Below are 57,671 nucleotides of genomic sequence, written 5' to 3' on the forward strand. Positions count from 1 at the left end.
ACACAGCTTACCGCTCCTGGTCGAAATGATCCATGCCTGAATAGCTAATTTGTTTTAAAAACAGTCTATTAAGGGCTTTTCAGGGCTGACTCAGTAGACAAAATGTTCAGAGTGATGGAAATGGATAAGCAGTTAACGGGCAGTTTTGAAGCTATGTTGCCTATGGTTGATCAAATGGCTGCCAAATTTAAGCTGGATGCCGCTGCAAAGGGTGAATTAACCGATATATACAGAACATGGTTTAACGATGATATTGATCGTGCTGCTGTAATGAGAAAAATCAAAGACATCTACGCCACTTCGTTTACTGAGAAAGAGCTGCAAGCAGTCACACAATTCTATCAAACGCCTGCTGGCAAAAAATTTCTGAAAAAATCCCCAGAACTCATGAGACTCGGGGCTCAGATCGGAATGCAGGAAGCCCAGTCGAAGCAAGCTCAGTTACTCAACCGGTTAAAGCCGTTTTTCGAGAAACATAACATTGAGTAAACGACGTCACTCTGTGCTGCTATAGCGATACGATGCGGGCTTACTTCAGTCGGGCCCGCTGCCTGCTTCAGGCCTTTATGCGTCCCAGTAGGGGAAGTCACCACCAAAGTACTCTGTGGCAAACTCCAGAAACACCCGCACCTTAGTTGGTAAAATTCCCGCTCACAGTCATTGCGGCTCATGTAACCCAGGTATGAGTGAAGTCGCTTTTCGTTGTAGTACATTACGATATACTGCCGTATATCCGCTATGGCTTCTTGCCGCTTCAGCGACTTTATAATCCTGTTCGAGTACCAATGAAATGGCATCCAGTTTAAATTCTTTGGTGTAACTTTTTCTGGTCATTATTTTCTCTCCAGTTAAGGGGATTATCCTTAACTGGACTGGTTACATCTATTCGATCTCCTTAATATTACTGAAAGCGAACTGATGGCCTTGTAATAGGGGCACTGCTGTGCGAGGGTCGTTGTCTTGTTATTTCTTCTATAAGTGCCAGCACAAAATTTTGCGATATTTATACCCTTTACCTATCCGGTCACTGACCGGCGAGGCAAGAAATATTTATGTTGAGGTACGTATATATTGATACAGTGAATTCAGTGTTGTTTGTCTGATTTCTGTTAGTTGCTGGCACTGTATATTGCTATGATGCAACCAGTCTGACGTGGTATCAGTTTCTTGATTTGCGGCAGACTGACACAATATTTCCAGCTGTATACAGTGATCGTTGAGCCGCTTCAAAGCGAAGTTAGCACTGGAGCCGGCCATTTTATGGCAGATATTCGCAGCCTGAACGGGTTTGTTGTGTTGAATGGCAGAGAGGAGTTGCTCTTCCAGCAGAATAAACTGATGTTCAAAGGATTGAAGAAGTTGCTTAAATTGCTCTCCCAGTGCTGCCTGATGCTGGTGGATCAGTCCGGAATCAAATAAAGCACTGTCTATGGTCTCAGGCTCTGATTGGCCTCGCTGTTTATCGTTGTTAACATTGACTTGAACAACCTGAGGCACCAGCCTAGACAGACAGTCATGAAGTTGCTCTGCCTGTATGGGTTTCGATAACACACTCTGAATACCATGTTTCTGATATCGGCTGAGTTCCTGATCTGTTACAGCTGCTGTCAGTGCAATCACATGCACTTGCGCTTTCTGCTGATTTTTATGCTGACGTATGCGCCGGGTTGTTTCCAGTCCATCCATATCCGGCAAATTAATATCCATCAGAATCAGATCATAGTCATTGTCATGATGCAGAGATAATGCGGTATAACCGTCTTCTGCAATATCTGTTATATGGCCTGCATGACTTAGTAAACCAGTGGCGACCTGCTGATTAATCTCCATATCTTCAACCAGTAAAATACGAAGTGGAGTTTGCTGAGCTGTGCTACTGACTTCGGGTCGTTTTACAGGCTGATAACCCTGTGTTTCCACCGCAGTGGCAGGTAATAAAGTGAAGGGGAGACTGCACCAGAATTCTGAACCGTCACCACTACTGCTGGAGAAACCAATCTGTCCGCCCAGTAATTCAGTCAGTTGTTTACAGATAGACAACCCCAGCCCTGAGCCTCCGTATCGTCGGGTGATGGATGAATCAGCCTGAGAGAAATGCTGGAATATTTTGCTATGAGCTTCTTCCGGAATGCCGATACCTGTATCCATCACGCTGAATGTCAGATAGATCTGATCATCAGCACTGGCATTGCTTTCAGATGCTGAACGAGGTAATTCGGTTTGCTGAATATTGAGTTCAACATAACCATCATCAGTAAACTTAATCGCATTGGAGCAGAGATTCATCAGAATCTGATTAAGTAGTCTTGAGTCGCCTTTTAATGCATCAGGAAGGTTGTCAGGGATGTCTGATCTGAAGCTGATATTTTTGTTGGCAACCAGAGGGCTGAGCTGATGTTCCAGGTTATGTAGTAATTCATGTAGTGAAAAAGGGTGATGATCTGCTTCTAGTTGCCCGGCTTCTGTCCGTGCGAAATCCAGTACATCATTAACAATATTCAGCAGAGATTGCCCGGATTGGTACAGGCTGTTTATCTGTTGCTGTTGCACCGTATTCAGTTCACTGTTCATTAACAGTTGAGTCATGCCAAGAATACCGTTAAGCGGTGTTCTGATTTCATGACTCATGGTTGCCAGAAACTGAGACTTAGCTTCATTTGCCGCTTCTGCTTTCTGTTGGCCAAAGACTGCAGCCATACGGGCTTTTTCTGCTTCTTCTTTTTGCCTCTGTTCGCTGATGTCTGCTACTGACCCTTCGAAAAGTTGTAGATCGCCACTGTCATTCGATACCGACCGGGCTGAAAGGCTGATATCCAGTATCTGTCCATCGGCTGAGCGCCATTGGGTGATAAAACCTCTGACTTCAGCATTCTGGCAGAGCGAAGCGAAAAAGTGCTGTTCATCATCAGAATTAACGAAACAGTGTTTTTTCAGGTTACTACAGTGACGCAGCAAGGCTGAACTGTCTGCAAACCCCATTAATCTGGCCAGCGCTGGATTAGCAGAGAGCAAATCACCATTGGGTGAAATTCGGAAAATACCTTCAATCGCATTTTCAAATAACGATCTGAAGGCTTGCTCAGAGCTTTGCAGGCTCTGATAGAGTTTAGCATTTTCGATTGAAATAGACGCCTGAGCAGAAAGAATCTGCAATGTCTCCAGACGCTCACGATTAAAGACATCGGCACTTTCTCTGTTTTCCAGATAAAGAACTGCCGTCAGGTTGCCATGATACAGAATAGGCATACACAGCAATGATCTGGGCTGGTGCAGCCTGATATAGCTGTCTTGCATAAACATGTCATGCTCAAGTGCATTGCTCAGTACCACTGTTTCTTTGGTTCTTTGTACATAGTGCAGAATATTGGCAGGCAGACGTTCTGTTTGTTCATCAATAGACTGCCCGGAAAAAAAGCGGGGCGGGCCTGAAAGATCATCTTCCGCTTCAATACAGAGTCTGTTGTCTCTTTTCAGCGCCAGGATCGCTTTCTGGGCACCGGCATTCTCCAGCGCAAGTCTCATCAGACGAGCGAGCAATCTTTCCAGTACAATTTCATCGGCAATCGCATGGGATGCACGCATCACTGATAAGGTATCCAGCATCTGATTGCCGTGACCTCTTTGCTCTCTGGCGGGCAGAACGTTGCTTGTATTACCGTAGGCCTGCACTTCCGCCAGCCCATACCAGGAGGTCATATGCTCTGCTTTGGCATCAGCCCCCCAGCGCGAATAATACGACTGAGCTTTATGCAGATATGCCTCACTGATCAGAGGCTTATTCCATTGCCGGTAGAAATCGCCACACAGTTCGCAGGCCATCGCTTTATCCAGCCATATTTCCCCTTGAGATGTGTGCTCAATAGCTTCCTCGTACAGTGACATTGCCAGAGTAAATTTCTGCTGTACCCGAGCCAGCTCGGCCTGTAACAATAATAAACGGCCTTTGTTATTTTCAGGGTTATAGCTAGCCCAATGCCGGACTTTGCCTATAATCTTTATGACCTGGTTCAGGCGACGATTCTGTCCTTGTATACCGCCTTCTCTGATTTCTGCTAACAGGGTTAATCCAGAAAGAAAGATAAGCCAGGCGGAAGTAAAGGTGGCTCCAATGGAGTCCAGATCCTGTTCGGCTTGCTGGCAATGCCTGGCTGCAGCCTGAGTATCCCCGAATAAAAAAGCTAGCAGAGCTTTGTAGAAGTGATGTACGCAGACCGCTGTTCTGTGATTATTCTGCGTATGCCTGGACAGCATCTCTTCTTCCTGATTAAAGCGACCGTCCAGCATCATAGGATTTGCGTTAAGCCCGCGTAAGTTATCAATACATTGCAGAGCATAACGAGAGTAGTATTCTGATTGTTTCTGTCCGGATGCCTTAATCTGACGGAAAAAGTGTTCCATTTCAGGCTGGGCATCAGCCAGATTGTCGGCCAGTGGCAGACGGTACTGAATCCAGGTGGCCAGGCAGTAGATGCTCCATTCAATATCACCACAATCCAGACCAGCCTGATATCCCGTTAATAAGGGCTCCAGTGTTGAGGACAGTGGTTCTTTCCAGTGGCGAACATAGCTGTTGTACAAGGATATCGTTTTATGATGGCTCAACCGGGAAGGTAATTTACTATCGATCTCCAGTGCAATTTGCCCTAAACGATAACCCTGTTCTATATCCATATACAGTCCACATAACACACCGCCATACCCTGCCAGAGCCTGGGCTGATGAGGGCAGAAGACCATATTTCAGTGTAATTTCTACCTGACGGGCCATGACCAGAGGGCGAAGCCCGGGATTAGAGAATTTAACCACCCCAAACATACTGGCCATAATCGGCAACGCAGCCTTCATGTGCTCATCTGTCATAGCGGGCAGGGATTCAATATTACCCATAGGGAATTTTCGAATCAGGCTACGGGTTCTGATGCGGTTATACAGCAATCTTAAAACACCAGGGTTTGGAGTGATTTCAATACCCAGTAATTTCAGTATCTTTAAAGCAACTTGCAGAGCATCCTGAAAGCGATTCTCTGACACTCTGGCCTGAATCTGCAGCTCGTAAATAGCAACCTGATCCAGAAGACTTGCAGCGTTGTTATGCACCTGGGTGATCAGGCTTTCCATTTCATGGGTTTTACCCTGAATCCAGGCTGATTCTGCTCCCATAGAACAGAGTTTTAACATGAGGGGATAATGTTGTTCCCAATCCTGATCTAATAAATTGCGTCCCTGACGAAAGTATTCCCTGGAAGCTTCAAAGGCTGCTGTTTTTCGTGACAGTTCGCCAGCCTTCAGGTTCATCTCTGCCAGTGCTGTTTTTTGCTGTGGATTTTCCAACAGCTCTGTGGCTTGATTGAGATGGTGGGTAATCTCAAAAATATCCTGTTGGTCGAAATCGGACGCTGAATTTTGCATCAGCAGGCCAATCTTCAGATGTAGTGCTTTACGATGCGGTTCTGCTAACAAACTGTAAGCAGCCTGTTGAATTCTGTCGTGAGCAAAGCGGTATTGGATACTGTAATCTGAATTCAGCTCATGTTTGTTATCAATCACGGTATAGCTGAAAAAATAGTTACCATCCTGCGGTAATATCAAGCGTTCCTGAAGAGGTAGCCAGAGTAATGAGGCCACCTTCCCTGGCGCGTAACCAGAAATTTCTGATAATGTTTTAAGCGTGAAAGGGTTACCGATACAGGCTGCATGAGTCAGCAGTTGCTGAGTGTCCTGTTCAAGGCTGCGAATCTTTCGGATCATCAGATCCACAACATTGTCAGACAGGCTCTGGCTGGCAATAACATCCAGATCCCATTGCCAGCGATTATCCCGGAAGAAGATCATCTGTTCCTGATTCAGAGTACTCAGAAACTGATTCAGGAAAAAAGGGTTTCCCTGAGTCTTTTCCTGGCAGATTCGGGCCAGTGCAAGAGAGTCTTCCTCAGAACAACCCAGTGTATCCGTTAACAGATGATTGATCTGATTCACTTCTAATGGTTGTAGCTGGATCTCATTTAAAGGTACTGATTGTCGTTTAAGGGTTTGCAGCATCAGCCCCAGGGGATGATCTGAGTAGACCTCCTCCGCCCGGTAGCTGCCAATCAGCATCAGAGATCGTGTACTACGTACTTCACTTTCATGGGTAATCAGGACCTGAATCAGATCAATAGAGGCCTGATCAGCCCAGTGGAGGTCATCCAGGAAGAGTACCAGTGGCCGTTGTTCATGGGTAAAAACCTGAATTAACTGCTGAAAAATACGCGAAAAGCGGTTTTTTTCTTCTGCAGGAGGCAGAGACGGGGCCTGAGGCTGTTCACCGATGATCAGCTCCAGCTCTGGTATCAGACGGGTCAGAACACCGGCATGATTGCCAAGGGCATTCATAATAACAGTACGCCACAGGCTGATACTATGCTCGGGTTCAGTCAATAGCTGGCGGATCAGGTTCTGTAACGCCTGAATAATCGCTGCATAGGGGCGATTACGTCCGAACTGACCGAATTTACCACTGACAAAGTGTCCATTACGCTCGCTGATATACTGCCGGATCTCATGGACCAGGCTTGACTTGCCAACCCCGGCGTAGCCTGAAATCAGGCTGATCTCACTGTGTCCACGGGCAACCCGATTATAAATACGAATGAGTTGCTGTATCCGTTTCTCCCGGCCATAGAGTTGTTGAGGCAAGACAAAATGTTCTGTCAGATCCTGTTCTGCGATCGGAAAATCAGTCACGGTGCCTGATTGTTGCCATTGCTGATAGCAACGCATCAGATCATCATTCAGTCCAATACTGGACTGGTAACGCCCGGAAGCATCTTTTGCCAGCAGGCGCATAACAATTTGAGCGAAAACCAGAGGAATATCAGGATTTTTATCGGACGGGAATAACGGCGTTTTGGCTATATGGCTATGAATAACCTCCAGTCGGTCCAGGCCGGAAAATGGAGGGGAGCCGGTCAATAATTCATAAAGTGTACAGCCCAGGCCATAAAAATCAGTACGATAGTCAACGGCCCGGTTAATACGTCCGGTTTGTTCCGGAGCAATATAAGGTAATACCTCTTGTTTGAGCAGACTATCCTGCCAGTGAGCAGGTTCTCTTTCCAGTTGAGTCGCCCGTGAAAAGTCGATGAGCTGTATGCGATAACGAATGCTGTGGCCCGAATCTGTCAGCGTAAAAAGGTTGTTGGTCTTTTCATCATATTCAGAGTCTGTATGCGTGACCGTGGCGTTATCGGGGATAAAATGGGTTTCATATGGGGTGTCGCTATCTGCCTTATCATCACTGGCAGCTGGATTACTCTCATTATTCTCCCTGATAAGGAGAATATTATCCGGCGTAATCTGTTTATGGATAATTTTCTGGCCATGTAACCCGGAGAGTATTTCACCCAAAGCGATGGCTATTGGCAGTACCTGATGCCAGCTCAGACGCTTTTTACTGATCAGCTGACGCAGGCTGATAGCAGACTGATCAGGAAAGATCGTGACCAGTCCTTTTTCACACAGAATCTGTTCTAGTGGGCGGATAATGCCTGTAATCCGGATATGTTTCAGTATCTCAAACTCTTGCTGGAGCAGCCTTTGGCTTTCAGCCATTCGATTATCATCCGGGTTCTGATGATATTTCAGAATGACCGGCAGTTGATCAGAGGCTCTGGTTGCCCGATAGATACCAAAACGTTCTCCGGAATAAAGCCGACTGATTCTGGAGAACTCTGTCAGTGATCGCTGGCTCATTCAGTCCTGCTTACCGGCAAACATATAGCCTGCGCCGTGTGCTGTAAGAATAAAGTGCGGATCAGAGGGATTATCACCCAGTTTACGACGTAAACGGCCGATCAACACATCAACAGATCGATCATTAGGGGTCCATTCACGGCCGTGAATAACATCCATTAACTGGTCTCTGGATAAGATCTGTCCCGGATGACGAACCAGATAATGCAGCAGACGAAACTCACCTTCAGGCAGACGTTCTTTATCTCCATCAGGATTGATCAGCAGGCGTTTATTGCCATCCAGTGTCCAGCCTTCAAATTGAATCAGAATTCGGTCCGGGGCACTTTCTGGCTGATTCTGGTGTTCTCTGACCCGCCATAGCAGGTTCTTAGCCCGTACAAGAAGCTCTCTTGGGTTGAAGGGCTTGGTGACATAGTCATCCGCGCCCATTTCCAGACCTACAATGCGGTCAATGTCATCTGCTTTAGCGGTGACCAGAATAATTCCCACTCGGGATGCGACTCTGAGTTCGCGAGTTAGTGTCAACCCATCTTTACCGGGCAGATTAATATCCAGCAGAACCAGATCGATTTTTTGTTCTCTGACCATGGTGATCAGGTCGTCAGCCTGATCGGTTTCGCTGACACGATAGCCTTCTTTCTGGAAATAGCTACTGATCAGCGAGCGTGAAGCCAGATCGTCTTCAACGATCAGGATATGAACATTATTTGTTGTATCTGTTGTCATAATTCTTTCTGCTGCAAGGCCTTCTGGCAGTCTAGCAAATAAATCTTACCGGATTAAAGCCTGCAGTCCTCATCTTGATTTTTGATAAAATTGTTATAAATCATAAGGTTATAATTGATTTGGGTGTTTTTTTATATTCTTGTTACATCTGGCTACAACTTTGCACATCCATCAGAAACTCTGTTTACACCCTGGCGCTAGTTTATTCTGGCAAGGGAAATTATACACACTGCAAAGGCTTAACCAGTCAAAAGGTATCATAATCAGGCTAAGCCATTTCTTCCGGATAAAAGATGTCTGGCAGAAAAAGATCGGATGAGCTGTGCTGAATATGCCTTGTATAACAACAAAATAACAGAACAACACAGTCCTGCTGAATGGACGGCAACAGAGAATCATTATTAACAGGAGTGATTGCCTTGAAGAAAAATAGAATAACACAGGCACTTCTGAGCACGGGTATGTTTGCCCTTGCCAGTGTCGGCGCATCAAGTGCGCTGGCAGCCGATGGAGAATCGATTATTCGTGATCGCTGTCTGGGCTGTCACGTTGAAACAGGGGAAAGCGCTACACCTTTTTCCCGGATCAGTGAACAGCGTAAAACCCCTGAAGGCTGGCTGATGGCCATCAGTCGTATGCAGCAGCAGCGCGGGCTGGTTATTACTCCGGAAGAAAAGCGTACTCTGGTGAAATATCTGGCAGACACTCAGGGATTGGCTCCGGCGGAGACCCGTGAATTACGTTATGTGCTGGAAAAACAACCTAACGTGACGGAATCCTTTGAACCCTGGTTGCAGGATACCTGTGTTCGTTGTCACTCCGGGGCTCGTATCGGACTGCAGCGTCGTACAGAAGAAGACTGGAAGTGGCTGGTTCATTTCCATATGGGGCAGCAACCAACGGCTGAGTTACATGCCGGAGCCAGAGATCGGGCATGGTTTGATATCGCTCTGAATCAGGTTGCTCCTAAGCTGGGACAGGTTTACGGGCTGAATACTCAGGAATGGTCTGACTGGCAGGCCGCTGATAAGCAATCACTGTCTGGTCGTTGGGTGATGTCCGGCTATTTACCTGAAAAGGGACAGTTTGATGCCACCGTCCATATCAGTGAGCTGGGCAATGATAAATACAGTGTCACTATGGATGGTCAGTATGCTGATGGCACGCCTCTGACCGGTAAGGGCAGCGGTATCGTTTATACCAGCTATGACTGGCGTGGTGCAGTAACGATTAATGGCGTAAAAATGCGTCAGGTACTTGCCGCATCTGAAGACGGTCAGTCACTGAATGGTCGTATGTTCAAGCGCGATGACGATGTTTTAGGCGGACAGGTCACTGCTATTAAAGGTGCAGGCATTACCGCAGTTTCGCCATCCTATATTCGTCAGGGTGAACGTAAGCTGCTGACTATTTCAGGTAACAAACTGAATGGCTCTGTGCACCTGGGCGCTGGTGTGAAAGTTGTCAGTGTGGTTTCTCGGGATGACAACAGAGTGGTTGTAGTTGCTGAAGCATCTCAACGAGCTGAATCCGGTCACAGAGAGGTCCGGGTAGGCAAACTGTCATCTGAAATGCCTCTGGCGGTATATGACCAGCTGGCAAGAGTTGATATTACGCCATCAGATTCTATCGCACGTGTGGGCGGTGGTGGCGGTGCACTGGCTAAGCAAAAATCCTGGTACCGGGCTGTCGGTTATGCTGCAGGCGCTGATGGTAAACCAGGCACAGAAGATGATATCCGTCTGGGCTACATGCCAGCCAGCTGGTCCCTGAAACCATTTGATGAGATTGCTGAGCATGACGGTGATATTAAGTATGCCGGAACGATCGATGATCGGGGGATTTTCACTCCGGGTGATGCAGGTCCGAATCCGGAACGTAAGATGTCGACTAACAATGTGGGCAATCTGACCGTAACTGGTACTGTACATGACGGAAACCAGGTGGTGTCCGGCGATAGTCATCTGCTGGTGACCGTACAGAAATTTGTTCGTGCACTGATTGACTGATGATAGAGACCTGGCTGGACTAATTCACTGCATAACACAGCCAGAACAGATCATCATGCCTGCTACAGGCATCAGTGAAGATAACCTCAGAACAGAAGTGGCAGAGCTAAAATCTGTTATCACAGAATAATAAACCGTGAGGTCAATATGGGTGCTTTATCTCTGGTAAAACCCAATATGCATCTGGTGGATGTGGAAACGCGCAAAATGCTGTTTCATGTCCCGACCAGCAGCCTGTTTGAGCTGGAAGGTGTAAGCCGTGAGTTGATAGAACTGTTTAACGATCAGGGGCAGGTGACTGCGTCTATGCTACAGGATCGTTTTCAGGGGCGTTATCAGCCTGCTGATGTAATGGAAACGATAGAAGAACTGAAATCTCTGAAAGTGATTTCAGACGGAAACCCGGTTCAGATCAATCATGAGCCGGAAGCGGTTAAATCGTTTCCGTTAACTACAATCGTGCTGAACACCAATACCGGCTGTAACCTCAGCTGTACTTACTGCTACAAAGAGGATCTGACGACGCCTTCCCAGGGCAACAAAATGTCTTATGACACGGCGATCAAATCCATTGAAATGCTGTTAGAAGAATCACCGGACCAGCGTCAGTACAACGTGGTATTTTTCGGTGGTGAACCTCTGACCAATATGCCACTGATTCGTGATGTGGTGGCCTGGTGTGAGCAGCGTTTCTCTGAGCTTGAGTCGGAAGTCAGTTTCACTATGACGACCAATGCCACCATGCTGACAGAACAGCTGGTTGACTGGTTTAACGACCATCGTTTCGGTCTGACCATATCGATGGATGGCCCCAAAGCCATGCACGATAAGAACCGCATTACTGTGGGCGGTCAGGGAACTTACGATGTTGTTAAACAAAAGGTGGGGATGTTACTGAATCGCTATTCCTCAAGACCTGTGGGCTGTCGGGTTACTCTGACTCATGGCATCACAGATGTTGAAGCGATTTTTGATCATCTGCACCACGATCTGGGTTTTGCTGAAGTGGGTTTTGGCCCGGTAACGTCAGGCGATATTTCCTCTTTTAATCTCACCGGTGACGAGATGGTGACCGTATTTGAAGGTATGAAGCGTCTGGGGCGTCAGTATCTCGAAGCGGCACTGGAGCACAGAAACTTCGGCTTTGGCAACATGCATCAGCTGATGACGGATCTGCATGAAGGCAATAAGAAACGTCTGCCATGCGGAGCGGGTGTTGCCTTGCTGGCCGTCGATACTAAAGGCGGTATTAACCTGTGCCATCGTTTTACCGGATCTGATCTGCCGACGTTTGGTGATGTTGATAATGGCATCAATAAACCTGAGCTGGCCAACTTTGTTGAGCAGCGTCTGGATCGTAGCAATACCGGCTGTGAAACCTGTCGGATACGTAATATCTGTTCTGGTGGTTGTTACCACGAAAGCTATGCCAAATACGGTGATGCGACGACACCTTCCTACCATTACTGCGACCTGCTGCGTGACTGGGTCGACTTCGGGGTAGAAGTGTATACCCGCATCATGCTGGAGAACCCGGCGTTCTTTGATACGTATGTATCTCCAAGAAGGAATTCCCGATGAAACATCTGAAATCATTTAATAAGAAAGCAAAAATGCTGGACAGAACCACGTCTCAGGATGAAGTAGAAGACGTGGTTGCGATGCAATCTATGGTGGGTTGTACCTCTGTTAACGATCCGGGCTGGGAAGTCGATCCCTTTGGTGGTCTGGGCTCACTGTGTCAGCCAATGGAAGCTGACCTGTATGGTTGTGCCGATGCCTGCTGGTGGCCTGCTCAGGTACCAGACACCATGAGTACCCATCCGAACTGGTCACAGGATGTATCTAAAGCAGACGAAGACTGGCGTAAGCTGGACAGCGTCTTCCCGGAAGAGTAATGGAGTCGGATCTGATGAAAAAAATCACTGATATAACCCTGTCAAAACTGACACATTCAATTCGGACTCTTGCACTGGGTGGATTGCTGGGAGCTGGCGCGCTATTGAGCGGATGTGCTGTAACACAACAGAGCGCTGATGCTTTGCCAAATGGTATGAAAGCAGGTGGACATGAATATCTGCTGACGGTTACACGTCCTAATCAACTGCATGTGATTGATACCGAAACGGATCAGTTACTGCGCAGCTGTGATGTGCCTGGTACTTTTGGTAACGGCGGTATTGCGATCTCTCCTGATGGCCGCACGGCTTACGTGTTGTCAAATAAATGGGAAGATATTTATGGCTTTGATATCACTAACTGTGAAATCACCTTCTCTGCGAAGCAGTCCAGCGGCAATGTTCAGATAAAAAGCTTTATCTCTATGGCCGTCAGTGCAGATGGAAAAGAGTTGTACACGGTACAGAACCCGGTGCGCAAACATTCCGACCGCTTTGAAACGATGGAACCAAGACTGGCAGTATTTAATACCGCTGATGGTATGAATGCTCAGCCTGTACGTACTTTCCCGGTTGATCGTCGTATTACCAAAATTGCGGCAATGCATAATGGCGAAGTCGTTCTGGGTGGTGGCGATCTGAAAGCGATTAACCCGAAAAATGGTGAGACCCGTCTGATTACCGCTCTGCAGAACTGGGATCGTGCCCCGGACAAGTGGGTTCCGCCCGATGCGTTCGCAATGCATACCATGGGGGAGCATGTTGGCGAGTTTATCATGCCGTACTTCACCATCCGCTGGAATGGTGAGCCGGGTGATGAATCCAAGGCGGATTTCTTATGGGGGCATGTACGCATCGATCTGAAAACAGCAGAAGTGGAAATGATCGAGAAGGTGCCATTTGAGTTTATCGTCTTTAACTGGGTGACAGATCCGAATGATAAAGATGTGGTGTATGGCTCATTTAACCAGCTGTCCAAACACAACGTTAAAACCGGTGAAACTCTGGGCGTTCATGGTCTGGATCACACCTACTACAACATTAATATGACGACCGATGGTAACAAGCTCTACGTAGGTGGCGCTGGTAACACCATCTCTGTTCATAACCCGGCTACCCTGGAAAGAACCGGTTATCTGAGAATGTCCGGGGATATGTCAACTTCAGATCTGAGACTGGCTGTACTGAAATAAGTCAGACCTCTGCCATTGATTCCGGTCTCAGTGATGAGCTGAGACCGGAAGACTAATCAGACAACAGATTCTCTTTTCGGAGCGAAACGCTCTGAGAGGTACGCTTGTGCCTGAAAAGTGTTCAGGCCGTGAAAAAAAGGGGAGCTGAACCGGTGGCATTCAGATATCAGGCTGTCGGTCCGCAGTGTTAATCATCAGGTAAAACCCTGCATCAGAAAAACGAAAACAGGATAAAACCATGTTCAGAACAATAAGAAACCCGATCTCAACTGCAATCTTACTGGCGGCATTACCTGTCAGTGCTCAGGCCGCTATGATTTCTGAAAAGGAAGACAGTACTCTGGCGTTCAATGTTGAAGCGATGGCTTCAGCCATGTCTCTGGATGAGAACTATTCAGGTACTCCGGGCGATAAAAAATGGCAGGAAGCCTATATCAAAGGCGATCTGGTTGCGACGCGTAAAATCAATGCTGATAACAGTATTTACGGCACTCTGGGCGTGATTGCTCTGGGGACATTCGGTGACGGTGATGGCATCGGTTTTACCACAGGTGATGAGCGAAAAGTTCACCTGGAAAATGCATTTGCCGGCTGGACACACAAAGAGGGACTGATTGACATTTCAGTGGGGCGTCAGCAGTTTACTCTGGGTGATGGTTTTCTGATTGCAGGTGACTCTCTGGCTCCGGGTGAAGGTCTGGATGGTGTATCTAACGGCAGCCTGGATCGTGGCGGTGCATACTATCTGGCAGCGCGCAAAAGCTTTGATAATACCGCGGTGCTGAAAGTCGATCCTGAAGGACCGCTGCGTGGTGATCTGTTCTGGCTGAAATCTGATAACCAGATCCAGCAGAATGCAGAGCTGACGGGCCTTAATCTGGAATATGTGGATGAAAACCTGGGCACCCTGGGTGCTACCTATATGCAGGTGACAGATCTGGACGTAGGAGCCGGTCTTGCCGCTTACGATAACCGTGATGGCATGAATATTTTTAACCTGAGAGCGCAGGGTAGTGCGGGTGTTGAAAACCTGTTCCTGAACTTCGAATATGTTAAAGAAAGCGGCGGTGACCAGGTTGATAAAGATGCTTCTGCCTGGACAGCAGAGGCCGGGTGGACATTCAGCAATTTGCCGTGGACGCCGATTGTTAATTACCGTTATGCCAGCTTCTCGGCAGATAAAGCATCAACCGCTGATGATGAGAGCTTTGATCCGCTGTTCTTTGGTGTGACCCGTGGTTTTGGTACCTGGTTCCAGGGTGAGGTGGCTGCGAACTACGCCGGTCCATTTAACTCAGGAAACGACGTTAATCGTCTGGATATCACCCTGTTGCCACAGGAAAATATCGCTTTGGGCATCCAGTACTGGAAGTTTGGCAAGAAAGAAGACAATGATTTTGAAGCCAACGAACTGGATCTGTATGCTTTCTGGGGCATTAACGACAACCTGAGCTTTATTCCTCTGATCGGTTTCTATGAGCCAGAAGGCAGTGCTAACAAAGCGGCTCAGGGGAATGACGACACCAATGTCTATCTGCAGGCGATGGTCATGTTTAACTACTAATCCTGCGGTCTGATCTGCAGGCAGATATCCCTTCTCTGGCTTTATGGTCTGAGAAGGGGTAAGGATACAGAATAACAATGGGAGTACTGAATGATCAGATGGTTAACCCGGCTGATTACCCGATTAATTGATAACAGCAAACCACCTCATGCTGAAGAACAACCGGAACAACCCGGCTCAGGGCATGATCCGGCTCAACGGGAAAAGAGTCTGCGCTGGTTGTTCAGTTTTGTCAGACCCCAGAAAAACAGCATTCTGCTGGTTCTGGCGCTGTCTGTACTGGCTTCGGCTATGGTGTTGTTGCAGCCCTGGTTAACTAAAACTCTGATTGATGATGGTTTACTGGCCAAAGATTACGGCATGCTGGTTCAGGTTGCCGGGTTTATGGTGCTTGTGGGTATATTTAATACCATCCTTTCTGGTTTCAATCGCTATTGCCACACCCGGCTGTCAGGCCGGGTTTTATTCGCTTTGCGCGAAGATGTCTATCAGCATTTACAGAAACTCTCGCCATCATTTTACGGGCAACGCCGGATCGGTGATCTTATGTCCCGCTTAGATGGTGATGTGGCACAGATTCAGCGTTTCGCTATTGATGCCCTGTTTGCTTCTTTTTCCAGTATCCTGGGCCTGATAGGGGCCATCATTCTGATGTTGAGCCTGTCCTGGGAGCTAAGCCTTATTGTCGCCATTCTGATCCCTCTGGAAATTCTCTGGTTACGCTGGATGCGCCGGAAAGTTGAGCTTCATACTCGCAGACTCAGAGAGCGTTCTGCCGATTTATCCTCATTTCTGGTGGAAACCCTGCCAGCAATGAAATTTATTCAGGCCTCAGGCCAGCAAGTCAAAGAGTCACGCCGCCTGAATCATCTGGGTGATCATTACTTGTCCCAGCTGTTAAAGCTTCAGATTGTGGAATTTTTTACTCAGGCTATACCGGGCACCCTGGTCTCTGTGTCCCGTGCCGGAGTATTTCTGCTGGGCGGTTACTGGGTGATTGAAGGCCAGTGGCAGTTAGGTGCTCTGATCGCATTTTCAACCTATCTGGGTATGGCTATTGGCCCGGTTCAGAGCTTGTTAGGCCTTTATGTATCCATACAGCGTATGGTGGTGAGTCTTGATCGTGTGTCTGAATTACGACAACAGCCTGTTCAGACTGAGAATAGCTTTCATCCCCATGAATTATCCGATGACAGTGGACTGGAGCTTGCTGACGTCAGTTTTCGTCATAGCGGACGCCAGGAGCCGGTGCTGGATCAGGTCAGTGTATCCATTCCGGCCGGTAGTAAAGTGGCACTGTCCGGCCCGTCAGGCACTGGTAAATCAACACTGATTGATCTGTTACATCGACATTATGACCCGGATCAGGGGCGTATCCTGCTGGGTAATACCGATATTCGTCAGTGCAGTCTGGAAGAGTTGCGGCGGCGGATTGCTGTCGTAAGCCAGGAAATTACCCTGTTCAGAGGCTCTCTGGCAGATAATATACGTTATGCCACGCCTTCAGCATCCGATGAGGAGGTTCAGGCTGCCGCTATTCAGGCTCAGTTAGGAGAGCTGATTGCTCAACTGCCGCAAGGGCTGGATAGCCCGTTAGGAGAGCGGGGTCAACAGTTATCCGGAGGGCAGAAACAGCGTATCGCCATTGCCCGCGCTTTATTGCAAAAACCTGGTATTCTGGTGCTGGACGAAGCAACATCTGCGGTTGATGAAGCGACTGAGCAGGAGATCATTCGCACTGTGGATCAGCTGTTTGAAGGGCGGACCCGTATTCTGATCAGTCACAGATTGAGTACTCTGCAGAATGCCGACCTTTACCTGCAGCTTGAACATGGCCGGTTATCTCAGGTATAGAATACGGGCAGAATAAGAAAAAAGAGGATACACGTGACCAGGATTCGAATTGGCATTGTAGATAGCGGTTACCCTGATTATCAGCAACCTTATGTTGATGATGCCGCGGCTTTTATTATTCAGGATGACGCCTTATGGCAAACAGAACCTGAAGAAGATCGGCTGGGGCATGGTACCCATATTCTGGATTCAGTCCGTCAGATATGTCCGGAGAGTACGTTTTGTCTGGCTCAGGTATTTCATCATAATTTCGTGACAACAACAGCGCAGGTTGTCGCAGCCATTGACTGGCTGACTGAGCAAAAAGTGGATGCAATCAATATGAGTCTGGGTCTGCGGAGAAACAGCCCGGAACTGGCACAAAGTATTCAGCAGGCTTTACAGGCTGGCATTATTATCTCGGCATCATCACCGGCAAAGGGAGATCCTGTTTATCCCGCGGCTTATCCGGGAGTATTCAGAATGACCGGTGATGCCAGATGCAGCCTTCAGCAATGGTCCTGGCTGGAAACAGAATATGCTGATTTTGGCGGGTATGTGCGCAGTGCCGATGAACAGCAAGCCGGAGCCAGTATGGGAACCGCCCGTATGACAGGACATATCAGCTCAATTATTCATCAGCTGAGACAAGAAGCCGGGCAGGCCAGCCAGCGTTTTTCTCCCTATGAGATAAGAGAGCGACTGAAAGCCGGTTCAGCTTTTCAGGGGCGAGAGTACAGAACATCACAACCCGATAGCCAGAATAACCAGTAAACGGACGCTATTATGACGCAAACCAGAATTATTGTATTAGGTGCTGGTCCGGCAGGTGCAGCAACCGCATTAGGGCTGAAACGTCTGGGATATCAGGTGAGTGTCATTGGTGAAGCCCGCAGTTTTTCTGCTCTGGAAGGTATTTCTGAACGTGTTATTCAGGGAATGAAACACGCTGGATTTAAGCGGGCGACAACTGACTTACCAGAACCTTCTGCCAGAAATGCCAGCTGGAATGGTGAAACGAATCAGGCCAACACCGAATGCCTGATAGATCGCCAGCATGTTGATCAGCTCATTGTGCAGGACCTGATCAATGCGGATATACCGGTTATTCAGCAAAGAGTCAGTCAGGTCAGTCTTGATCCGGTTTGTCAGGTTACTCTGACCAATGGTGAGCATCATCAGGCTGATTTTTTAGTTGAAGCCCGTGGTCGTGCGGCGCCTGTAACCGGGTTGCAACGGTTTCGGGGGCCTGAAACGGTTTCCGTCTTACAGCACTGGCAGGGGCCTGAAATTGAACCGGGATCGGCTGCGGTCAGCCTGCCGGATGGCTGGGCATGGATGGCGGCTAAACAGGATGGTCGACGTTACCTGCAGCTGACTCTGGATGTGTCTGAAAAAAAACTGCCTCAGAAAGATCAGCTAACGGATTATTGTGCGCAGCGATTCAGACAGATTCCGCAAGCCCGTGCGTTTATCGAACATGCCAGCCCTGTGGGTACTCCCTATGGCAGAATCAGTACACCGGTATTATTTGAACAGACCGTAGGAGATAACTGGATCAGAGTAGGCGATGCTGCGATGGCCGTTGATCCGTTATCCGGTAATGGTATCTTTCAGGCTCTGTCATCAGCATTACAGGCACCTGTCGTCATTAATACGCTGATTCAGTGCCCGGAAAGAAAAGCTCTGGCCAGAGAGTTTTATCAGCAAAGAGTCAGTGGGTTGTTTTATCGTTTTGCCAGAATTGGCCGTGACTTTTATGCTATGGAAGAGCGCTGGCAGGAGAATTCATTCTGGCAACAAAGGCGTCGCTGGCCAGATGCAGAGCCAGGCCATCAGAATGTCAGCTTTGAGCAGCTCAGAGTGAACACCATGCCCGTGATGAACAATAATCTGATTGAGGCCAGAAAGGTGGTTGTGACACCAGATCAGCCTTTAGGTATCTGGCATCTGGGTGGTATTGAGTTAGCTGGTGTGATTGAAGCGATTCATGAGGCTCCTGAGAACACTCTGAAAGAGCAACTAAGCCAGTTCCGATTTTCAGATAATCAATTCAGGGGGCTGGCTAACTGGTTAATCCAGAATGGTTACCAGGGAAATATCGTTTAATGTCCCCTGTGTCAGCAGATCAGGTACCGGCTGCTGTTATTTCTTCCGGAGTAATTTCTTCTGGAGTGCCCTTTAACCTGACCTGTGCCGGGCTGCATTGATATTTTTTATGAAACGCCCGGCTTAATGCCTCCTGACTGCCATAACCATAGCGCAGTGCTACTGTTTTGACTCGTTCGCCTTTTAACAGATCTTGCCGGGCCAGGGTCATACGCCACTCTCTTAGGTACTGGGCAGGTGTCTGACCAACGCTGTTTTTAAAACACTCCATAAACTGACTGCGGGATAATCCGGCGACATCAGCCAGATCTTCAATATGCCAGTCAAACTCAGGTTGTTCATGAATGGCGATAATCGCTTTACAGATACGCTGATCATATAAACCGGCTATCAGGCCAATTTTATTTGCATTTTCACGCATCGCCTGGCGTAACAGCATAACCACCAGTACTTCAAATAATCGCTGCAGTGTACTGTGGCGACCACAACGCTGGTCTTCAATTTCTTCCAGAATCAGTAGTGCCAGGTTTTTAACAGAGTCTCCATCTTTAACCGGAATAACCAGATGGCGGGGCAGGGCGCGAGCCAGAGGATTATCATAACCGCCCAGGTTAATCGAAGCGGCAATCAGTACATCAGGATGATCTTTTTCATCCAGAGCAGAGTGAGATACAGGCCAGAGTTCTATACGGCAAAGCTCACCGCTGGAGGGATCGGCCAGCAGTAGCAGGTTAGCTGCTCCAAAGTCGGTTGTTATCCGGGCATGCAGGTCAAATCGGGAAATTAAAGCAGATAAACGATCAGGTCGGGCCATAATTACACCACTCCTGGAGTATAGAATACCGGACTAATTATCATAATTTCCGGACTTATATTTGATATTTTTACCGCACTATAACAGTTGTAAAACAAACAACCTATGAGATTGTTACTATGAGCCAGCGGATTGATTACTACTTTACCAGCCTTTCTCCTTTTACTTATCTGGGACACCGGAAACTGCTGAATATGGCGGAGGAGGCTGACGCTGAAGTGTGCTTTAAGCCAGTTCGTTTAGGTCTGGTATTTGCTCAATCTGGTGCAAAACCTTTATCTGAACGGCCAGTGGCCCGTCAGAAATATCGTTTACTGGAGCTGGAACGCTGGGCGAAAAAGCGTGAGCTGCCTATTAATCTGCATCCGGCTTTTTTCCCGATAGATCCAGGATTGGCAGATTGCTGCACTATCGCTCTGCAGGAATCGGGGCATAATGCCGGTGCTTTTGTCGCGCTGGTGCTAGCTGCATGCTGGGCAGAAGAGAAAAACATTGCTGATGAAGCCGTGCTGAGTGAACTGTTATCATCACTGAGCTTTGATGCACAGGAAGTGCTTCAGCAGGCCCGTTCAGCCGGGGTTCAGGCTATTTATGATAAGAATACGGAGGATGCCAATGAACAAGGCGTTCTTGGAGCCCCGGCTTATCTGCTGAATGGCGAGCAATTCTGGGGACAGGATCGTTTAGAGCTGTTAGAGGGTTCTCTGAAAGGCTGAGGTTTCCTCGTATCTAGCCGACACCAGCTAATATCCAAAAATATTTTGCTGGACGCTTCATACTCTTCATTACTCTTTGCTGGTACCTCTGCTACCAAAGAGTTTATCCCTTTCTGAGGTATTCAGCCAGAATAGTAATCGCTGATTCTGGCTGTCGCTTTTAGGATGATCTAGTCTATTGATTAGATCATCATTTTTCTCTCTCTGCCTGGATTTGGGCAAGAAGTTCTACAATATTAAAAATAATAAATGTAGAAAACATTAACGTTCAAATAAAAAGAATGTTAATGTAAGGGAGTGCTTAAGGAGTAAATAAATGAGCCTTAAACAGAAACTTCTCTTACCTCTTTTTGCTCTGGCCATTGTGGTTTTGAGCCTTAATCAATGGCTCATTCTTCCAAAGGTTTCTCGCTATCTGGAAGAGCAGTTTTTGACCAGTCATAATAATAGTGTTGATCTCTTTTATGATATAAGCCACCACTACCTGATAGATGATCCGGATCTTCCCCTTTTTAAACATCTGGTTGCCGATGTCCTGAAGACCAATGCAGACTGGCGTCAAATAAACATTTTGCTTGACGATCAGTCATTAAGCTTTCCGGTCAAATTATCGCATATATTGCCATCTGATCAGGCTCTTCGGATACGTCGAGCTGTAGCAGAGCCTTTTCCCCTGGTTATCTCTGTATTAATTGATAAGCAGCAAATCTTAATTGAGAGGGAGCGCATTGAGACAACGATTCATGCGGTTATTGGCGCTATGCTTTTTGTGCTTTGTTTAATCGCCTGGTTCCAGTCCGTACTTATTACACGGCCAATCAAAGCGTTATCTGATGCAGCGATTGAAATGGCCAGAGGTAACTTTGAGCTTGATATAAGATCCGCCAGATCTGACGAGCTGGGAGTTTTAACAAAAAGTTTTTTATCGATGAAGGACAGTATTCGTGACTATCGACAAAGACTGGTAGGGGATTGGAAGCAGGTTCAGAACGTTTTCGAGAATGCCCAAAGCGCTATTGTAACAGTGAATATCGTGGGTGAAATTATTGCCACGAATAAAGCAGCTATTCACACTTTTTCTGCTGATTCCGAAACCATTCTTTATCGAAATATTTACGATTTTATCCCGAATATAAATCTGCGTGAACATTTCATGCTGCCAATGAAGGAGGTCACTACAGCGTTTAATATCTCATGCGAGCGTGACTCTGGCAAAAGTTTTATGGCCGAGGTCTCAGTTAATAGCTACGTTTTAGATGGAGAGTTGCAGGTTGTCATTGTTATACGGGATATTGACTCAGAGGTTAGTTCCCTTAAAGAGGTCAAACGTCGCCAGCAACAGATTGAGCTAATTAACCGGGTGCACAGTGTATTTATTCAGAATAAGAGCCCGGAAAATATCTTTGGAGCAGTTCTTCCTGACCTATTGGCAATGACAAAGAGTAAGTTAGGTTTTATAGGTGAATATACTCGGGATGGAGAGGATTATCGGCTTACTATTCTCTCTGGTAAGGCTGTAGATCCGAGCCGTGAACTTGATGATTTTATTGGCTGTTATGTCGGTCAGTCTGTCGAATTAAGAAAACCTAATAGCTTTTTTAGTCGTGTTGGGGCGGGAGAATTTATTCTCGACAATGTTAATAGCCTCCATATTACGACAGTTGATAACCATCCGGTAATTTCAAATTACATTGGGATTCCTATCATTATGGGAAGTGAGGTTATTGGTATTATCGGCCTTGCTAACGCCAGTCAGGGGTATGAAAAGTCAATTTTTGATGATCTGGCCCCCCTGAACAGTACCTATGGCCAGATAATTGATGCATTGCGTGAGGACAGAGTACGTGTTGCTCAAAGACAGGAACTAGAGATCGCAAAAGAAAAAGCAGAAGAAGCCAATAAAGCGAAAAGTAGCTTTCTGGCAACGATGAGTCATGAGATCCGGACCCCGATGAACGGTGTGCTGGGAATGCTCTATCTGCTTAACAAAACAGCACTCACAACTCGCCAGAAGGGTTATGTTGATACAGCCTGTAGTTCAGGTGAAGTTTTATTAGCTCTTATCAACGATATTCTCGACTTTTCTAAAATGGAAGCCGATAAGCTGGAGCTTGAGCAAATTCCCTTTAACTTCCAGAAGGTTGCTGAAGGTGCTATCGCTATTATGGCGAAAACTGCCAGTGAAAAGCAGGTTCGCCTGATCAATAATATTCCACTGACGCTGCCTTATAAATTGCTGGGGGATAAAAACAGGCTGAAGCAGGTACTGACTAATCTGGTCAGTAATGCTGTGAAGTTTACTCATCGTGGTGAAGTGGTGGTTACAGCAGGATACGATGATGGGGTTTTGACGGTTTCGGTCAAAGATACTGGTATTGGTATCCCTATGGATAAGAAAGCTCTGTTGTTTGAAGCCTTCAGTCAGGTTGACAGTTCTCATACACGCCGGTTCGGTGGAACGGGACTCGGTCTGGCTATCTCCCAATACATGATACGGGCGATGGGGGCTGAAATACAGGTTGAAAGTGAAACAGGTCAAGGATCTGAATTCAGTTTCTCGGTTAACTTACCTGTTGTTGATGCAGGTATCGACAATCGTTTTGATCCTCGTCTGGCGTTGGCTCGTGTTGCTCTGGTCTCCTGCAATGAGGTTGTCGCTACTAGTCTGGAAGCAAAACTCAGGCAGATGGGAGTCAAAGAGATTCATCTGCTGAAGGGCGACGTTTTTCTTACTGACCTCTTGCGTCATCTGCAAAGTGAAGGGCAGCCGCTCTTTGTGGTACTTGATGGTCCTAGTATGCGTGGGCAGAAGGGAATTCAGATTTTTGAACGTATACCCCCTGAAACCATGAATATGAGTGTTTTGCTGATTGACTGCATGCAGGAGTCTCTTGAGAGGGTTCATTCGGATCAGGTTATTCAAACGCCAGTGCGCAATAACGAATTCCAGCAGGCTTTAACCGAATTAGTGACAGGAGAGCAGACCGTTCAGTCTATTGATGTAGATGATGCTCCAGAGCTTAGGGGGATTCGGGTACTTGTCGCGGAGGACAATCGTGTAAATCAAGAGGTTGCTCAGGCAGTACTTGAAGAGCTGGGAATTGAAACTCATATTGTTGAAAATGGGCGAGAAGCTGTTGAGCGGGTACAGCAGCTGCGTTTTGATCTGGTGTTGATGGATATCCAGATGCCGGAAATGGACGGTCTGGAGGCAGCACGAACCATTCGAGCGCTGGGAGGGAAGTACGAGACGCTTCCAATTATCGCTATGACCGCTAATGCACTCAGTGGTGATGCCCGGATTAGTCACGAAGCAGGTATGGATGGTCATCTGACGAAGCCTATCGATCCTCCGGCTGTCTGGAGTACCCTTGATCAGTGGTGTGGTTCGGGAAATCCTGCCTCTGATACCGATGAAAATACTTCAGATGATGATGTCGGTAACTCCTGTCCTAAGCCTGATAATAAAAGAGCTCCAGATCCTGCTGAATTAAGCTATTTGCCCTCTCAGATGCCTGGGCTGAATCTTTCAGACGGTTTGGATCGTGTGCTAGGTGATAAAAGGCTTTACCTGGGGATTCTGGAATCCTTTCAGGATAGTTACGAGCGTTCAGCTGACGATCTGAATGCTGCTTTGGTTGCCCGGAATTGGTCAGAGTTACAACAGTTTTCTCATTCTGTGAAAGGTAGCTGCGCCAATATTGGTGCAATTGATGCGTCTATAAAAGGAGCGGTATTGGAAAAAGCCCTTAAGAGTCATCAGTTAGATGATATTGACATTCTGGTTGCAGAGCTTAGCGAATCACTCTCTGTGCTGCTTACCAGTATTAATAGAGTGCTTCTAACCTATTCCAGTGATAGCCCTGAAGTAAAGGCTGACCGACTTTCTGCTGATGAATTATTGGAAAAAATCCGTGAGCTGGAAGAGATTATTGACAGTGATTATGGTTGTGCTGTGGCTGGTCTTAATAATCTGATGATGATGAACACAGACTTTATTGATGAGCTGAAAAAGCTCAATACTATTCTGGGGCGTTTTGACGTAGCAAGTTCGAAGCAGGCCCTGAAATCCTTACGGCTTCAGATTGAAGATCTGGTCTGATCAAAGCGAGAGTATGTAATGGAAAAAAGTAGAGTATTGATTGTAGATGATTCTGTACAGGATATCGGAATTGTTATGGGAGTGCTTTCAAATCAATATGCTGTACAGGTCGCGACCAGTGGTCTGAACGCTCTGGAACAGGCCAGAGGAAGTTATAAACCGGATGTCGTTCTGCTTGATGTGGTAATGCCTGAGATGGATGGTTATGAGGTTTGTCGTCAGTTTAAAGAGGATGATGAACTGAAAGATATAGACATCATTTTTGTTTCAGCGAATGATTCTATTGAAGAGAAGCTGAAAGGCTATGATGTGGGTGGGGTGGATTATGTAACCAAGCCTGTTACTCCTGAAGAGCTGATGCGCAAAATTGAGCTGACTATTCAGAGTAAGCAGCAGCGTAACTCGATTCTGGAAGAGAAAAACTACGCTTTTAATACTGCGATGACCGCTATGTCTACAGCTGGTGAGCTGGGCGTCGTGATGGAATTTTTCCGTAAGTTGGCTGAGGTTGAAAGCCATCAGCAACTGGCAGAGCATGTCGCTGAATCCCTTCGTCAGTACAACCTGAAAACTATGGTTCGCCTCAGAACTAACGATGACGATCTTTATCTGGATTCAGAAGGCGCTCCCGCCCAGCTGGCCAAAGAGCTGCTGACCAAAGTGGCGGAGTCCGGCCGCATTATCGAGTGGAATGAGAGGGCAGTCTTTAACTTTGGCAATATCTCTGTATTAATAAAAGACATGCCAGAAGATGCTGATCTGCGTGGCCGCTATCGTGATACGGTCGCCATGGTCATTGAAGGTGCAACAACCAAGCTGGAAGTACTTAACCGGGATGTGCAGCTCAGTCAGCTAATTCGTGATGCACAGGAAGCATTGGTCGAAGTAGACCGGGAGCAGTTGAATCATAAACAGCAAACCCAGAAACTGGTTGAGAGCCTGACTCAGGATCTGGAGCGTTCATTTCTTGCCTGGGAGCTGACAGAAAAGCAGGAAGAAACGTTGATGAATATGGTTAATGAAACTATCGATAAGTCGGTACTGCACTTTGAAGCAGGAGAGGAGATTGACTTTAAAATGCGATCTATTTTAGACCGGTTGATACATATCTGATTCCTCGTCTGCGCCGGGGCAACAGGCAATAAAGGATACCGCCATGCAAGGACGGCATGAGCCTGACCTTTCCGCGCTGACAGACAGATAAACCCCCGACGTTTGTGTCTTACTTCGCACTAGAAGTACGCGACATTCACGATGGGGCATTTACCCACGCCAACCAGCGCATGCTGGCTAAGCCCCGTTATGTGCTGATCAAGTTAAAAGAACTGGATGCGCTGGAAAGAATCTCTGAGCGCAAAGCTCACAGTGTTCCGTAGCACGCAAAGCAGTGGCTGGAAACAGTCTGAGTCTCTGTCGAACAGGCTCCTGCTGTATTCGGATCCGTATCTGCCTACCATCGTATATAAGAATAAAACGGCTGTGCAGAGCTTTGCTACAGATATAAAAAAGGCGCAAACTCCGGTCTGCGCCTCGACATGACACAATTAAAAATATCTAAAGCATTAATTGTCGGATCTCTGCCAGACACTGATGCACCCATGCCATAAAGCGACCGGCATCAGCTCCGTTAATCACACGATGATCGAATGACAAACATAGCGGCAATTTGGTTGCGGGCTGGAAAGTCTCACTTTCAACGTCCCAGACCGGCTTGATTTCTGAACGTGCCACACCCAGAATTGCAACTTCCGGGGCATTAATGATCGGTGTGAATCCGGTTCCACCCATCGCCCCCAGACTGGAAACAGTGAAACAACCGCCTTTCATATCTGCTGCTTTTAGCTTGCGTTGCTTAGCTTTCAGTGCAAACTCATTAATATCCCGGGTCAACTGGGTAATGCCTTTTGTATCTGCATTTTTAATAACAGGTACAACCAGGCCCGCCGGAGTATCAACTGCAATTCCGATATTGACATAATCTTTGTATACCAGACTGTTGCCATCAGCACTGATTGAACAGTTAAACTGAGGAAAACGCCGAAGAGCCCTGGCCACTACCATGATAATAAAAGGTAACAGGGAAGGTTTTTTCTCCAGATTTATTAATGTCGGGTCAATTTGTTTACGATATGTCTCAAGTTCATTGACATTCACTTCATCAAACAGGGTTACATGAGGAATATTCAACCAGCAGCGAGTCATATGACTGGAAGTAGCCCGTGCTATACCTGATAAAAGATCCTCTCTTATCTCACCAAACTGACTGAAATCCTGAGCTGGAATAGCAGGAATTCCTTTTGCTTCAGCGGGTACTTTTATTGTCTGAGATCCTGTTTGGGGGACAGTCATTCTCTGCTTTACGAAATGCTTTATGTCTCCTTTCAGCACCCGTCCCCGGATTCCTGAACCCTGAACCTGATCCAGGGAAACACCCAGCTCACGGGCCATTTTTCGGGTAGCCGGTCCGGCATAGACTCGCTTTCTGGAAGATACGGCCGGATCATTTGAAAGGATAGATTCCGGCATATGCATCCTTCCCGTCATCTTAGTGTCTGCAGCTTGCTCAGATGACACTGGCTCAACATTAAGTGCTGATACTTTAGCTACAGGCTTCGAAGAAGTATTTTCACTATCAGGGCTTTCATTCCACGCATCAGAAGTGACATCGGAGGACTCTTCCAGACGGAGCCGTGCCAGTGGTGTGCCGGTTTCGGCAGACTGCCCAATATCAACCAGCCACTCTTCCAGTACTCCGCCAATCTGAGCAGGGACTTCCATTGATGTTTTGTCTGACTCCAGTACTAATATAGAATCTCCGGCAGCGATTGAATCACCAACCTCAATACAGAACTCAATCACATCACCTGAACCATCCGTTTCAGGCATCAGAATAATTTCGTGTTTCATCATTCTCTCCTGGGTTTACATGGAGGCAGGGTCAATTTTTTGTTTTGGAATATCCAGCTCTGTACGGGCCTTATCCAGAATATCAGCAGTCAGATCACCTTTACGGTACAAATCAGATAACGCCGCCCAGGCAATATAGCGCGCATCTACTTCAAAGTGATCCCGTAAAGTCGGACGACTCTCACTTAAACCAAAGCCATCGGTACCCAGTGTGACCAGACCCTGTGGGAACCAACGTGCGATACCGTTAGGCAAGGACTTCACAAAATCACTTACCGCGACAAAACTACCAGATTCGTTAGTCAGCATACGTTGAATAACATTCTGCTGTGGCTGTTCCGGATTCAGCATATTCTGACGCTCTGTGGCCAGGGCATTGCGAGTCAGCTGGTTGTAGCTGGTGACACTCCAGATATCGGTGCTGCAACCATATTTACTCAGAATTTCAGCGGCCTTCTGTACTTCCTGCATCAGGCTACCGCTGCCCATCAGGTGGACCTTCTGACCTGATGCATCATCTTTTCTATAACGGTACATGCCCTGAAGAATACCTTGCTCAAGCTCATTCAGTGCGGTCTGATTATCAGGATCAACCGGTAGTGGTGGCATGACATAGTTTTCGTTATACAGGGTGATGTAGTAGAAGATCTTTTCATCATCCTGATACATGCGCTTAATACCATCGCGGACAATTACTGCCAGCTCATAGGCAAAAGCCGGGTCATAGCTGTACATATTCGGTACAGTGGCTGCGACCGCGTGAGAGTGCCCATCCTGGTGCTGTAAACCTTCGCCATTTAATGTAGTGCGTCCGGCAGTACCGCCTAACAGAAAGCCTTTGGCTAAGCTGTCAGCACAGGCCCAGATCATGTCGCCAACACGTTGAAAACCAAAAATAGAATAAAAGATGTAAAATGGTATAGTCGGCACACCAAAATTCGCATAGGCCGTACCTGCGGCCAGGAATGAGGCCATCGCTCCGGTTTCACAAATGCCTTCTTGTAACAGCTGACCATTGGCTGCTTCTTTGTACGGTAGCAAGCTGCTGGAATCCACCGGCTTATATTTCTGCCCCACGGAGGAGTAGATTCCAAACTGATTAAACAGGGATTCCATACCAAATGTGCGCGCTTCATCCGGTACGATAGGCACAATAAAACGGCCTGTTTCCTTGTCTTTCATCATTCTGCCCAGCATGCGAACAAAAGCCATTGTTGTGGATTGCTCGCGTTCAGAGCCTTGAATCGCATCTTTAAACAATGTCAGTTCAGGTGCTTTCAGGCGAGGAAAGTCACTATGGCGGGAGGGCAGATAACCACCTTGTTGCTGGCGTTGCTGGTGCAGATAGTTCAGCTCAGCACTGCCTTCTTCAGGCAGATACAGATCGGCACTGGCCAGCGCTTCGTCTGACAAAGGAATACCAAAGCGTCGCCCCATAGCAATCCGCTCTTCAGCGGTCAGCGTCTTTTTCTGGTGTGCCGTATTCTGACCTTCCGCTACGGCTCCCATGCCATCGCCTTTTACCGTCTTCATCAGAATGACGGTTGGCTTATCCTGGGCATTCGCTGCTTTTTCAAAAGCCGCATAAATCTTCTTACGGTCCTGACCTCCCCGGCGAATACAACGAATTTCTTCATCATTCAGGGTTTTCATCAGTGCGGACAGGCGAGGATCATTTTCGATCCAGTGGTTACGCACCGTTTCACCATCAGATACGGTGTAGAACTGGTAATCACCATCCACAGCCCGGTCCATACGAGCCTGCAACACGCCTTCATGATCCCGTGCAAAGAGCTCATCCCACTCGCTGCCCCAGATCACTTTAATCACATTCCAGCCAGCACCACGGTAGCTCCGCTCCAGTTCCTGGATAATCTTCCCGTTGCCCCGTACCGGACCATCCAGACGTTGGAGGTTACAGTTAATCACCATCACCAGGTTGTCGAGATTATCCCGAGTGGCCATGTTAATGGTGCCCAGTACTTCTGGTTCATCGGACTCACCATCACCAATAAAGCACCAGACCTTGCCACCATCTGCCGGTTTAAGGCCTCGATTTTCCAGGTACTTCATAAAGCGGGCCTGGTAAATTGCAGATGGGGTAGATAATCCCATAGAAGCCGTCGGTCCTTGCCAGAATTCCGGCATACGACGAGGGTGAGGATAGGAACACAAACCTCCGCCGGGTTGCAGTTCACGACGGAAATTGGCCATCTGCTGCTGGCTCAGGCGTCCTTCAGCATAAGCTCTGGCATATAAACCCGGTGCTGCGTGCGCCTGCACCAGCAATTGATCTCCACCATACTGATCCGTTTTATTCTTAAAGAAATGATTGAAACCGACTTCCAGCATGGTTGCTGCAGACAGGTAAGTCGCAATATGACCACCCACACCTGTGCCTGCATCGTTGGCTTTCAACACCATCGCTGCCGCATTCCAGCGGATAATATTTTCAATCTTATCTTCCAGTAGCGCATTACCAGGATAAGCAGGCTGCTCAGAAACCGGGATTGAGTTGCGATACGGCGTGTTTAAAGTCGCCTCGGTCAGACTGATATTGCGGCCCAGCAGGTGATTCTGTAACAGACGCAGGATATCTTTACCTCGGTGATCACCCTGGTCGACCAGAATGTCTTCCAGCGCTTCGATCCATTCCTGGTTTTCCTGAGCGATGTCATTGTCGTTATCTGGCTCAGAGATCGGGTTTATTGTATTCATCGTTATGTCCCATAATTCTCAACAACAGGATAAGGAAGAGGCTTTCCAGATATCAGTATCCGCAGGGGGGAGCGTTGTTCTCCGGGGATAAGCGAAGAACAACATGATGCATCAGGCCGGAAAGCCTCGGAGCTGAATCCCTTTTGAGGATATTTCCTGAGCAGCTTTCTGAGCTGCAACAGACAAAAAGAGTGGATCTCACTTAACTTCAATCTGTGTATTAAATCTAACACCGGGGGATTGGCGTAAAATTCTAAATTAAGCGTTTATCCTGTTCTTCAGTGGTGGAACTGATCACTCTATGGTTGTTTTTTAGTGTTTCTTTAAAATTGATGGGGTTTATTCAGAAGAAACATCTAATCTGTGGCAGAGGAACGTTATCAGGCTACCGCTAATGGGCGGGATGCGGTTAATTCGCTGAAGACTCGTGCCAGCGTATCCCGCCATTCAGATAAGAAATGTTCGCCACTGTCACCAGGCTGGATAAACGTCAGACAGCAGCTGGATTCGGTACTGTCGCCATCACCTGAAAGCTCTGTTTCCAGTAAAAAGCAAAGATCTTCCTGATGATGCAGGCAGATCCGATATCTGGCATTGCCACATCTCCAGCGCAGATGGGTTTGAAGTCTGTCATCCAGCGTATATCTTTTAACGACAGCTTCGACATCACACCCGGAGTCTGTCAGGGCTTGTTCCAGTCTTTTCAAATCAGGGCAGATAGTTTCATTAAGCAGGGCATGTACCACTTCGGAGTTATCATCTGAAGAGTGCCAGAGCATTTCTTGCCAGCTATACATAGTCAGTGTTTCCCTCTTAAAGGTGAATGCCGGTCAGAGAGAATATACCGGGGGGATATAAAAGAAATATTACACGCTATTACTCAAACTGATCCTTATAAACAGAATATATAAATTGGTTTCTCCTATGCTGACCCAGAGCAAGGAAAGCCTTATAAAGTGGGTGGTTTATAAATAATTAAATATGACACTCTTCTGAGTTGGCGACTCAATATGCCGCATATTCTGACTCAATCAGAATATGCGAGCGCAGGTTATACAAAAGAAAGTACGCGGCGTATGTACACGCTTATTCCGATTCAGCAGAACAGGAAGTTAGCGATCAACTCCTTTCCACCTTCGGTTGCAAATGATTCCGGATGAAACTGAATGCCATAGATAGGGTGGGTTTTATGCTGTACACCCATCACTTCGAACTGGCCGCCTTTACGAATACGATCCAGATTATCAAAATCTTTCAGGGTAATATCATCTCCAACCACTGCCGTCAGTTTCAGTTCATCCGGGAAGGTTTCTGCTTCAGCCATTAAGGAATGGTAACGCATCACTTCCAGTTGATCAGGAATATCCCGGAACATGCCTTCACTATCATGACTGATCGGGCTGATTTTACCGTGCATTGGTAAATGAGCTTTAACCACCTTGCCACCAAATACATGCACAATACCCTGCATACCCAGGCATACACCTAGCAGAGGGATTCTGGGGCCAAATTCAGTAATCACTCTGGCACAGACGCCGAAATAGTTCTCATCGTCAGGAGAGCCGGGTCCTGGCGAGATAATGATGCGATCCGGATTTGCTTCGGCCAGTTCTTCCAGTGTCACCTCATCATTGCGCTTAACAATAATTTCAAAGCGCTCAATTGTGCCTTTATGCTGCTCAGCAGTCAGAATTTCGCCAATAAACTGGTACAGGTTGTAAGTAAAGGAGTCGTAGTTATCAATAATAAAGACTTTCATTACTGCATCCCTCAGGCGTCAGACGGTTGATCATTAGTGGCATCATCAGTGTCTTCTGCCTCAGGAGGGGCAAACATATCCAGAACCTTTTTCGTTCCGGCAAACTTCCGACGGATTTCTTCGTATTCATCAGCAGGATTTGAGTCGTATACATTACCCCCACAGGTCTGTACATACGCCTCATCACCATTAGCAAACACCGTACGAATAGGAATTGCAAAAGTACAATCACCATTGAATGAAAAGTGTCCAACCGCGCCGCCATAAGGCCCACGACCATCCGGTTCCATCTCATTAATAATCTTCATGGCTTCAATTTTAGGCGCACCTGTCAATGTGCCTGCCGGGAAGTTGCTGGCCAGAGCCGAGAACATATCCTGGCCTTCAGCGATAATTCCCACAATCTCACTGGAGATATGCTGAACATGACTGAAACGCTTAATGTCCATCAAGCTACGTACTTTAACGGTACCAAATTTGGCTACTCGTCCAATATCATTGCGGTGCAGATCCACAATCATATTGTGCTCTGCAATTTCTTTCGGGTCGTTCAGCAGGTTGCGGGCCAGTTCTCTGTCTTCCTGTTCAGTCTGTCCACGTTTTGCTGTACCAGCCAGAGGGAAGGTTTCCATCTCACCCTGGCGTAATCTGAACAACAGCTCAGGGCTTGCCCCAATCAGCTTCTGCTCACCGAATTTAACGTAGTACATCTGAGGGGATGGGTTCACCTCGCGCAGTTTTTCATAAATATTGATGGCATCACCATCCAGATGGAAGCGCTTTTTAAACCCTACTTCCGTCTGGAAGATTTTACCGTCGATAATATCCTGCTTAACTTTAAGCACCGCGCTTTCATGTTCTTCACGGCTCATGGTGTCACCCAGAGTCGTAATTGTCAGATCGCCACTTTTGACCGGAGGCGCATTAATCAGCATGAGCACATCTTCAAGACGACTATCGTTGTAGTAGAAATAGATCACCTCACCGGTCATCTTGTCCAGAATCAGGCCATCTTTGTATAATCCGAAGCGGAAGGCATCAAACATGTCGCTGGACTGAATATCCAGGCTCGGTTCAAAGTAATTCATGGCGTCATAGCCAAGATACCCGGTTAAGCCGCCAGCATATTTCCGGGAAATAATATTCTGCGGTACAATATCACGCAGCAGATAATAGGGGTTATCGCTTGCATAACTTTCTGTAGAGCCATCTCTCTGCTCAATGATCAGCTCTTGACCTCGGGCATAAAACTGTTGCTCTGGATCAAAGCCAATAATAGAGTGACGGGCAATGTGGCTATCTTCACCTAACGATTCCAGATAGAAGCAATGCTGATAACGCTGCTCAATTTTTTTGAATAAACCAAAAAAATCGCAATGCGCTGTAATAGTGACGTAGCGCGGTTTACGCGGCAATTTAATTGGTGCTGGCTTGCGTAACATAGATAACCTTACTTAATCTCTTTTAAAGCCCGGGAGCCACGGGTCACTGTTGCAATCCCTACCCCAAGCTTTTCTGCAATTTGTCTTTGCGGCATACCTTCACGTAACAACTTAAAGATCTGCAATCTTTTACTGATTTCCGACAACTCAGAAGGTGTCAGTAAGCCTCTTAGTGCCTCTTCCATCTGATCCGGCTCTTTCATTGATAGCAGATGCTGGCTCAATTCATTCAGGTATTGTTGTTCGTTTTTTTTTGTATTCATGTACTAGTACACTATCACATTATCAGAAAAGGTCAATGCTGATATCAGGTTTATCCATCACAAAAAATGCATCGGTTATACAAGCCGTTAGCATTATACCGATACCTTTCCGGCCGATATCGTAAGTCAGAGTATACTCCTTTCAGAGCAAAGCCTTTATCGCTCCATGGCCCAATCTGACTCACAATACACCAGATGCGCCATAGGCTCCGGGCCCAGCCGGATCTCGCTGCCTTTCTGAGCTGCCAGATATTGCCCCAGACGCAAGCTGTCCTCTTTCTGCCATAGATCCGGCAGCTGTTGACGAAAATCCTGTAAAACCCGAACAGACTGTGCCGCTTGTCCTGCTTCAAACCAGGCCCTGGCCAGATAAACAGCCTGTAGTCGTGTTGTTATAGGCTCGCCTTCCAGCGCAATAACTGCGCTGTAATTTTTTTGTTCCAGATAAATACGCATTATTGAGTAACTGGCATAACTGGCAGTGATCGGCATATTAAATGATTGATGAATCTCTCTGGCCTGGTGCAGATAGCTTAAAGCCTGTTCATAATCGCCCAGATCAGTCCACGCCCAGCCCAGAAAAACCAGTGAACTGGCTTTCAGTAAAGGTGCCGGATCATCGGCAATAAATTCATTCAGTTGCTCTATCGCTGATCTCAACCGTATAGCATCCCGACCGTGTCCAGCAATCTCCGTCTGATCCAGCCCCTGATCCAGAGTTGCGAATGCCATATAGAAACGGGTAAAACTGAGCAGATTGCTGGCACCGATTTGCTTTGCCAGTGCGTGAGCCTGTTCGAACAGCGCATAGGCTTTGTGCCCGTTATGCAATTGCATCTGATAAAAGCCTGCATAAATCAGTGCCTGAGCCAGCTCATAGGGCTGTTGCAACTGGCGATACAGATTAATAGACTGTTCCAGTGCATCTTCCCTCTGCGATAAAGGCAAAGAATAGTTCTGTGCTATAGCCAGCTGAGTTGCAGCAATCATAGGCTGATGCCCCAGTTGTTGATAAAAATTCAGTGCTTTAATCAGATATTTCTGGTTCTGCCTCAGATCATTACCGGGGCTTTTTTCCAGCCCCTCGTTGCTGGGATTACCCAGATAAAACAGGTTTTCAGCCTGGGTCTGCAGCTCACTGCTATCCGCCATCAACTGACTGGCTTCACGCAACCAGTGCCGATGCTCCGGCCAATCCATATCCCGCCAGGCTTGTCTGGCTTTTAGCCGGTAACTGCGCGCCATCTGATAATGATCAGCCGCTCTTTTAGCACTGGTGATAGCTTGCTTTATTCTGATGGTTTCATCATCGGCACCTCGACGTAATGCCAGCTCTGCCAGCCAGTAATCAATAAAAGCATTAAGACCGGCATCTTCTTCTCTGGCGATATCAGGAATTAATTCCATTTCCTTTTCAGCAAACGTCCATTGCCCGGCTAACAGCTGGATCTGTGCCATTCTGGCCCGCGCCCAGTGATTATCCGGCTCAACAATCAGACTGGCCTGAAAATAACGCCGGGCCTGATTTGCCCCCTCTGTCTGCAGATACTGAATGCCTTCTGCCAGTGCCTGAGCTGCCACCGGATCAGATCCAGCCACCGAATCAGAATGATGCTGTTTACGTTCAGGTTGTAACAGATAGACCAGTTGCTGAGCGACTGATGCAACCGATGCAGGTAAAGATCCATAGCTGACACTGCCTTGCTGAGCTTTGCCATCAGCATAAATGACCTTAAAGTCGAGCACTTGCTGGCGATTATGCAGTCTGACATCGGCAAACAGAGCTGCATCAATTTTCTCCTGCTTTAATAACGTGCGTATCTGCACAGGTAGTGCAGGCCAGTTGATTTCTGATGATAGCAAAAGATGATTGCTGACTGCGGGGCTGACGATATTAAGACCATAACTCCGCTGTAGTTCTGTCGCTAACATATCGGACAGACCCAGTTCCAGCCATGCCATACTGGTGTCACCGGTTTCATTGATAAAAGGCAGTACCAGTACTGACGGCCCGGCTTGATCTGTATTCAGATTACCCTGAACGTCTAATGTTCTGGCAGCGATACCCGTATTGATGTGTTGCTCTGTTTTGTTTGTATTCGGACCAGTCAAGGCAAAGGTATGTGAACTTAATCCCGCCAGCAAAGTATCTTTTAATAACCAGATACTACTGGTTAGCAGAAAAATCAGAGCAATAATTGTGATAAACAAACCTGACATTGCTCTGTGGAGCGTTTTTGCTGGCTCTGAATTTGTTCGTTCAGGATTTTCCTGTTCCGGTTTTTCTTGTTCAGGGAGGGCTGATTCCGGGGTTGTCGTTTCTGGGTTTGTTCGTCCCGGAGTGGATAGTTCCGGATTTAACAGACCGGTACCCATCTCTCCACAGGCCGGATCGATTACTGGGATTGTCACTTCAGCAATCCATTGATACCCCCGTTGTGGGAAGGTGCGGATAAATACGGGTTGCTGAGCTTTATCGCCCAGGGCTTTTCTTAATTCACGGATACTCTGAGTCAGCGCATTTTCACGATAGTCGCCATGATCCCAGAGTTTATCCAGTAGCTCTTCTTTACTGACAATCCGTTCTCTGTGTTCCAGCAAATAATTCAGCAGATTGGCTACTTTATGTCTGAGAATAATCTCCTGCTCTGTATCTGATTCAGTAAAAAACAGGCAACCCGCATCCGGATCAAATTGAAAATGAGCAAACTGATACACACGCATAGCAGGTCAGAATTTCCTGAAAAATGTCAATCATCATTAAGCCACTCAGAAAATAGCAGCATAAATTATGTTCTTTATTACAGGTAAAATTCTACGTGAAGCAGGTGCAGAATCCTAGTATTCGCAGGATCGTTTTTATCTTTATAATCTGTTGTTTTAAAAGGATAAATTTGAATTTCATATTGATTTTATTTCGATTTCATCTGTATTTCATATTTAACATTTTACCGTCCGATATAACTCAATCCGAATTTAACCACCTGAGCTTATCCCCCCTGAGATGCTAATCCTGAAAGCGTCTGTTCAGGCGGATATATCAGCTCAGAACATTATCGGAAATAACTATCGGAGACATGCCTGATATGGAATCCATGATCCAGTCCGCATTGATTGCCGACCAGCAATCGTTGTTTATTATCGGAATTATTTTTGTTACGGGATTACTGACCAGTCTGACTCCTTGTGTGTATCCCATGCTGCCTATTACGGTCTCTGTGATTGGTAGTCAGGCCAGCAATAAAAGACAGAGTATTCATTTCTCTCTGATTTACGTATTGGGGCTGGCACTGTTTTACAGCTTGCTGGGCATGCTGGCGGCCAGCACCGGGCAGTTATTCGGCACTGTGGCCAGTCATCCACTGACACTCATAATCGTTGGAACGTTTTGTCTGCTGATGGCAGCCTGGATGCTGGGCTGGATCAACCCGATGAACAATCCGGCTATGCCTCAGCTGTCGTTCTCCCAACCCTGGCTGAATGTATTTGTTGCAGGGTGTCTGTCCGGACTGGTCATGGCGCCCTGCACCTCTCCTGTACTGGGCATGTTGCTGATGTATGTCGCTTCAGAAGGCAATAGATTATGGGCTGCTCTGCTAATGTTCGTTTTTGCGTTTGGCATGAGTGCTCTGCTGATTCTGGCCGGAAGTTTTTCTGGTTTTATGTCTTCTATTCCCCGGTCGGGTAAATGGCTGAATCTGAGTAAATATCTGATGGCAGCACTGATGGGGTTCACAGCACTTTATCTGTTCTATCAGGCGATCTGACCTGATTTATCTCCCCTTTATTCAAAATATTATTTCAGTAAAAGCATAGTCATAATGGAGTTTAACGATGAAATATCCCATGCTTAAAACCCTGCAATACCTTGCCTGTGGAGCCCTGCTTTCAGGCTTCGCGATACAGGCTCAGGCCGGGCAAACCACTCGGGTTGGTGATCCTGCTCCGGTATTCAGCTCACAAACGATAACAGGTCAGCACTTTAATCTGGCAGATTACACCGGCAAGAAACCGGTTTACCTGAAATTCTGGGCGACCTGGTGCAGTTACTGCAAAGCGGAAATGCCCCACCTGAACAGTATTAAGCAGCAATACGGTGATGATATTGAAATCGTCACTATTAACGTAGGCATGAATGATTCTGTCGCCAAAATCAATCATTTCTTCCAGAATCAGGGTTATAGCTTACCGGTTATCTTTGATCATAAAGGAGAGCTGACGGCCCGCTATCAGGTGATAGGGACGCCTCATCATATCCTGATAGACAAGGAGGGACGTATCGCTTATCGGACCTTTCTGGCAACCGATCAGCTGGATCAGATGATTATGCACTGGTCACAGCTAAATAGTTCAGCTGCATCTGTTCGCATGTCAGACAAGCCAAAGGATATTATGGCATTGCCCCCTGTTTATCCGGTTAAGGCTCTGGCAGGAGATGTACTATGAAGCGATTACCAATAACCCCAGCGCGCAGAATCAGACTGAAAACAATTGCAGCAGGTCTTACTCTGGCGCTGCTGAGCGGATGCTCTCAATCAGTACAAATTCTGGCAGAAAACGGACAAGCATCTTCGATATCAAATCAGGAGCAACAAAAAGCCATTCACTACAGCGCACTAAAAACCTTTGATGGCCAGCCTGTTGTTCTTAAAAGCGAGTCTGTGACCCATCTGGTGTTTATGGATATCTGGGCGACTTACGCTGGTGCAGGTGCAGAAGCCGATATTTCTCAGCTGCCCGCTGATTTTTTAGAGCATAGTCAGCAGATCTGGGTTCAGCCTGAAATTAACGTAACACGGGAGCAAATGGCTGAGTTTCAGAGCTATTACCCTGATATTGCACCGCTGGTTCTGGACTCAGGTTTTGCTCTGATGCGTGCGGAAAATGTCTGGCAGGCACCCTGGCATGTTCTGATCAGGGATGGAAAAACCCTGTTCTCAGGGAATATTGATGATTTGAGAAAACATCTTGGTCTTCCGGTCAGGCAGATGGCACAGCAGATTCAGGGAGATCATGATTTCGCAGCAACAGAAGTAATCCGCCATCAGGCCGCGGCATCATACCAGAAACTCAGCACAGGTGATCTGGCTCCTGATTTTCAAGGTACCACCCTGGCAGGGACGACCTTGTCTTTATCCTCGAACATTGAACAGAGCAATCAGGACACCAGTCTGGTTTTTCTGGACTCATTATGTCCGATGCCCCACTTTCCGGGTTGTGAGGATAAGCTGAAACAACTGAGTCAGACCATTGCTGTAACGCCTGATCGTCAATGGATTGGGGTGATCAGCTCTTTCTATGTTGATAAGTCGATTGCTACTCAGTTTGCCAAGCGCTTTAAACTGAATAGTGTGCCGCTGATTTTTGATCAGGATAACCAGATTTTTGAACAATACGGCGTCCATGCGACACCTTATCAAATTAACATCGGTGCCAATGGCGTGATTCAATCAAGAGGAGATCAAATTCATTAAATCAGACGATTAATCTATATCGCAGATCTTTTGAATAACGAAAACCAGAATCGGAACATTGCCGGTTTCTGGCCTCTGCCAATGGGCCTGAATGTCCGGATAAGATCAATATTCTCCAGTCAATGACTGGAGAATATTGCAATGCTCTTGTTTCGGTATGCAGAACAATGTTTTGCTGCCAAATACAAAATAGCTGGCAGTACTTCTTAATCTGCAACCCTGCTCAGCTCCTGGCTGATCTCCGCTACCAGCCTGGCGGCCAGTTTTGCGGTGCGATGATCTTCATCCAGCAAAGGATTACATTCAGCGATATCGGTCAGTACAACAGGCACATTGGCTGCAGCAGCTTCTGTCAGGATCAGACGGATGATTTCGCATCCGGTTACCGCATCCAGCCCCATAATGGACGGTGCGCTGACACCGGGTGCTACTGCCACACTGAATGCATCCAGACAGATCGTCAGATAGAGGTAATCCAGCTCTGCCAGATAGTCTTTCATGTCCTGGCGAATGGCTTCCAGATCAGTGGCTTTGCAATCACGGTCCAGACGCCATTTAACGCCCTGCTCACGGGCAAATTCAAACAACGCCTGAGTATTAGCCGTTTCGTTGACACCGATGCAGTAGTAATTAAAGTCTTTGTTATTGGCATTACACCATTGAGCAATCTGGCGGAACGGCGTGCCTGAACTGGGCTGAATATCCGGATTACGCAGATCCAGATGGGCATCCAGATTAACAATACCAATACGGGCATTCTTCTCTTCAGCATAAATATGTCGTGCCACGCCCTGGTAACTGCCCCAGGCGATCTCATGACCACCGCCCAGCACAACAGGCTTAAGTCCATTATCCAGCAAAAAAGTGATTTTTGCCGCCAGTTGATTTTGCGCAACTTCCATTGAGGCATCATCACAACTGACATCACCTGCGTCCCAGGCTTTAACCGGCAGGTGCCAGGCGGCATTGGATAATGCCCAGCGAATTGCAGCAGGACCTTCTTTTGCTCCCTGACGACCTTTATTCCTGCGTACCCCTTCATCACAGGCAAAACCCAGAATGGCAATACCACCCGGTTCAAAATCATCCGCAGGTAATGGGCTGATTTCCTGATGCCAGCGCGTGCTGACACCAGCCTCTTCATTGTCAACCCGGCCCGTCCATAACGCCATATCTGCTGGGTTATAGGTCATTGATTCACTCCATTTCATTCTGTTTCTTGCCCCGCCAGCCATATTTTTGACGGACGGTGCATATTAATACCATAGCTGAGCTCACTGGGATGCTCGACTGGCCATAACACCAGATCAGCATCATAACCCGCTTTTAGCACACCTTTGCTATTTCCTAATCCCAGTGCCTTGGCGCCATGACAGGTGGTGCCAGCCAGTGCCTGTTCCGGTGTCATACCAAATAACACACAGCTCTGGTTCATTGCCAGCAGTAAGGAAGCAATCGGTGATGTACCGGGGTTCAGATCAGTAGAGACCGCCACTGGAATATTATGTTCAAATAAAGCTTTTATCGGTGGCAGTTTTGTCTCTTTCAGGCAATAAAAGGCTCCCGGCAGCATCACCGCAACGGTTCCGGCATGCTTTAATACCGGCAGATCTTCTTCAGCCAGGTATTCCAGGTGATCGACTGACAAGGCGTTAAACTCTGCCGCCAGTACCGCCCCTTTGAGATCACTGAGCTGCTCAACATGGCCTTTAACCGGTAAACCGTGTTTTACTGCGGCTTCGAATAAACGCCGGGTTTGCTCTGGTGAAAAGCCAATGCCTTCACAGAACACATCCACAGCATCCGCCAGTTTCTGCTCTGCTACTAAGGGCAACATTTCATTGATCACAATATCCAGATAGGCATCCGGATCATGTTTGTACTCTGCTGGAACCGCATGAGCACCCAGGAACGTCCGTTTGATTGTCAATCCTGTATGCTCCGCCAGCTGGCCGGCCACTCTCAGCATTCTCAGCTCAGTTTCTGTATCAAGGCCATATCCAGATTTGATCTCAACCGTTGTCACGCCTTCAGCCATAAGGCGCTGCAAACGCTTCAGGCCTGAAGCAAACAGTTCTTCGTCAGAAGCCGCTCTGGTGGCGGTCACCGTACTGACAATGCCGCCACCTTTACGGGCGATCTCCTCATAAGATACGCCCTGTAATCGCCATTCGAATTCACGGGCACGACTGCCGCCATACACCAGATGAGTATGGCAATCAATCAGTCCTGGGGTCAGCCAGCCCCCTTGACCATCCATACGTTCAACGGCTTCAAATTCCGGGGCTTCTGCTGCTTTCCCGACCCAGCTGATACGCCCTGCGGTGACAGCCAGCATACCATTCTCTATCTGACCATAGTGCGATGCTGAGCCTGAAATGTCGTAATTCATGGTCGCTAAAGACACATTGTGTATTAACAGGTCGCAACGATGAGAGCCGGTATTGTTTTGATTAACCACGGTATCCGATATTGTCATGAGGCAATCTCTTTATTATCGCTTTTTGAATATATCTTTGAAAGCCTGATCATTGTCTGCAAGGCACAAAATTTTTCACAGGACTGTATGTATAAACGTCCATGCAAGTTTAAAGGATGAGACACTGGGGACGAGTTCTGATCAGGCTACAGAGTGAGGATGTTCTGGTTTGCAGGTGATGCTGATTCAGAATGCCATCCGCGCAACGGATGGCATTCTGATACTGTCTATCAGAGGTTTAAAACTTCAAACCTTCAAGCAAGCCATCATCAACCTGGTTTGCCAGAGTCACTTTAAGTTTAGGCGTGCGTTCCATTTCGCGCTTAATGGCGAAGTTGGCTTCTGTGTTCCGGGCCCAGCTGCGTCGTGCAATGCCGTTGTTTACGTCAAAGAACAGCATATTTTTCAGTCGACGCTCAGAGGCCTCAGAACCGTCCAGCAGCATACCAAAACCGCCGTTGATCACTTCACCCCAACCAACGCCACCGCCATTGTGAATAGAGACCCAGGTCGCGCCCCGGAAGCCATCACCAATCACGTTATGAATCGCCATATCCGCTGTAAAACGACTGCCATCATAGATATTTGAGGTTTCACGGTAAGGGGAATCGGTACCACTGACATCATGATGATCACGACCTAATACCACTGGGCCAATCTCGCCGGCGTTAATGGCATCATTAAACGCTTTAGCAATCTCCGCCCGGCCCTGTGCATCCGCATATAAGATACGTGCCTGTGAGCCGACAACGAGTTTGTTCTGTTTCGCGTCATTGATCCAGGTGATGTTGTCCTGCATCTGCTGCTGAATCTCTTCCGGAGAATCCCGCATAATGCATTCCAGTACCTTAGCGGCAATCTCATCCGTTTTATCCAGGTCATCCGGATTCCCTGAAGTACAAACCCAGCGGAATGGACCAAAACCGTAGTCAAAACACATCGGCCCCAGAATATCCTGAACATAAGACGGATACTTGAAGTCGATACCGTTTTCAGCCATCACATCACCACCCGCCCGTGATGCTTCAAGCAAGAAGGCATTTCCGTAATCAAAGAAATACGTGCCCTTAGCGGTGTGTTTATTGACCGCATCGGCGTGGCGTTTCAGTGTGGCCTGTACTTTTTCTTTAAAGACTTCCGGTTCTTCACGAATCAGTCGGTTTGACTCTTCATAGCTGATGTCTACCGGGTAGTAACCACCGGACCAGGGGTTATGCAGTGATGTCTGGTCAGAACCTAAATGAACGAAGATATCTTCAGCCAGGAAGCTTTCCCAAACGTCGACGACGTTACCAATAAAGGCTATGGAGACAACTTCTTCGTTTTCCTGTGCTTTGCGAACACGGGCAACCAGATCCGGCATATTATCAACCAGTTCGTCTACCCAGCCCTGCTCATGACGTTTGATCGCCGCTTTAGGGTTCACCTCTGCACAGACAGTAATACAGTCAGCAATGTTGCCCGCTTTAGGCTGAGCACCACTCATACCGCCCAGACCTGCGGTTAAGAAGATCTTACCTTTCGGGCTTTCGCCTTTATTCAGTACTTTTCGGAAGGCATTCATCACCGTAATCGTTGTACCGTGAACAATGCCCTGCGGGCCAATGTACATAAAGGATCCGGCGGTCATCTGGCCGTATTGGGTCACACCCAGAGCATTGAATTTTTCCCAATCATCCGGTTTGGAGTAGTTCGGGATCATCATGCCGTTCGTCACAACGACTCTTGGTGCTTCTTCAGAAGAAGGGAACAGACCCATCGGGTGACCGGAATACATGTGCAGCGTCTGATCCGATTCCATCTCACTCAGGTATTTCATCGTCAGAAGATACTGCGCCCAGTTCTGGAATACCGCGCCATTGCCGCCATAGGTGATCAGTTCTTCCGGGTGCTGAGCCACCGCAGGATCTAAGTTGTTGTCGATCATCAGCATGATCGCAGCAGCCTGCTGGCACTTAGCCGGATAATCCTCGATTGAGCGCGCTTTTAAGGTGTGCTCAGGCTTGAAGCGGTACATATAGATCCGGCCATAGTCGTTCAGCTCTTTCGCGAACTCAGGCGCCAGCTCAGCATGCCACTCTTTCGGGAAGTAACGCAGCGCATTACGCACGGCCAGCTGTTTTTCTTCCGGACTTAAAATATCTTTTCGTTTCGGTGCCCGGTTGGCGTTTTCCGGGTACGGCTTTGCAGCGGGTAAACTCGCAGGGATGCCTTGCTTAATTGTTTGTTGAAAAAGATGGATATCATTCATTGTCAGCGTCTCCTTATGTTTTCCCGGTTTATGCGTGGTCTACAGATGAATCAACACAGAACGCCTGTGTCTGAACCAGCTTGATCATGGCGTCGATGTCAGGTTTTAACAGTCGGTCTTCTTCTAATTTGGCAACTTTGCTACGGATAATCTGATGGTTGTGCTCGATTTTCTCTGAGCACTTATTAGGGCGTCTGAAATCGATCGCCTGGGCGGCATACATCAGTTCAATGGCCAGAATTTTGTCCAGATTACCGAGGATCTGGTTGAGTTTACGGCCCGAAATACTGCCCATAGAGACATGATCTTCCTGCCCCATTGATGTCGGCACGCTGTCAGCTGAAGGTGGGAAACACAGTGATTTGTTTTCAGTCACCAGGGCTGCCGTGGCGTATTGAGGAATCATCAGGCCAGAGTTTAAACCGCCTGATTCGGTTAACATTCTTGGCAGACCGTGCATCCCTTCAAGCAGTAAATAACAACGACGATCAGCAATATTACCCAGCTCAGCCGCTGCGATAGACACGTAGTCCAACGCCATCGCCAGAGGTTGACCGTGGAAACTACCGCCGGAAATGGCTTCTTCCTGACTGATCACAATGGGGTTATCCGTCACTGAGTTCATTTCGATCTCAGCTAACTCTTTCAGGTGCTTATAGGCATTTCGGGATGCACCGTGCACCTGGGGAATACAACGCAGTGAGTACGGGTCCTGTACGCGATCACAGTTGGTATGGGATGCCATATTCTGCGAACCATCAAAAAATGCCCGCATTCGGGCGGCCACTTCGACGCAGCCCGGAAATGGTCGGGTCTGGTGCAGTTCCGCTCTGAACGGTGAAGAACTGCCCTGCATACCCTCAATACTCATAGCGCCGGCTAAATCGGCTAAATCCAGCAGGTAGCGCATTTTAACCAGAGCGGTGATGGCATGAGACAGGATAAACTGGGTGCCGTTAATCAGCGCCAGACCTTCTTTGGCTTCAAGCTCCATCGGTGCCAGGTTATGAGCTTCTAACAGAGAGATAGCCGGTACGGTTTCAGAACCCTGCCAGAACTCACCTTCACCAATTAACGGTAAAAACAGATGTGAAAGTGGTGCTAAATCCCCCGAAGCTCCCACAGAACCTTGCTCCGGTACGACAGGAATCAGATCCAGCTCTAAAAACTTGAGCATTCTCTCAACGACTTCAAGACGAATACCCGAAAATCCCTGACTTAATGCATGAATTTTGGTAATCAGCATCAGCTTAGAGATTGACTTATTGATGGGGTTACCTACGCCAACCGCATGGGTGATTAGCAGGTTTTTTTGTAACAGATTGGTCTCAGCTGGGGAGATCTGGGTATCACACAGGGGGCCAAAACCGGTATTAATGCCATATACCGCAGAATCTGAGCTTGCCATATGCTCAACGTTTTTACGGCTGGTGTTGATTTTGTCTTTTGCTTCCTGACAAAGCTCAGTTTCAACAGAGCCATTGGCGATGCCGTTAACCAACTCAACATTGAGTGTATCTATCCCGTATTTAAACGTCATTTTATCGTTCTCCGGTGAAAATGTAGCTGCTGGCAGAAGTATATCTTGCAACTTATGTTTTATAGATAAAGAATATCAGTACGTTATTCCGGTTTTATCAAACATAAATTAAGCTGAATCGCTGACGGAGAAATTCTTATATGCAGATCCATGATGTTGACTTAAAACTGTTGAGAATCTTTGTTGCGATTGTTGAATCCGGCGGCTTGTCAGCCGCGGAATCCAGGTTAAACATCGGTCGTTCAACCATCAGCTCCCATCTGTCAGATCTGGAGATCAGACTGGGCCTGACGTTATGCAAGCGTGGACGAAGCGGCTTTGAGATCACTGAGCCCGGACGTGTAACCTATCAGGCCAGTTTAGAGCTACTCAGACAGTGTGAAGCCTTTGCGGCGACCGTTGCCAGCTCCAAAGATGAGCTGACGGGCCGTGTCACCATCGCCACCATTGATAATCTGGTTAACGATCCGCGCTGTGGAATATCAAAAGCGATCGCAGCACTCAGAGATAAAAGCGATTCAATTCAGTTTGAAATCAACGTGTGTGAAGCAAGAGAGGTCGAAACATCGGTTATCAGTGGTCGTTCTATGGTGGGATTGGGTGTGAGCCGTCATCATATTCGTGGACTGGATTATTATCCTTTACATGACGAAGTGAACTATCTGTATTGCTCGACAGGCCACCCGTTGTTTGATTGTAGCGATGATGCCCGTGAAACGCTGTTACAGGAAGCTGAAATCGTGACCAGCCACTATCAGAGAGATAAAGAAACCAGAAATGACGGGTTAAATTACCAGAATACTGCCACGGCATACCATGACCAGGGCATTGCACATATGGTGCTGTCTGGCCGGTTTATTGGGTATCTGCCAGAGCATTATGCCAACCAATGGGTTGAAAAGGGCCAGCTAAAAGCGATTTTGCCAGAACAGTATCATTACGAGATTCCTGTGATGCTAATAACGCTGAAGAATGCGGTTTTAACTCCACTCATCAAAGAGTTGATTAATGAATTAAAACGCTGTCATGTTAATTTGTAATCAGAGCCTGCTCAGCGCTCATAACTGCCAGCGAGCCGCTTTATCCCAGTCAATATCTTCAGCTAATAATCTCTCCTGAGCGATATAGTGGATGTATGTACCCGCTGTGATGGTCGTGTCTTTATCCGGGTTTAATCGCAGGTCGTCACCGGTTTTTCGCTCAGATATACCGTATAACGTGGCGTTATAATCCAGCATCAGAGCCAGTCTGAGATTAATCACTTTCATAACCGGAGCTGATTCAGGTATTAACAGGCAATAATGGGTTGCGCCTTTGCCAGGATCAAGCAGCTGGTTGATACCTCTTGATGCTCCCGGGTCCTGCACTGAACGGGCGAGTTGCTCGGCTGTCCTGTCAGAAAAGCACTCGATATTCCGGCAATGGTTATCCAGCAACCGGGATGCGCTTTCATCATTGAAGAAGGCGACAACGTGGCAGCTGGTTCTGACCAATGGTGAAACTTTAAGTGCGATGGTAATAGTATCCTGATCATTCAGGGCATGGATCATTACCCGATTGGCTCTGGCCAGGGCGATACGCTCCAGTTCCTGATCATCGGTGTAGCTGGAAACACAGGCAAAGCGGACATCAGGATGCTCCAGCATAGGATGAGTCTGCTGGTCATCTGTGGTGCAGATAATAATTTTACTATTAGCGCGTTTTTTGTCTTTCAGGATGCATTCTATGGTTTTCTTGCCGATAACAGGCTGCCAGCCGAAGAGAATGACATGATCATTGTAGTCAGAAAAATCTCGCTGCCCTTTGATATTCATTTCTCTCATTGTCTGGAAAATCCATGCTATTTTGGTTAACCCGGCAGCATAAAGAATGATGGTTGCCGGAATCATATAAAATGTCAGAAACAACTTACCAGCATCACCTGAAGGCGACAGATCTCCAAACCCTACCGTGCTGCCAACGACGGAACAAAAGTAAATAAAATTGACGATGTCAGTCAGTGCTTCTTCACCTGCCAATGAAAGCCCTGTCCAGCAAATCAAATAATGCAGCAGAACAAAGCCAATAAATACCATCGGAGACAGTATCTGTATCTGGTATACAAGTTGCTGATAGAGTTGTCGTAAAACGGGCATCAGGTATTCTGGCTCCTCTTGTTTGTCATAAAAGCATCAGGTCAGAGGTTGTGCAGACACTGTGAATGCTTTCACTTCATAAAGACTCAGTAGGTTATAAATGTCCAGTTTTTTATTTTTCAGGGGCATGTCTGAAGCTCTCAGAGTTATGCTATTCACCTATAAAAAGTTGCCAGATTGTTGCCATTCCATAGCTGATGCCGATCGTGCAGATCTCACTTCCGTTCAGGATCTGTTTCAGATTTTTTGAAAAAAGCTTATCCGATGATTAATTTCTATAGCTTAAGGGTATAGCTATATTACCTGATCCAATATTATATTTTTAGCTAACTTGTGGAGGGGCTTATCAGGCTGCCATGCTTCTGGTTCTGGCTTTCTGAGGTGATGGTATGAATAAAAATGTCGTTGTCGTTCTGATCGTTGATGATAGTGCCGATCAACGAGAGTTAATCAGAGCTATTTTTGAGACATCTGCAAATTATCAGATTGGTGAGTAAAGTCAAAGCTCAGGCTTGATATCAGGTAAACTGTCTTTGATTCTGGTTGTAGATATCTACCGGAATTTTTTAGTGATTATCGACTGCTTCAGGCTGTACTGAAAAACCATACATTTTCAATATCTTCTGATAGATCCCGGCTGCTTTAATGGCCTGTAGTCCTCGATTAAATGCTTCTACTCTGGCAGGACTCTGGATGTTCTCCCGTGAGAACATGACATAAACCGGCTTCATGTCCAGTGGTTTATCCAGAAAGCGTATGCTGTTTTCCGGATAATTCATTGAGCTTAACAGGTGCAGGGCAACGTATTTATCTATAACGATCAGATCGACCCGCCTTCCCATTAATTTCTTTAAATTCAGTTGATCATTGGTCACTTCTTCTTTATTCAGGTAGTCCGCCTGATCAAATTCCTGATTGTTTACGTAGCCCCTTACTACACCGATGCGATATTGAACTAAATCAGCCAGTTCATTATATCCGGATAAGGCGCTGTCTTTATGGACTGCAAACATCAGTTCACTGGATATATAGGGTTCTGTCAGCAGATAACTGGCCGCTCTTTCATAGGAGTAATAAGCAGAGTACAGGGCGTCAACCTCTCCGGCTCGTGCACTTTCCATTGCTCGTTTCCACGGCATATAAATGAAATGGCTTGTTATGCCTGAGTAAGCCAGTGCCTGTTTAATAATTTCTGCCGTAAAGCCGTTATTCTTAAGGTTCGGGCCGGTATAGGGTGGCCAGTCTGATGATACCAGCGTAACTGTTGAGGCATTAGCCCTGACACTCAAAATGAATAGTATCAACAGCAATTTTTTCCACATGATATGGACCTGAACAAAAGTATTTTCGATATGAGGCCAGTTGTTGACTGGAGATGTCGATTATTTTTGCAGAGAAACTATGGTTCCATTAATTGTCTGTGAATGGCAATGAACTAAGGATAGCAGCTGATCATTTTCTCTGTAGAAGTTTAATTAATCTGTTTTTCGTAACCAGAACATGATCCGGTCATCAGTCCGTAAACGAAGTGCTCAGACAAAGTCTGAATTCATGCAGAGCCCAACGGCTACCCTTTAGAAGTGGAGATTAAAGCAGGGGTTTCTGAATAGGCTGATTTATGAATTAATTTGCAGTAACAAAAAAGCCCGCAACCTGATGAATTGCGGGCTTTTGAATATGGTAGACGTGATCGGATTCGAACCAACGACCCCCACCATGTCAAGGTGGTGCTCTAACCAACTGAGCTACACGTCTCTGATGGCTGCGTATTATATTGATAACTTAATGTTTTACAAGGGTTAATGTTCAAAAAAACAGATTTTTTTCTGAGCTGTTAAATTCAGAGATATTTTGAGTGGTTCATAGAGGTATTGGCATTCTGGTTTATCAAAGGGCTTCTGGTACACTAGCGGCCGCTTTTATAATGATGTCTTTCACCTTTACGACCGTTGATGCCTGCTATGAAAATACTTCTGATGACTCCACCTATGACACAGCTGAATACGCCTTATCCGGCGACGGCTTATCTGACAGGATTCCTGCGTCATCAGGGATATCAGGCGGTGCAAAGAGACCCGGCCATTGATCTGTTTCTGGAGATGATGACCCGCAATGGCCTGGAAGTAATTCGCAGTGTTGTCGAAGAGAACTTCGAGCATTTTGCTGATGATGAGCTGCCGGATGTGATTCATTTCTTTCTGGCAGAGTCTGAGCGCTATTTCAGTTGTGTTGAGCCTGTGATCCGTTTTCTGCAGGGGAAGGATCCTGGTCTGGCGTTGCGTATAAATTCTCGCCGTTTTTTGCCTGAAGGGCCTGCATTTGATGTGCTGAGTCAGATGGAACAGGTATCGGGTGATGTGCTGAAAAAGGCCTTTGGCGATCTGGGTGTTCAGGATAAAGCTAAGTATCTGGCTACTTTATTTATCAATGATCTATCTGCGGTAATCACTCAGGGTGTTGATCCTTATTTTGAGGTCAGTCGCTATGGTGAGCGCCTGGCAGCGGCAAACCCTTATTTTGATGACTTATATAATGTAATCAGTGAGGGACACTCGTTTACTTCAGAAGTACTTGAGCAGCTGGTCGAGCAATATTTAGAAGAAGAAAATCCGGATATTGTCGGTTTAACGGTGCCTTTCCCAGGCAATATGCTGGGTGCGCTGCGTATTGCTGAAGCCTGTCGTCAGTTAAGACCGGATATGCCGATTATTATGGGCGGTGGTTTTGTTAATACTGAGCTTCGGGCATTAAAAGACCCGCGTGTGTTTGAATTTGTCGATTTTATCTGCCTGGATGATGGTGAACGACCTTTATTAACACTGTTGGAGTATCTGCAGGGGCAGCGTGATGCCGATGAGTTATTCCGGACTTATTTCCTGGCTGATGATGCAACAGGCCAGCCTTGTGTTCATCTGAATGAAAACCCGGAATTACATGATATACCGCAGATTGATGTCGGCACACCTGTCTATGATGGCCTGCCTCTGGATGATTATCTGTCACTGTGTGAGATGCTGAATCCTATGCATCGGATCTGGAGTGATGGCCGCTGGAATAAGCTGACTATTGCTCACGGTTGCTACTGGAGGAAGTGCAGTTTCTGCGATATCTCTCTGGATTATATTGATCGTTATGATGAAGCCGGAGCGGATATTCTGGTAGATCGCATTGAGCAGTTAATAGAGGAGACCGGGCAGACAGGTTTCCATTTTGTTGATGAGGCTGCCCCACCAAAAGCACTTTTTGCACTGGCCCGTAAGCTGATCGAACGGGATGTGATTATCAGCTGGTGGGGGAATATCCGTTTTGAAAAGACTTTTACGCCGGAGAAATGCCAGTTGCTGGCTGATTCAGGGTGTGTGGCCGTTAGTGGTGGTCTGGAAGTGGCGTCAGATCGCTTACTGAAACTGATGAAAAAAGGGGTCAGTGTTGAGCAGGTCGCCCGGGTGACAAAAGCGTTCTCGGATGCCGGTATTCTGGTGCATGCTTATCTGATGTATGGTTTTCCGACACAGACAACGAAGGAAACGATCGATTCACTGGAGCGGGTGCGACAGTTGATGGCCGCGGGGTGCTTTCAGTCTGCCTACTGGCACCGGTTTGCAGCCACCGTTCATAGCCCGATTGGTATGTATCCTGATGAATATGGTATCGAATTACGTCCCGGACCAGAGCCGCTGTTTGCTGAAAATGATGTGGAGTTTTATGATCCGGTACAGACCGACCATGACATGTTAGGCCGGGGATTGCGTAAGGCGCTGTATAATTACATGCATGGCGTGGGCTATGATCAGCCGCTGCAATTCTGGTTTGATGAGATGGATATACCTGCTTCGGCAGTGAAACCGGATTTTGTGCATAAAGCTATTACCGGGCTGATTACCAGTCAGTAATGTTTGTCTATGACAACTCTCCCGCCGGATCAGGTCGGATAAACGAAGCGCTATCCGACACTGATCTGAAGCGGAAAATTCGTTCAATGCCGTTAGTCATGTAAAGCGATAGGCAGCAGATTATTTTTGCTGGCGTACTGCTTCAGGCGACCATCCTTTTTAATATCAGCGACGAACTGATCAACACGCTTCAGCCATTGTGGCTGATCTTTTTTAACTGCGTAGGCATACTGGAACTGGTCAGTGGCTTTCACTGGTGTCAGCAGTTTTGCCCAGTCGTAGTTTTTGATCATCTTCTGGCCATATGGATAGTCGGTGATAAATACATCAGCCCGGCCTGAACGTACTTCGATTTCTCGCTGACCTGGTTTGATCACTGTTGCGATATGTGCTTGCTTCAGCGAGTTTTTCATGGCATTTTCCATGTAGGTGCCTTTCTGTACGCTGACAATAACACCAGGCTGATCCATCGTTTCCCAGCTATCAATGATTGGGTGGGTTTTATGGGTGATGCCATACATACCACTGCTCAGGTAGGGCTGGCTGAAGTCGATACGTTGCATTCTTGCCTGAGTCCGGCCAACGCCAAACATGGCAATGTCACATTTGTCGGATTCCAGATCGTTCATGAATATGCCGAAGTGGGTGTTTACAAAGCTGACTTCAACACCAAGATCAGAAGCAAACTCTCTGGCCAGGTCAATATCAATACCTTCTAGCTCGCCGGTTTTACGGTTCTTGTAAGATATGGAGAAATAGTCTGGCCAGATGCATACTCTGAGTCTTTTTTGTGCAGCTATTTGCTGTAGACGGTCTGAGGAATTTTCCTCCGAAATCCCGGTCGCCAGAGCGTTTGCGGCCATAATTGATGCGGTACAGAGTGAAAGTACCATAACCAGCGTTTTTTTCAGCATAATAAATCTGCCCCAGAGCAACGGATATGAATATTTAATGAGACGTTATCTGTCATCTTATGTAAGATTCTATTTTTTTTAGTGTGTGTTCGGATTGATCTGTGTTAAAGAATTGGCAAAGTTTTCTATGGCAGGCAATAAAAAACCAGAGATGGGTCTGGCTGATTACCCTGTCCGTTCTACTTATGTTCTGGGGTATTTTACAGCATACCCTGGTAAAAGGGTTGCAGCGTAGCCTGGATGAACAGGTGCATCGTAATGGTGTACTTTTACATGCTCTTGAAGATAGCGTAGTGCGCTCGTTTCAGTCTGTTAATGCATCCTTGCTGGCTTTGTCAGAGCAGGTCAGTTCTGTTCATCAGGAAAGTTTATCTCAGTTATTACGTGAGCAGCTCAGAACCTCGCCCCAGCTAAGAGCGATTGATTACGTCGATGGAAACGGCTTGTTACAGGTTTCGTCGAATACGGCCACAACGCATCAGTTGAATTACTCTTGTCTGGGTGTGCTATCCGGAGATGCTCTGATGGAATCATGGGTTGATGCTCCTGTTGCCGGACGATTTCCCGGAGACCCTTTTGCTGGACGTACCCCCCATCAGCATATTCCTTTTTGTCAGGCCGTACGTGACGCTGATGGTCGTCTGTCCGGAGTGCTGATTGCATCTCTCAATCCCCAGTATTTTGTTGGTCTGTTTCAATCCGTCGTTAAAGAACAGAACGCCAGAGTGAGTTTATATCGTTATGATGGCGAGGTACTGATTGCAGATACAGAGCAAAAGTCCGGGGATTATCTGTTGTCACTGGTGAAAAAGCAGGCGTGGGGCAGTTATCGTCTTCATTCCGGGCAGGAGCAGGGAGTACTGATCAGTTATCGTTCAACGTCTGTTTTACCCCTGATTATTACCATTGAATCCCTTGAAAGTGTAGCCCTGCAGGCCTGGAAGCATGACGAGCGTATGTTGTCGATTATGATGATAGTGCTGACGGCCATGATCCTGGTTGTAGCGCTGCTGGTATTGATTCTGCTGGAGCGGCGTGCTCGCTCAGAGGATGATAATCGCCTGTTAAGTGCGGCTATCCGAAGTGCAGCCAATGCGGTGTTTATTACCGATAAAGAGGGGCATATCCATTGGGTTAATGATGCTTTTCTGCGTTTGACTGGCTATGAAGTGCATGAGGTGTATCAACAGAACCCCAGAATCCTTAATTCGGGGCAGCACAGCAAAGCGTTTTTTGCCCGTTTATGGCAACAGGTGCTGAATGGGGACAGCTGGCGAGGTGAGTTAGTCAACCGTCATAAACAGGGGCATGCTTTAATTGTTGAGCAGACTATTACGCCCATTCGTAATGCCGGTGGTGATATTGAGCATTTTGTTGCGGTGCATGAGGATGTCACGGCAAGAAAACAGGCGGAACAAAGGGCCCTGTATCTTGCTGAGCATGATCCTTTAACCGGATTGCCGAATCGTCGTTATTTTGAACAGAAAATTTATGATTGCTTTATGTCTGAGCAGGTACAGCCTCTGGCGATTATGTTTATTGATCTGGATCGCTTTAAAGAAATTAATGACACTATGGGGCATGAAGCCGGAGATGACTTGCTGACCTCGACCACCGATAAATTGACAGAGATCCTGCAGGAAGACTATCTGCTGGCTCGTTTAGGGGGAGATGAGTTTGCTGTGCTGGTAACAGGCAGGATTAGTCACTCTCGTTTGTCTGTTCTGGCGCAGCAGATTATTGATACCGTTGCTCGCCCTTTTGTATACAAGGATGCCAGTTTTTCTGTCACTTGTAGCCTGGGCATTGCCGAAGGGACAACCCGGAGACTGGATGCATCTCAGATGCTGAGGCAGGCCGACATGGCAATGTATCGGGCGAAGCATGAGGGTAAAAACACCTATCGTTTCTTTGATGAGTCTATGGATACTCTGATGCAGCGTCGGGTTTTCCTGCAGCAGCAACTTGAACAGGCGGTTCAGAGTGACAAAGAACTTAGTCTGCGTTATCAGCCGCAGGTTTGTGCGCAGACAGGTCTGGTTACCGGTGCAGAGGTGTTATTGCGCTGGGAAACAGAAAGTGGTGAGTGGATCTCTCCGGCAGAGTTTATCGGTCTGGCAGAAGAGACCGGGCTGATAATGGAAGTCAGTAACTGGCTGATGGAAAGTATGTTCAGGCAGATGGCGGCATGGAATCGTAAGAAGTTGCCTTTTGGCTGTATATCGATGAATGTTTCGGCGGTTCAGCTGGCCAGAGAAGATCTGGCGGCTCATCTGTCTGAGCTGATGCAGCGTTTCCGTATTCCGGTGAATCAGATCTCGGTGGAAATTACAGAAACAACGCTGATGGCAGACTCTGAGCTGGTCAGTGACAATCTGAAAAAACTGAAGCAGGCCGGATTGACTCTGGCTATTGATGATTTTGGTACCGGGTATTCATCTCTGAGCTATCTTAAAGCGATTGATGCGGATTATCTGAAAATTGATCGTAGTTTTGTGATTGGTATTGGTGAAAATGCCTCTGATGAGCGCATTGTGGAAGCGACCATTGCTCTGGCCCATAGCCTTAAATTACGTGTGGTTGCGGAAGGTGTGGATAGTGAGCATCAGCTCGAATTCCTGAGAGAGGCAGGCTGCGAGACGATTCAGGGGTATTTGTTTGCTCGACCTCTCACAGCGGAAGAGTTCGAGTGTTATGTAGAGGATAAGAATATGCAGAGTTATTCATTGCTACCGGAAACACTGGATTAGTAGTGAAAATCTGGCAAATAAGATAGTTTTTGCTGAAAAGGCAGCTTGTTGTTCTAAATGCTAAAAACTTGTTATACAAAGGTTGAATTTTTCAGCAGAACTGCATCCAATATGCCTCCCGGATTGGAGGCGTAATGCAGAATATAGAAACGAAATGGCTGGAAGATTTTATCGCCCTGGCTCAGAGCCAGAGCTTTTCCCGTGCGGCTCAGTTACGTCATGTGACTCAACCCGCCTTCAGTCGCCGCATTAAAACCCTTGAGCAGGCTGTAGGAACGAAACTGTTTGATCGTGATGCTCAGCCGGTGAGGCTGAGTGAGGCCGGACGACAGTTTCTGCCTGTCGCTCGTAAAGTACTGACTCAGCTGCAAGGTGCTATGAAGCAGTTGTCTCTGGGTACGGATTATCTGACCCGAGTGAACTTCTGTGCTGCACATTCGCTATCCTTTACTCTCATGCCTGAGTTGATCCAGTGGATTCGTCAGCAGGAACCCGGATTTATGGCCCGTACTGAAGCCGCTAATGTGGATGTCGGGCTGAATGCACTGAGAAAAGGGGAGTGTGACTTCTTGCTGGCCTATCACGATCCCCAATCCTGGATTCGCCTGGATGAAAGTCTGTTTCCCGGATGCCAGTTAGGCTGGACGCGTTTAATGCCGGTGACTAAAGCCACGCGTCATGGTCAGGCTATTTATCGACTGGATATTGATCAACAGGTGCCTTATCTGGCCTATACCGCTGAAGCCATGCTGGGGCAGGCGGTGCGTGAGCGGATAAGAAATCAGACATCGGATGTTCGGCTGGATAAGGTTTATGAAACGGCAATGGCTCAGGGCCTGAAAGAGATGGTGATGGCGGGAGAGGGGGTGGCCTGGTTACCGGAAGTGACGATTCGCAATGAGCTGGAGCAAGGCATCATGGTGCCTGCCGGTTCGGAGCAATGGATTGTGCCGCTTGAAATCTGTGTTTATCGTTCGGCGGGTGTGGAAAAGCCCATGGTTGAGCAGATCTGGCAGCTGATCTGTAAACGTTACGGTCAGCCTATACGCTGAGTTATCTGGCGGTGGAGTCATGGGCGTATCAGGTATATAATGTTTCGCTTTGCCTGTGCAGGCATCTTTATCCGGATTTAATCAGGTGTTTAACAGCTAGTCGCTTGATTTTCTGAGAAAAGTCTATATTGCACAGTAAATAGAGAATCTGTCGGTTGTGCTTTCATACCGGCAACAGGAATCGTTTTGTGTGGCTCAGAGCCATGCTGATTAAAGAACAGAAAACTGAATAAACAGGAATAGATTATGCGCAGCCATTATTGCGGCGAACTGAATGAGTCTCATGTTGGCCAGGAAGTGACTCTGTGTGGATGGGTACACCGTCGTCGTGACCACGGTGGGGTTATTTTTATCGATCTGCGTGACCGCGATGGTCTGACTCAGGTTGTTGTTGACCCGGATACCGAAGAAGCATTTGCCACTGCTGACAAAAGCCGTAGTGAATATGTGCTGCAAATTAAAGGTCTGGTTCGCCCACGCCCTGAAGGCACCACTAATGAGAACATGCCAACAGGTATGATCGAGGTACTGGGTAAAGAAGTCACTGTACTGAATGCTTCTGAAACCCCTCCATTCCCTCTGGATGAGCACGTTAAAGTAGGCGAAGACGTACGTCTGAAGTATCGCTACGTTGATCTGCGTCGTCCTGAAATGCTGGAAAAACTGCGTTTCCGTTCTCGCATGACTCACACCATCCGTAACTACCTGGATGAGCAGGGGTTCCTGGATATCGAAACGCCGATTCTGACTCGTGCGACGCCAGAAGGTGCACGTGACTACCTGGTACCTAGCCGTACTCACGCTGGTAGCTTCTTCGCACTGCCACAGTCTCCTCAGCTGTTCAAGCAGCTGCTGATGGTGTCTGGTATGGATCGTTACTACCAGATTGCTAAATGTTTCCGTGACGAAGATCTGCGTGCAGACCGTCAGCCTGAATTTACTCAGATCGATATCGAAGCGTCTTTTGTTACTGACGAAGAGATTATGGGTCTGGCTGAAGGCATGACTAAGAAGCTGTTCAAGGAAGTGCTGGACGTTGATCTGGGTGACTTCCCGCACATGCCTTACGCCGAAGCGATGAGCCGCTTCGGTAGCGACAAGCCAGATCTGCGTATTCCTCTGGAAATGGTTGACATGGGCGATCTGATGGCTCAGGTAGACTTTAAAGTCTTCTCTGGCCCTGCCACTGATCCTAAAGGCCGTGTGGCAGCACTGCGTGTGCCTGGTGGTGCTTCTCTGTCTCGTAAGCAGATTGATGAGTACACTAAGTTTGTTGGCATCTACGGTGCGAGAGGTCTGGCATGGATTAAAGTTAATGATCGCTCTGCGGGTCTGGAAGGTCTGCAGTCACCAATCGTTAAGTTTATGGAAAATGTGATCGACGACGTTCTGGATC

General features: G+C 47.3%; 38 protein-coding genes, 1 tRNA gene and 1 pseudogene (1 of these 40 running past the window's edge). 21 read left to right on the plus strand and 19 right to left on the minus strand.

The features are described from left to right. The first annotated feature begins 120 nt into the window (after nt 1–120). On the plus strand, nt 121–489 hold the full coding sequence (locus tag H4O21_RS15430; RefSeq protein ID WP_182809777.1) for a DUF2059 domain-containing protein: 369 nt from the start codon (nt 121–123) through the stop codon (nt 487–489). Between the two features lie 210 nt (nt 490–699). On the opposite strand, the pseudogene H4O21_RS15435 reads toward H4O21_RS15430, so the two are convergent. The 3 genes and pseudogenes from H4O21_RS15435 to H4O21_RS15445 all read right to left on the minus strand — a co-directional run. Beyond that, nucleotides 700–837, minus strand: a pseudogene (locus tag H4O21_RS15435) (transposase); the annotation flags it as partial. A gap of 213 nt (nt 838–1,050) precedes the next feature. Next, complete coding sequence (locus H4O21_RS15440) at nt 1,051–7,731, minus strand: AAA family ATPase (protein ID WP_182809778.1); 6,681 nt, start codon at nt 7,729–7,731, stop codon at nt 1,051–1,053. Then, nucleotides 7,732–8,460, minus strand: coding sequence for a response regulator (locus H4O21_RS15445; protein ID WP_182809779.1), 729 nt, complete (start codon nt 8,458–8,460; stop codon nt 7,732–7,734). A 410-nt stretch (nt 8,461–8,870) separates the two neighbouring features. Here H4O21_RS15445 and peaA point away from each other — a divergent pair, with 410 nt between their 5' ends. The 8 genes from peaA to qhpG all read left to right on the plus strand — a co-directional run bounded on the left by peaA (nt 8,871) and on the right by qhpG (nt 19,066). Next, nucleotides 8,871–10,469, plus strand: a complete 1,599-nt coding sequence (gene peaA / locus H4O21_RS15450) for a quinohemoprotein amine dehydrogenase subunit alpha (RefSeq protein WP_370463934.1) — start codon at nt 8,871–8,873, stop codon at nt 10,467–10,469. A 147-nt stretch (nt 10,470–10,616) separates the two neighbouring features. Further along, the gene (gene peaB / locus H4O21_RS15455; RefSeq protein WP_182809780.1) at nt 10,617–12,050 is read left to right on the plus strand and encodes a quinohemoprotein amine dehydrogenase maturation protein; all 1,434 of its coding nucleotides are present in this window, start codon (nt 10,617–10,619) and stop codon (nt 12,048–12,050) included. Continuing rightward, nucleotides 12,047–12,367, plus strand: coding sequence for a quinohemoprotein amine dehydrogenase subunit gamma (gene qhpC / locus H4O21_RS15460; RefSeq protein WP_028300988.1), 321 nt, complete (start codon nt 12,047–12,049; stop codon nt 12,365–12,367). The genes peaB and qhpC overlap by 4 nt, the downstream gene beginning before the upstream one ends. Before the next feature lie 14 nt (nt 12,368–12,381). After that, the gene (gene peaD, locus H4O21_RS15465) at nt 12,382–13,560 is read left to right on the plus strand and encodes a quinohemoprotein amine dehydrogenase subunit beta (RefSeq protein ID WP_182809781.1); all 1,179 of its coding nucleotides are present in this window, start codon (nt 12,382–12,384) and stop codon (nt 13,558–13,560) included. Between the two features lie 238 nt (nt 13,561–13,798). Beyond that, on the plus strand, nt 13,799–15,124 hold the full coding sequence (locus H4O21_RS15470; protein ID WP_182809782.1) for an alginate export family protein: 1,326 nt from the start codon (nt 13,799–13,801) through the stop codon (nt 15,122–15,124). A gap of 90 nt (nt 15,125–15,214) precedes the next feature. Continuing rightward, on the plus strand, nt 15,215–16,978 hold the full coding sequence (locus tag H4O21_RS15475; protein ID WP_182809783.1) for an ABC transporter ATP-binding protein: 1,764 nt from the start codon (nt 15,215–15,217) through the stop codon (nt 16,976–16,978). A gap of 33 nt (nt 16,979–17,011) precedes the next feature. Continuing rightward, nucleotides 17,012–17,731 (plus strand): subtilisin-like serine protease QhpE, encoded by a 720-nt coding sequence (gene qhpE / locus H4O21_RS15480; RefSeq protein WP_182809784.1) that lies wholly within the window; start codon nt 17,012–17,014, stop codon nt 17,729–17,731. A gap of 12 nt (nt 17,732–17,743) precedes the next feature. Then, nucleotides 17,744–19,066 (plus strand): flavin-dependent monooxygenase QhpG, encoded by a 1,323-nt coding sequence (qhpG, locus tag H4O21_RS15485; protein ID WP_182809785.1) that lies wholly within the window; start codon nt 17,744–17,746, stop codon nt 19,064–19,066. Between the two features lie 19 nt (nt 19,067–19,085). On the opposite strand, the gene H4O21_RS15490 is transcribed toward qhpG, so the two are convergent. Further along, nucleotides 19,086–19,880, minus strand: a complete 795-nt coding sequence (locus H4O21_RS15490; RefSeq protein WP_182809786.1) for a helix-turn-helix transcriptional regulator — start codon at nt 19,878–19,880, stop codon at nt 19,086–19,088. Between the two features lie 119 nt (nt 19,881–19,999). Between H4O21_RS15490 and H4O21_RS15495 the strand changes: the two genes are divergently transcribed. The 4 genes from H4O21_RS15495 (at nt 20,000) to H4O21_RS15510 (ending at nt 26,074) form a co-directional block, all read left to right on the plus strand. Further along, nucleotides 20,000–20,596 carry a 2-hydroxychromene-2-carboxylate isomerase gene (locus H4O21_RS15495; protein WP_182809787.1) on the plus strand — a complete coding sequence of 199 codons (597 nt, stop codon included), beginning with the start codon at nt 20,000–20,002 and terminating at the stop codon, nt 20,594–20,596. Nucleotides 20,597–20,912: 316 nt separating this feature from the next. Further along, nucleotides 20,913–24,698 carry an ATP-binding protein gene (locus tag H4O21_RS15500; protein ID WP_182809788.1) on the plus strand — a complete coding sequence of 1,262 codons (3,786 nt, stop codon included), beginning with the start codon at nt 20,913–20,915 and terminating at the stop codon, nt 24,696–24,698. An 18-nt stretch (nt 24,699–24,716) separates the two neighbouring features. Beyond that, on the plus strand, nt 24,717–25,811 hold the full coding sequence (locus tag H4O21_RS15505) for a response regulator (protein WP_182809789.1): 1,095 nt from the start codon (nt 24,717–24,719) through the stop codon (nt 25,809–25,811). 104 nt (nt 25,812–25,915) lie between these two features. Beyond that, on the plus strand, nt 25,916–26,074 hold the full coding sequence (locus tag H4O21_RS15510; RefSeq protein WP_182809790.1) for a hypothetical protein: 159 nt from the start codon (nt 25,916–25,918) through the stop codon (nt 26,072–26,074). A gap of 178 nt (nt 26,075–26,252) precedes the next feature. Here H4O21_RS15510 and H4O21_RS15515 read toward each other — a convergent pair whose 3' ends face one another. From H4O21_RS15515 to H4O21_RS15545, 7 genes are all read right to left on the minus strand, one after another. After that, nucleotides 26,253–27,608 (minus strand): 2-oxo acid dehydrogenase subunit E2, encoded by a 1,356-nt coding sequence (locus H4O21_RS15515; protein ID WP_182809791.1) that lies wholly within the window; start codon nt 27,606–27,608, stop codon nt 26,253–26,255. A 12-nt stretch (nt 27,609–27,620) separates the two neighbouring features. Further along, nucleotides 27,621–30,323 carry a pyruvate dehydrogenase (acetyl-transferring), homodimeric type gene (gene aceE / locus H4O21_RS15520; protein WP_182809792.1) on the minus strand — a complete coding sequence of 901 codons (2,703 nt, stop codon included), beginning with the start codon at nt 30,321–30,323 and terminating at the stop codon, nt 27,621–27,623. Nucleotides 30,324–30,703: 380 nt separating this feature from the next. Then, nucleotides 30,704–31,120 carry a hypothetical protein gene (locus H4O21_RS15525; RefSeq protein WP_182809793.1) on the minus strand — a complete coding sequence of 139 codons (417 nt, stop codon included), beginning with the start codon at nt 31,118–31,120 and terminating at the stop codon, nt 30,704–30,706. 299 nt (nt 31,121–31,419) lie between these two features. Beyond that, the gene (locus tag H4O21_RS15530; RefSeq protein ID WP_182809794.1) at nt 31,420–32,082 is read right to left on the minus strand and encodes an anthranilate synthase component II; all 663 of its coding nucleotides are present in this window, start codon (nt 32,080–32,082) and stop codon (nt 31,420–31,422) included. Between the two features lie 11 nt (nt 32,083–32,093). After that, nucleotides 32,094–33,524 (minus strand): anthranilate synthase component I family protein, encoded by a 1,431-nt coding sequence (locus tag H4O21_RS15535; RefSeq protein ID WP_182809795.1) that lies wholly within the window; start codon nt 33,522–33,524, stop codon nt 32,094–32,096. Nucleotides 33,525–33,532: 8 nt separating this feature from the next. Beyond that, nucleotides 33,533–33,787, minus strand: coding sequence for a Trp family transcriptional regulator (locus H4O21_RS15540; RefSeq protein ID WP_182809796.1), 255 nt, complete (start codon nt 33,785–33,787; stop codon nt 33,533–33,535). A gap of 156 nt (nt 33,788–33,943) precedes the next feature. Beyond that, nucleotides 33,944–36,511, minus strand: a complete 2,568-nt coding sequence (locus tag H4O21_RS15545; protein WP_182809797.1) for a winged helix-turn-helix domain-containing protein — start codon at nt 36,509–36,511, stop codon at nt 33,944–33,946. Between the two features lie 362 nt (nt 36,512–36,873). On the opposite strand from H4O21_RS15545, the gene H4O21_RS15550 reads away from it, so the two are divergent. From H4O21_RS15550 to H4O21_RS15560, 3 genes are all read left to right on the plus strand, one after another. Further along, on the plus strand, nt 36,874–37,554 hold the full coding sequence (locus H4O21_RS15550) for a cytochrome c biogenesis protein CcdA (protein WP_182809798.1): 681 nt from the start codon (nt 36,874–36,876) through the stop codon (nt 37,552–37,554). A gap of 67 nt (nt 37,555–37,621) precedes the next feature. Next, nucleotides 37,622–38,233: a TlpA family protein disulfide reductase gene (locus H4O21_RS15555; protein WP_182809799.1), complete on the plus strand. Its 612-nt coding sequence runs from the start codon at nt 37,622–37,624 to the stop codon at nt 38,231–38,233. Beyond that, nucleotides 38,230–39,261, plus strand: a complete 1,032-nt coding sequence (locus H4O21_RS15560; protein WP_182809800.1) for a peroxiredoxin family protein — start codon at nt 38,230–38,232, stop codon at nt 39,259–39,261. The genes H4O21_RS15555 and H4O21_RS15560 overlap by 4 nt, the downstream gene beginning before the upstream one ends. A 206-nt stretch (nt 39,262–39,467) precedes the next feature. Here H4O21_RS15560 and hutG read toward each other — a convergent pair whose 3' ends face one another. The 4 genes from hutG to hutH form a co-directional block, all read right to left on the minus strand. Beyond that, a complete protein-coding gene (gene hutG, locus H4O21_RS15565; protein WP_182809801.1) occupies nt 39,468–40,454 on the minus strand; it encodes a formimidoylglutamase in 987 nt (328 codons plus the stop codon). Nucleotides 40,455–40,468: 14 nt separating this feature from the next. Then, on the minus strand, nt 40,469–41,740 hold the full coding sequence (gene hutI / locus H4O21_RS15570; protein WP_182809802.1) for an imidazolonepropionase: 1,272 nt from the start codon (nt 41,738–41,740) through the stop codon (nt 40,469–40,471). Between the two features lie 238 nt (nt 41,741–41,978). Continuing rightward, a complete protein-coding gene (gene hutU, locus H4O21_RS15575) occupies nt 41,979–43,991 on the minus strand; it encodes a urocanate hydratase (protein WP_182809803.1) in 2,013 nt (670 codons plus the stop codon). A 28-nt stretch (nt 43,992–44,019) separates the two neighbouring features. Next, a complete protein-coding gene (hutH, locus tag H4O21_RS15580) occupies nt 44,020–45,531 on the minus strand; it encodes a histidine ammonia-lyase (RefSeq protein WP_182809804.1) in 1,512 nt (503 codons plus the stop codon). Between the two features lie 140 nt (nt 45,532–45,671). Here hutH and H4O21_RS15585 point away from each other — a divergent pair, with 140 nt between their 5' ends. Beyond that, complete coding sequence (locus H4O21_RS15585; RefSeq protein ID WP_182809805.1) at nt 45,672–46,571, plus strand: LysR family transcriptional regulator; 900 nt, start codon at nt 45,672–45,674, stop codon at nt 46,569–46,571. Between the two features lie 18 nt (nt 46,572–46,589). On the opposite strand, the gene H4O21_RS15590 is transcribed toward H4O21_RS15585, so the two are convergent. The 3 genes from H4O21_RS15590 to H4O21_RS15600 all read right to left on the minus strand — a co-directional run bounded on the left by H4O21_RS15590 (nt 46,590) and on the right by H4O21_RS15600 (nt 49,421). Beyond that, the gene (locus tag H4O21_RS15590) at nt 46,590–47,666 is read right to left on the minus strand and encodes a potassium channel family protein (RefSeq protein ID WP_182809806.1); all 1,077 of its coding nucleotides are present in this window, start codon (nt 47,664–47,666) and stop codon (nt 46,590–46,592) included. 566 nt (nt 47,667–48,232) lie between these two features. Beyond that, on the minus strand, nt 48,233–48,988 hold the full coding sequence (locus tag H4O21_RS15595) for a substrate-binding periplasmic protein (RefSeq protein ID WP_182809807.1): 756 nt from the start codon (nt 48,986–48,988) through the stop codon (nt 48,233–48,235). Between the two features lie 356 nt (nt 48,989–49,344). Beyond that, nucleotides 49,345–49,421 (minus strand) — tRNA-Val (locus tag H4O21_RS15600). Nucleotides 49,422–49,627: 206 nt separating this feature from the next. On the opposite strand from H4O21_RS15600, the gene H4O21_RS15605 reads away from it, so the two are divergent. Continuing rightward, nucleotides 49,628–51,559 carry a B12-binding domain-containing radical SAM protein gene (locus H4O21_RS15605; RefSeq protein ID WP_182809808.1) on the plus strand — a complete coding sequence of 644 codons (1,932 nt, stop codon included), beginning with the start codon at nt 49,628–49,630 and terminating at the stop codon, nt 51,557–51,559. A 92-nt stretch (nt 51,560–51,651) separates the two neighbouring features. Here H4O21_RS15605 and H4O21_RS15610 read toward each other — a convergent pair whose 3' ends face one another. Continuing rightward, on the minus strand, nt 51,652–52,473 hold the full coding sequence (locus H4O21_RS15610) for an ABC transporter substrate-binding protein (protein ID WP_220495689.1): 822 nt from the start codon (nt 52,471–52,473) through the stop codon (nt 51,652–51,654). A gap of 101 nt (nt 52,474–52,574) precedes the next feature. On the opposite strand from H4O21_RS15610, the gene H4O21_RS15615 reads away from it, so the two are divergent. From H4O21_RS15615 to aspS, 3 genes are all read left to right on the plus strand, one after another. Then, complete coding sequence (locus tag H4O21_RS15615; protein ID WP_182809809.1) at nt 52,575–55,223, plus strand: bifunctional diguanylate cyclase/phosphodiesterase; 2,649 nt, start codon at nt 52,575–52,577, stop codon at nt 55,221–55,223. Nucleotides 55,224–55,357: 134 nt separating this feature from the next. Then, on the plus strand, nt 55,358–56,275 hold the full coding sequence (locus H4O21_RS15620) for a LysR family transcriptional regulator (RefSeq protein WP_182809810.1): 918 nt from the start codon (nt 55,358–55,360) through the stop codon (nt 56,273–56,275). A 246-nt stretch (nt 56,276–56,521) separates the two neighbouring features. Beyond that, a protein-coding gene (gene aspS, locus H4O21_RS15625) for an aspartate--tRNA ligase (protein ID WP_182809811.1) crosses the window boundary here: on the plus strand, nt 56,522–57,671 show its 5' portion. The gene runs 632 nt beyond the window's last position; the window shows 1,150 of its 1,782 coding nt (coding positions 1–1,150); its start codon is at nt 56,522–56,524; its stop codon lies beyond the right edge, outside the window.

The organism is Oceanospirillum sediminis, assembly GCF_014164585.1.
GTDB classification, from domain to species: domain Bacteria; phylum Pseudomonadota; class Gammaproteobacteria; order Pseudomonadales; family Halomonadaceae; genus Oceanospirillum; species Oceanospirillum sediminis.

Excerpts from the sequence above, each read along its gene's own strand:
- H4O21_RS15470 (WP_182809782.1), top strand. The coding sequence starts at position 13,799 with ATGTTCAGAACAATAAGAAACCCGATCTCAACTGCAATCTTACTGGCG.
- H4O21_RS15555 (WP_182809799.1), top strand. The coding sequence starts at position 37,622 with ATGAAATATCCCATGCTTAAAACCCTGCAATACCTTGCCTGTGGAGCC.
- H4O21_RS15590 (WP_182809806.1), bottom strand. The coding sequence starts at position 47,666 with ATGCCCGTTTTACGACAACTCTATCAGCAACTTGTATACCAGATACAG.
- hutH (WP_182809804.1), bottom strand. The coding sequence starts at position 45,531 with ATGACGTTTAAATACGGGATAGATACACTCAATGTTGAGTTGGTTAAC.
- H4O21_RS15530 (WP_182809794.1), bottom strand. The coding sequence starts at position 32,082 with ATGAAAGTCTTTATTATTGATAACTACGACTCCTTTACTTACAACCTG.
- H4O21_RS15535 (WP_182809795.1), bottom strand. The coding sequence starts at position 33,524 with ATGTTACGCAAGCCAGCACCAATTAAATTGCCGCGTAAACCGCGCTAC.
- H4O21_RS15550 (WP_182809798.1), top strand. The coding sequence starts at position 36,874 with ATGGAATCCATGATCCAGTCCGCATTGATTGCCGACCAGCAATCGTTG.
- hutG (WP_182809801.1), bottom strand. The coding sequence starts at position 40,454 with ATGACCTATAACCCAGCAGATATGGCGTTATGGACGGGCCGGGTTGAC.
- hutU (WP_182809803.1), bottom strand. The coding sequence starts at position 43,991 with ATGAATGATATCCATCTTTTTCAACAAACAATTAAGCAAGGCATCCCT.
- H4O21_RS15605 (WP_182809808.1), top strand. The coding sequence starts at position 49,628 with ATGAAAATACTTCTGATGACTCCACCTATGACACAGCTGAATACGCCT.
- H4O21_RS15585 (WP_182809805.1), top strand. The coding sequence starts at position 45,672 with ATGCAGATCCATGATGTTGACTTAAAACTGTTGAGAATCTTTGTTGCG.
- H4O21_RS15545 (WP_182809797.1), bottom strand. The coding sequence starts at position 36,511 with ATGCGTGTGTATCAGTTTGCTCATTTTCAATTTGATCCGGATGCGGGT.
- H4O21_RS15620 (WP_182809810.1), top strand. The coding sequence starts at position 55,358 with ATGCAGAATATAGAAACGAAATGGCTGGAAGATTTTATCGCCCTGGCT.
- H4O21_RS15475 (WP_182809783.1), top strand. The coding sequence starts at position 15,215 with ATGATCAGATGGTTAACCCGGCTGATTACCCGATTAATTGATAACAGC.
- H4O21_RS15515 (WP_182809791.1), bottom strand. The coding sequence starts at position 27,608 with ATGATGAAACACGAAATTATTCTGATGCCTGAAACGGATGGTTCAGGT.
- qhpC (WP_028300988.1), top strand. The coding sequence starts at position 12,047 with ATGAAACATCTGAAATCATTTAATAAGAAAGCAAAAATGCTGGACAGA.
- aceE (WP_182809792.1), bottom strand. The coding sequence starts at position 30,323 with ATGAATACAATAAACCCGATCTCTGAGCCAGATAACGACAATGACATC.
- H4O21_RS15560 (WP_182809800.1), top strand. The coding sequence starts at position 38,230 with ATGAAGCGATTACCAATAACCCCAGCGCGCAGAATCAGACTGAAAACA.
- H4O21_RS15525 (WP_182809793.1), bottom strand. The coding sequence starts at position 31,120 with ATGTATAGCTGGCAAGAAATGCTCTGGCACTCTTCAGATGATAACTCC.
- H4O21_RS15495 (WP_182809787.1), top strand. The coding sequence starts at position 20,000 with ATGAGCCAGCGGATTGATTACTACTTTACCAGCCTTTCTCCTTTTACT.
- H4O21_RS15430 (WP_182809777.1), top strand. The coding sequence starts at position 121 with ATGGATAAGCAGTTAACGGGCAGTTTTGAAGCTATGTTGCCTATGGTT.
- H4O21_RS15440 (WP_182809778.1), bottom strand. The coding sequence starts at position 7,731 with ATGAGCCAGCGATCACTGACAGAGTTCTCCAGAATCAGTCGGCTTTAT.
- H4O21_RS15610 (WP_220495689.1), bottom strand. The coding sequence starts at position 52,473 with ATGCTGAAAAAAACGCTGGTTATGGTACTTTCACTCTGTACCGCATCA.
- qhpG (WP_182809785.1), top strand. The coding sequence starts at position 17,744 with ATGACGCAAACCAGAATTATTGTATTAGGTGCTGGTCCGGCAGGTGCA.
- peaD (WP_182809781.1), top strand. The coding sequence starts at position 12,382 with ATGAAAAAAATCACTGATATAACCCTGTCAAAACTGACACATTCAATT.
- H4O21_RS15490 (WP_182809786.1), bottom strand. The coding sequence starts at position 19,880 with ATGGCCCGACCTGATCGTTTATCTGCTTTAATTTCCCGATTTGACCTG.
- H4O21_RS15445 (WP_182809779.1), bottom strand. The coding sequence starts at position 8,460 with ATGACAACAGATACAACAAATAATGTTCATATCCTGATCGTTGAAGAC.
- H4O21_RS15595 (WP_182809807.1), bottom strand. The coding sequence starts at position 48,988 with ATGTGGAAAAAATTGCTGTTGATACTATTCATTTTGAGTGTCAGGGCT.
- H4O21_RS15505 (WP_182809789.1), top strand. The coding sequence starts at position 24,717 with ATGGAAAAAAGTAGAGTATTGATTGTAGATGATTCTGTACAGGATATC.
- H4O21_RS15540 (WP_182809796.1), bottom strand. The coding sequence starts at position 33,787 with ATGAATACAAAAAAAAACGAACAACAATACCTGAATGAATTGAGCCAG.
- hutI (WP_182809802.1), bottom strand. The coding sequence starts at position 41,740 with ATGACAATATCGGATACCGTGGTTAATCAAAACAATACCGGCTCTCAT.
- peaB (WP_182809780.1), top strand. The coding sequence starts at position 10,617 with ATGGGTGCTTTATCTCTGGTAAAACCCAATATGCATCTGGTGGATGTG.
- H4O21_RS15500 (WP_182809788.1), top strand. The coding sequence starts at position 20,913 with ATGAGCCTTAAACAGAAACTTCTCTTACCTCTTTTTGCTCTGGCCATT.